Raw genomic sequence first — 47,627 nt, 5'->3', positions numbered from 1 at the left:
GCCGGCGTCGCCCGGGCCGCCGGCGCGGCCTGCCCGGCGTCCCCCGCACGCGGGACGGGCGCCTGCGACACCGCCGGGGCCCGGCGGGGCTCGCCCGGCGGCACGGTGATCCGGAACGTGTACGGGACCGTCGACCCGTCCCCGAAGGTGACGTCGATCGACAGGGTGTCGAGACCGGAGAAGTCGGGCCGCGCCGTGTAGTAGAGCGACATCGCGTCCTTCTTGGCGTCCTCGCAGCCGTCCGGCTGCCGGATCTGCGCCCCGGTCTCGTCGACCTTGCCGCTGAGGATCCGGAACTCGCGCCGCTGCTCGATGCGCCCGCCGCGCGGCGGCCGGACGAGCTCGATCGTAGCCGCGCGCGAGCGGCAGCCCTGCGTGGCGAAGTAGTAGGTGAAGCCTTGGAGGAAGATCCGCTGGCCGGGGCGCGCGGTCTTGCTCTCCACCTCCGCGCGGGCCGGCAGGGCGAGGCAGAACGTGAGGCAGAACGTGAGGCCGAGCGGCAGGCAGAGCGCCGAACCGAGGGCGCGGGCGCCGGCGCGCCGCCGCGGTCGGGTCGGTGCGGCGGATCGGGGGTCGTTCGGGAGGCGCTGATGCACGGGACTCGTCCTCGGCGTGGCGGTGGGGCGCGGGCGGCCGAGCCGGCCGTCCGCGTCGGAGCTGCGTCAGAGCCGTCCGACAGGGCCGCGAGGATCGCGTCGGCGCGCGGGTCGCCGCTCGCCGCGAGGCCGGAGACGCCGGCCTCGATCTCCGCGTAGCCGTCGCCGGCGAGTTGGGCGTAGGGGTCGGGCGCCTCGGCCGTGGAGGTGTCGACGCTGGTGACGCTCGTGACCTGCGGGCCCTTCTGACCCTGGGCCGTCGTGACCGTCAGCCGGGTGCCCGGCATCAGATCGTCGTGGCCGGCCGCCTCGACAGGTTGATCGCCCGGGGCGGCGGCCGAGTCGTCGGCGGCACCTGCCTGTTCCGGACCGCCGACTTCCCCGACGGGCCGGACCTCTACCGGCGGCTGGCGGCGTCCGGGATCGCGGTGCGGCGCTTCGCCGGGCGCCCCGAGCGCCTGCGCTTCGGCCTGCCGCCCGACAGGGCGGGCTGGTGCCGGCTGTCGCGGGTGCTCAGGTAGGCCGCGCCCCCGGCGGGTGCGGGTCGCGGGCTGCCACGATGACGGCCAGCGCCGAGAAGGCGAGGCCGACCGCGCAGACGCCCGGCCATCCCACGAGCAGGAAGGCCTGCGAGCCGGCATAGGCGCCGAGCGCCCCGAACACGAACAGGGTGGTGAACAGCACGGTGTTGATGCGGCCGCGCGCGCCCGGGACCAGCGCGTAGGCGCGGGTCTGGTTGGCGATGAGCGCGCCGTTCATGCCGATGTCGATGAGCAGCACGCCGAGCGCCACCGCGGCGAGCGACCACGTGCCCCCCGCCCAGAGCACGACGAAGGACAGGGCGACCAGCAGGCTGCCGCCGAGGACGACGGGCTTCGCCCCCCGCCGGTCGGTGAAGCGGCCCGAGATCGGCGCCACGAAGGCGCCGCAGACGCCGATCACCCCGAACAGCCCGGCCCCGGCCGCGGTGAGGCCGAAGGGCGGCCCCTCGACCAGCAGGGCCAGGGTCGCCCAGAAGGCGTTGAAGCCCGCGAACAGCAGCGCCTGCGACAGGCTCGCCGTGCGCAGGACCGGCTGGGTGCGGGCGAGGTGGAGGATCGACAGCATCAGGGCGCGGTAGCGCAGGGGGTGCGTCTGCACCGTGTGGGGCAGGGTGGCCCGCGCGATGCCCGCCATGGCGAGCGCCAGCACGGACGCGACCAGGAAGACCGGCCGCCAGCCGAGATGCGCCCCCAGGAAGCCGCTCGCCGTGCGGGCGAGCAGGATGCCGGTGAGGAGCCCGGTCATGACCTGGCCGACGATCCGCCCGCGGCTCGCGTCCGGGGCGAGCTCGGCCGCGAACGGGACCGCCTGCTGGGCCGCGCAGGACAGCACGCCGACCACCAGATGGGCGAGCGCGAGGCAGGCGAGGTTCGGCGCGAGGCCCACGGCGAGCAGGGCCAGGGCGAGGCCGAGGCACTGCCCCACGATCAGGGCGCGGCGCGGCAGGGCGTCGCCGAGCGGCACGAGCCCGACGATGCCGAGCCCGTAGCCGACCAGGGCCGTGGTCGGCACCCACAGGGCGGCGCGGTCGCCGAACTCGGCCACGATCAGGCCGAGCAGCGGCTGGTTGTAGTAGATGTTGGCCACGGCCCCGCCGGCGATCAGCGTCAGGCCGAGCCGGGCCTTCGCGTCGAGGGGTGCGGTCACGGCCGGGTCGGGGGCAGGCGGGTGGGCCGCCGCGGGAGAACCATGGTCGGGTCCGTGTGGGGAGGGCGATCGGAGCGGCGAGCGATACGGGCGGAGCGCGCCGCCGGGCAAGCTGCGGCGATGCATCCCTGCCGGGACGCTCCGGGCCCCTTCACCGGAGCCGGCGGCGCACCATATGCATCAGACGCAGCCGGCGCCGCCCGCATGCCGGCGGGCGCCGCGACCGATGCGCCGGGCGCCGAGCCTCGCGGGGTTTTCGGACCGGACTACGAACGAGAGGGCGGTTTCGTTCCGTACGGACGGCGCCGGGGCCGCCGCAGCAGGGAGTACGGGATGCCGAACTACCGCGTCGACTTCGCCAAGGAGATCCTCGGGGTGCCGTTCACGATCGGCACGGTCGCGATCGCGCGGGCCCGCGACCCCGAGCGCGCCCGCCGCGCCGCGGAGCTGCGCTTCGCCCGCCAGCACGGCGTCGGCGACTGGCGCGAGCGGGCGGACCTCGCCACCGTGGCCGAGCGGCTCTGACGACCGCCCGGCCGGACCCGTCGCGCGGCCCCACCCGTCACACGATCTTCGTGCCGCTCCCGCACTCTGGGATCCCCGCGTCGGCGACCGGTCAAGCTCTGGTCGCGGCGGCCGCGGCGCCGTAGAATGGCGGGCGGACCGGGACGCCCGCCGGCGTCCCGGTCCGGTTCCGTCCGCGCCCGACCGGCGAGCCGGCGTCGCGGGACCGGACACGTCTCGAATCCGGGTCGACGGGAGTCAGTGCGAAGGTCATGGCGGCGATCTCCTTCTTCGGCGACCTGCTTCAGACCATCAGCGAGCGCGGCCGCGACCTGATCGGGATCGGGCGCGGCGACATGGGGTCCCGGGCGAGCGCCGGCGACCTCGTGAAGCTCTGCGAGGACCTGATCTCGCGACGCGGCGAGGCCTCCGGGGTGGCGCTGGCCCGCCTGATCCTCGACCGCTACGCGAGCTTCGGCCAGGCGGAGCGCCACGCCTTCCTGCGGGCCATCGCCCTCGACTTCGACGCGGACCACGCCGCCGTCGACGAGGCGATCGCCGCCTACCGCGCCGCCCCCTCCCGCGCCCGGCTCGGCAGCCTGCACGAGGCCGCCGAGCCGCGCAGCCAGGAGCTGATCCGCCGGCTCAACCTCGCCCGCGGCGGCACGCTCAGCCTCGTGCGGATGCGCGAGGACCTGTTCGACCTGCGCCGGGCGCTGCGCGCCGGCGACGCGGCCGATCCCGCCCTGATGGACGCCGTCGACAGCCTCGACTGCGACTTCGAGCACCTGTTCGCCTCTTGGTTCAACCGCGGCTTCCTGGTGCTGCGCCACATCGACTGGACGACGCCGGCGCACATCCTGGAGAAGATCATCCGCTACGAGGCGGTGCACGCCATCTCCGGCTGGGACGACCTGCGCGCCCGCATCGAGCCGCCGGACCGGCGCTGCTTCGCGTTCTTCCACCCGGCGCTCGCCGACGAGCCGCTGATCTTCGTGGAGGTGGCGCTCACCGGAGAGATCGCCGCGGCGATCGCCCCGATCCTGTCGCAGGAGCGCAAGCCGCTGCAGCCGCAGGCCGCCACCACGGCGGTGTTCTACTCGATCTCGAACTGCCAGAAGGGCCTCGCCGGCGTGACCTTCGGCAACTTCCTGATCAAGCAGGTGGTCGAGGACCTGACCCGCGAGGTCCCCACGCTCAAGACCTTCGTGACGCTCTCGCCGGTGCCGGGCTTCGCCGCGTGGCTGGCGCGGGAGCGCCGGGCCGACAGCCCCCAGGGCCTGCTGCCCGAGGATGTCGAGACCCTGCGGGCGCTGGACGACCCGGCCTGGCCGGCCGACAAGGCCCGGGCCGAGACGGTGCGCCGGGCGCTGATCCCGGCCGCGGCCGCCTATTTCCTGCGCGCCAAGAACGAGCGCGGGCGCCCCCTCGACCCGGTGGCCCGGTTCCATCTCGGCAACGGCGCGCGCCTCGACCGGATCAACTTCCTGGGCGACACCTCCAAGAAGGGGCTGGCGCAGTCCCACGGGCTGATGGTCAACTACCTCTACGACCTCGCCGCCATCGAGCGGAACCACGAGACCTACGCCAATCTCGGCACCGTGGTGGCGGCCCCGGCGGTGACCCGGGAGCTGCGCGCCAAGCTGCCGCCGCCCCGGGCCGTGGTGCTCGCCGAGGCGTAGGCGTCGCGACTCACCGGACCGCGCGGACGACGCGCCGCCGGAAAGGGCTCGCCGAGGGGGCCTCCGGGCGGTTATGGGTGCGCGCGACCCATAGCCCGTGATAGCCCAGCCTCACGATGACGAACCACCTCTTCTCCCTGGTGCGGGACGGTGCCGCCGATCCCGCCAAGACCGTGATCGAGACGCCGGACGGGCGCCGCTACGCGTACGCGGACCTGATCGCCCGCTCCGGCGCCTACGCGGCGGCCCTGCGGGCGGCGGGCGTCGCGCCCGGCGACCGGGTGGCCGTGCAGGTCGAGAAGAGCCCCGAGGTGATCTTCCTGTATCTCGGCGCGGTCCGGGCCGGCGCCGTGTTCCTGCCGCTCAACACCGCCTACACCCCGGCGGAGATCGGCTACTTCCTGGGCGACGCCGAGCCGACCGTGTTCGTCTGCGACCCGGGCCGGCGCGACGCGCTCGCCGAGGCCGCCGCCGGCGTCCGGCAGGTCTGGACCCTCGACGGGGCGGGCGGCGGCAGCGCCGCGGAGGCCGCTGACCGGGCGGCGACGGCGGGGCACGATTTCGCCGACCTGACCCGGGGTCCGGAGGATCTCGCGGCGATCCTCTACACCTCGGGCACGACCGGGCGCTCCAAGGGCGCCATGCTGACCCACGACAACCTCGCGTCGAATGCCCGGACGCTGGTCGAGTACTGGCGCTTCACCGCCGACGACGTGCTGATCCACGCCCTGCCGGTGTTCCACACCCACGGCCTGTTCGTGGCGACCAACACGGTGCTGGCGAGCGGCGGCTCCATGCTGTTCCTGCCCCGGCTCGACCCGAAGCTGATCCTGAGCCTGATGCCGCGGGCGACCGCCCTGATGGGCGTGCCGACCTTCTACACCCGGCTCCTCAAGGAGCCGGGACTATCGCCGGAGGCGGCCAAGGGCATGCGCCTGTTCGTGTCGGGCTCGGCGCCGCTGCTCGCCGAGACGCACCGCGAGTGGCAGGCCCGCACCGGCCACGCCATCCTCGAGCGCTACGGCATGACCGAGACCAACATGAGCACCTCGAACCCCTACGCGGGGGACCGGGTCGCCGGCACGGTGGGCTTCCCCCTGCCGGGCGTGTCCCTGCGGGTGGTCGACCCCGAGACCGGCGCGGCCCTCGGGCCCGACGCGGTCGGCATGATCGAGGTGAAGGGCCCGAACGTGTTCCAGGGCTACTGGCGCATGCCCGAGAAGACCGCCGCCGAGTTCCGGGCCGACGGGTTCTTCATCACCGGCGACCTCGGCAAGGTCGACGGCCGGGGCTACGTCCACATCGTCGGGCGCGGCAAGGACCTGATCATCTCGGGGGGCTTCAACGTCTACCCGAAGGAGGTCGAGACCGAGATCGACGCCCTGCCGGGCGTGGTGGAATCCGCCGTGATCGGCCTGCCGCACCCGGATTTCGGCGAGGCCGTCACCGCCGTGGTGGTGGGCGGCGCCGGCTGCCCCGACGAAACCGGCGTGCAGGCCGCCCTGGAGGGCCGGCTCGCCAAGTTCAAATGCCCCAAGCGCGTCCTGTTCGTGGACGAGCTGCCGCGCAACACCATGGGCAAGGTCCAGAAGAACCTGCTCCGCGAGGCGCATGCGGGGCTGTATCGGGACTGACGCGCAGTCCCGTCAGAAGGGTCGACGGGAGCGAGGATCCGGCCACCGCGTCGTTGCGAGCGGAGCGAAGCAATCCAGGCGGCGCCACGCTGCTCGACGTCGCGCAACTCCGGGGCACGTCGCCTCGCCCGGGATGACGGCGCCGAGGCCCCCACGGAGGGGCCTCGGCCACGGATCAGAGATTGTGCTGCGTCCGCTCGCCCTCGGGCGGGGTGTGGCCATCCGGATCGACCACCTTGCGGGCGGCGGCGTTGAGGTTGTCCGGATCGAGGGCGGTCTGGACGAACTCGCGGCCGATATTGGTCACCTCGCGGGCGTAGCGCAGACCCTGGTCGCGAACCTCGTCGGCCCAGGGACCGATGCTCCGGTCCTCCTGGCGGGTGCGCGGCAGCAGCGCGCCGAGCAGCAGGCCCGCGGCCACGCCGACCACGCCGACGAGCAGCGGGTTGTCGTCCACGAAGCGCTCGACCGCGGTGCGGCCGCGGTTGATCCCCTCGATCCCCTGGTTGGTCAGGTCGTCCAGGGCCCGCATGTTGCGGCGATGGAGGGCGCCGGCCCGCTCCCGGGCATCGTCGTAGGCCGCGGCGGCGCGGTCGCGCGCCTGATCGGCCGCCCCGCCGAGGCGGTCGTTGATGTCGTCGGCGAGGCCCGACACGGTGCGCCGCGCCTGTCCGGCGAACTCCGTGGCCCGGTCGCCCGCCGCCCGGATGCCGTCCTTCGCGGCCGAAGCGGCGTCATGGGCAGCGTCATGGGCAGCATAATGGGCGGCGTCGTGCGCGGACNGTGCCGGGCGCGCCCGGGTCGCCGAGGCCGGCCGGATCCGGGCGCAGGCTCTTGTCGTCGGCGCCGTGCGGCATCCCCGCCGCGGCGGCGAGCTGCTCGGGGGTGCTGGAGGGGATACCCGGCTTGTCGGTCATGGCGCTGTCCTCAAATGTCGGTCTCGGCGGCCCGCCCTCGGCGCCGGTCTGCCCGGTCGTCCGGCCGGGCGCGCGCGGTGTCTCGTCCCGGATCCGGCCGGATCCGGTCCTCAGATCTCGGTCGTGTCCAGCGGATCGCGGGTCGGGCGGACCGTCGGGCGGTCGGGATCGTAGCCGCGGGCCGCGCCGGTGTTGAGGGTGGGCACGCGCTCGGCCGAGACCTCGGTGCGGCGGCGCTGGGCGTCGCGGGCCATCCGGTTGAACAGCAGGCCGACGCCCGCCGCGATGAGCAGCACCGGCACCGGGTTGCGGCGCACCGCCTCCAGGGCCGAATCGTAGGTGGTGTTCAGGGCCGGCACCCGCCGGGCATTGCCCAGCATCTCGTCCACGAGATTCGGCACCGAGAGCCGGCCCTGGATCCGGTCGATCGTGTCGTCGAGCCGGGCGCGGCTCTCCTCGATCTCCTTCTCGAGGTCGTTCATCGTACTCATCCGGACACGCGCTCCGAGAGGGCCTGGGCATCCTGGCGTACCTGGCGCGTGGTGCGCTTCGGGGCCAGGGTCGAGAGGGACAGGACGCTGCGCGCCCACAGGGCCATCCCGAGGGCGAGGAGCAGCAGCACGCCGCCGACGATCAGGGCGGAGAGCCATTCCGAGCCCACGATGGTGGCGAGCCACTTCACGAAGGCGCCGATCAGGACCAGCAGGGCGACCACCGCGAAGACCGCCGAGCCGACCATGCAGGCGAGTCCGACGATCAGCTGGCGGACGTTGCCGGCCATCTCGGCCCGGAACAGCGCGATCTCCTTGCGGGCGAGCTCGTTGGTCTCCCGCAGGGCGTCGCCGATCAGGCTCTGGATGCTGGAGGGGCCGGTGGACGGGTTCGAGGATGGGCCCGCCTGGCGCGGGTCGGAGCCGTGGGTCATGGCGTCAGGCCCGGAAGCTGTCGCGGGCGTCGCCGTCCGGCGCCTCAGGCGGGAGGCTCGACGACTTGATGAAGCGGGCGGCGATCAGGCCGGCCACGAAGGTCCCGACCGCCACCGCGACCGGCGCGCGCCGGGCGAAGGACTCGGCCTCGCTGTAGAACTCGCCGAGGCTGCGGCGCTCGATCGAGGAGCCGAGCTGCTCCAGCCCGTCGGCGGCGCTGTCGAAGAAGGCGCGGACATTCGGCTTGTCGCCGAGGTCGCGGCCAGAATTGCGGATCGTCTGCGCCAGGTCGTGGACCGACTGGGCGGCGTCGCTCTTGCGCTGCTCGACGTAGCTCTGCGCCTGCAGCCGGGCCGCGTCGAGCAGGCCGCGTCCGCGCTCGGCCGCCACGTCGGCGAGCCCCTCGACGTCGCCCTGCAGGGCGCGCCACTGCGCGCGCTCCTCCGCGGCGGTGTGGGGCGCGTCGTGCGACCCCGCGCGGTGCGGATCCGCGATCGGGTCCGCGGGGGTGCCTTGCGGTAACTCGTTGCCGGCCATCTCGAAAACACTCCTCGCGGCGCGGGGACGGGGCCGCTCGCGGCGACCGCGGGCCCCGCGATGGCTGAGTAACCGACTCGGCTGTCGCGGGTTCCGGTCCCTCTGCACCCTTCCGGTGCGCGCGGGGTCCGGCGCGGCACCGCTCAGTCCCCGTTCAGGCAAGGTCTGCCAGAACCGCCACGCTTGCACAACGCTCGCACAACACCCGCACGGGGCGACCGCCCGGTACGGAGGGGCCGCCCTGTCCCGGAACGGCAGGGCCTCGACTTGACCCGCGCCCGGCTTCACGCTTGGGTTGCCGGACGACCGACAAAGGATCGCGCAGGGACTCCGCGCGTTCTGACATAGTAGTGATGTCCCGATGCAGGCGCGGCGAGATCCTCGACCTGGCCCGCGCCCCTGATCCGGAGCCGACCCGCGTGGCACGCCTTGTGATCGTATCGAACCGCGTCGCCGTCCCGGAAGAGGGCGGCAAGGCGGTGGCGGCGGGCGGTCTCGCCGTCGCGGTCAAGGAGGCCTTCACGGCCTACGAGGGTCTGTGGTTCGGCTGGAGCGGCACCATCACGGAGGAGCCCTCCGAGGAGCCGACGCTGATCGACCGGGGCCGGGTCCAGTACGCCGTCGTCGACCTCTCGCCGCAGGATCACCTGGAATACTACGCCGGCTTCGCGAATCGGGCCCTGTGGCCGATCATGCATTACCGGCTCGGGCTCGGCGCCTTCTCGCGCTCGGACTATGCCGGCTACAGCCGCGTGAACCGGACCTTCGCGCGGGCGCTCGCCAAGTTGGTCGAGCCCGACGACATCATCTGGGTCCACGATTACCACCTGCTGCCGCTGGCGGCCGAACTGCGCGGCCTCGGGCTCGACAACCCGATCGGCTACTTCCACCACATTCCCTGGCCGGCCGCCGACGTGTTCAACTCGCTGCCGGCGAGCGGCGAGCTCCTGCGCGCGATCGTCGATTACGACCTGATCGGCCTGCAGACCGAGGCGGACGTCCAGAACCTGCAGCGCAACCTCGTCGACACCCAGCGGGCGATCCCGCTCGGCGGCGGCTCGCTGATGGTCGACGGCCGCCGGACCCGGATCCGCGCCTTCCCGATCGGCATCGACGTCGCGGGCTTCAAGGAGGCGGCCGAGAAGGCCAGCGCCAACAAGGTCGTGCGCGAGACCATCGCGGGCCTGCGCACCCGCAAGCTGCTGATCGGCGTCGACCGGCTCGACTACTCGAAGGGCGTGCCCGAACGGATGGAGGCGGTGGAGAGCTTCTTCGCCTCGAATCCCGACCAGCGCGGCAACGTCACCTACATCCAGATCACGCCGAAATCCCGCAGCGAGGTGCCGGAATACGAGCAGCTCGCCCGCGAGGTGAACGAGAAGGTCGGCGAGATCAACGGCTCGCTCGGCGACCCGGCCTGGACCCCGATCCAGTACATCACCAAGGCCTATCCGCGGCCGGTGCTGGCCGGCCTCTACCGGGCCGCCCGGGTCGGCCTCGTCACGCCGATGCGCGACGGCATGAACCTCGTCGCCAAGGAGTACGTCGTCGCCCAGTCCGAGGACGATCCGGGCGTGCTGGTCCTGTCGAAATTCGCCGGCTCCGCCCGGCAGCTGCCCGAGGCGCTGCTGATCAACCCCTACGACCGGTTCGAGGTCGCCGAGGCGATCCGGGCCGCGCTCTACATGCCCAAGGCCGAGCGGCTGGCGCGCTGGAAGCCGATGGTCGAGCGCATGACCCGCGAGGACGTCGACTGGTGGGCACGCAACTTCCTGGCGGAGCTCGAGAATTTCCGCACGATCGAGCGCGAGCCGCCCACCGCAGCCGCGGCCGCCGAATAGCCGGCGCCGCCCGCTGCTTACGCCCGCCGCCATCCGTGTGACCGGACGCCCCGCATGATCGCCGTCGACGACGGGGTGCCGGCGCCCCTCGGCGCCCATTTCGACGGGCGCGGCGTCAACTTCGCCCTGTTCTCCGAGCACGCCACCGCGGTCGACATCTGCCTGTTCGAGCCGGGGGAGCGGCACGAGACCCGCACGGTGCGGCTGCCCTGCCGGACCGACGACGTCTGGCACGGCTACCTGCGCGGCGTGCTGCCAGGCCAGCTCTACGGCTACCGGGTGCACGGCCCCTGGGACCCGGCGGCGGGCCACCGGTTCAACGCCTCGAAGCTCGTCCTCGACCCCTACGCGCGGGAGATCCGCGGCAAGATCCGCTGGCACGACGCGCTCTACGGGCACCGGCGGGGCGGGCGCGAGGACCGGATCGACCGGCGCGACAGCGCGGTCTACATGCCGCGCTGCGTGGTCACCGCGCCGGAGGTGCCCGACCTCGCCCTCAACCCGGTCCGCCGGCCCCTCGCCGAGACGGTGGTGTACGAGGCGCACGTCAAGGCGCTGACCCGCACCCATCCCGACATTCCCGAGGCGGAGCGCGGCACCTACGGGGCGCTCGCCCACCCGGCGATCATCGAGCACCTCGTCAAGCTCGGCGTCACCGCCCTGGAGCTGCTGCCGATCCACGCCTTCGCGGACGACCGCTTTCTGGTGGAGAAGGGGCTCGTCAATTTCTGGGGCTATCAGCCCCTGGGCTACTTCGCCCCGGAGCCGCGCTACCTGGGGGAGGGCGGCCTCGGCGGCCTGAAGGCGGCGATCCGGGAGCTGAACGCCGCCGGGATCGAGACCTGGCTCGATGTGGTCTACAACCACACCGCCGAGGGCGACCATACCGGCCCGACCCTGTCGTTCCGCGGCATCGACAACGCCAGCTACTACAAGCTCGACCCCGCCGACCCGCGCCGCAACCGCGACTGCACCGGCTGCGGCAACACCTTCGACGCGAGCCACCCGCGGGTGATGCAGCTCGTGCTCGATTCCCTGCGCCACTGGGTCACCGCCTACGGCATCGCGGGCTTCCGCTTCGACCTCGCCTCGAGCCTCGGGCGGGCGCCCTTCGCCTTCACCCCGCAGGCGGCGTTCTTCCAGGCCGTGGCGCAGGACCCGGTGCTGGCGCGGGTCAAGATGGTGGCCGAGCCGTGGGATGTCGGGGAGGGCGGCTACCAGCTCGGCGGCTACCCGCGCGGCTGGAGCGAGTGGAACGACAAGTTCCGCGACGCCGCCCGGGGCTTCTGGAAGGGCGATTCCGCCACGCTCGCCAAGGTCACGCAGGGGCTGACCGGCTCGCGCGAGGTGTTCGCCCCGTCCGGGCGCTCGCCGCTGGCCAGCGTCAACTTCATCGCCAGCCACGACGGCTACACGCTCGCCGACACGGTGTCGTACGAGGAGAAGCACAACGAGGCCAACGGCGAGGACAACCGCGACGGCCATAATCACAACGTCAGCCGCAACTACGGCGTCGAGGGCGACACCGACGACGCGGCGATCCTCGCCCTGCGCGCCCGCCAGAAGCGCAACATGCTGGCGACGGTGATGCTGGCCCAGGGCGTCCCGATGCTGCTCATGGGCGACGAGCGCTCCCGCAGCCAGGGCGGCAACAACAACGCCTACGCCCAGGACAACCCGACGAGCTGGATGGACTGGAGCGTCGATCCGGATCCCGCCCTCACGGACTTCGTCGCCAACCTGCTGGCCCTGCGCCGGGACCAGCCGGCCCTGCGGCGGCGGCGCTTCTTCACGGGCGCGCTGATCGACCCCGACGAGCCCCTGCGCGACGTGCACTGGCTCTCCCCCGAGGGCATCGAGATGGAGGTCCGGCACTGGTCCGACGACGGGCTCCAGGTCTTCGGCATGCAGATCGGCAACGACGGCGATCCGGGCGACCGCCTGCTGATGCTGTTCAATGCCGGGGCGGAGGCCGTCAGCTTCCGCCTCGCCCCGGTGATCGGCGGCCCGTGGACGCCGGTCTTCGACACGGGCGAGCCGGCGGGCGCCCGCGCGCCCGGNGCTGCCGGGCCGCACGGTCCTGGTGCTCACCGCGCCGGGGACGGAGACCGGCAACCGCGGCGGCTGGGTGCCGGGCGGGTAGGGGCGGGCGGTCCGGGGACGGGCCGCCCGGCGGCCGGTCAGTCGAACAGGCTGGAGACGCTGGATTCCGTCGCGGTCCGGCCGATCGCCTCGCCGAGCAGCGGCGCGATGGTCGCCACCCGGATGTTGCGGGCGAGCTTGACGGCCTGGGTCGGCTGGATCGAGTCGGTGATCACCAGCTCCTTCATCCGCGAGGCGGCGATGCGCGAGACCGCGCCGCCCGACAGCACGCCGTGGGTGATGTAGGCCGAGACGTCCTTGGCGCCGGCGTTGAGCAGGGCCTCGGCGGCGTTGACCAGGGTGCCGCCCGAATCGACGATGTCGTCCACGAGGATGCAGGAACGGCCCTCGACCTCGCCGATGATGTTCATCACCTCGGACTCGCCGGGGCGCTCGCGGCGCTTGTCGACGATGGCCAGCGGGCAGTCGATCCGCTTGGCGATGGCCCGGGCCCGGACCACGCCGCCGACGTCCGGCGAGACCACCATCCGGTCGGCGCTCGGCAGCCGCTCCTTGATGTCGCGCACCATCACGGGGGCGGCGAACAGGTTGTCGGTGGGGATGTCGAAGAAGCCCTGGATCTGGCCGGCATGGAGGTCGAGGGTCAGGACGCGGTCGGCGCCCGCCTCGGTGATCAGGTTCGCCACCAGCTTGGCCGAGATCGGGGTGCGGCCGGAGGTGCGCCGGTCCTGCCGCGCGTAGCCGAAATACGGGATCACCGCCGTGATGCGCCGGGCCGAGGACCGGCGCGCGGCGTCGATCATGATCAGCAGCTCCATCAGGTGGTCGTTCGCCGGGAACGAGGTCGACTGGACGATGAACACGTCCTCGCCGCGCACGTTCTCCTGGAGCTCGACGAAGATCTCCATGTCGGCGAAGCGCCGGACCATGCACTTGGCGAGCGGCAGTTCGAGATAGGCCGCGATCGCCTCGGCCAGGGGCCGGCTGGCATTCCCGGCGATGATCTTGATCGAGGATTTCATGGGCGGCCGCTCGCTCGCGGCCGGACCTCCCGCCGCTCTTGTTCAGACCGGTCTCCCGGGGAGCCGGAACGATCCGATGACGGGCGAGGCTCTTAGCAGCGGGCAGGAAGTGTCACAATGCCTTCACGGCCGCCCCGCACGCACCGCGCACGCCCTGCGCACTCATCGCGGATGCGCGGGGTCCCGGAGCCAGGCCCGGACCGGGGCCGGACCGGGGCCGCGCGCCCGGTCCCCTCAGGCGGCCGGCGGCTCCAGCAGCCGGTGCAGGTGAACCACGAAGTAGCGCGTCTGCGCGCTGTCGACGGTGGCCTGGGCCTTGGCCCGCCACGCGGCCTGGGCGGAGGCGTAGTCCGGGAAGATGCCGACGATGTCGAGGTTCTTGATGTCCCGGAACCGGACCCCGTCGAGATCCTGCAATTCACCGCCGAAGACCAAGTGCAGCTTCTGGTCGCTGTCGATTGCCGTCGTCATGGCCCGTCCTCCGTTCCTTCGCGGCGCTCGCAAATGGCGGGCCCGCGGTCAAGCCTGAACATCCGCAGGCGAGCCCCGAGCCCGCCGCAGGTCTGCGCGGCGGATGCGCAACCCCGGACGCGCCGTGCTACGAGCGGCCGATGACACGCCGCCTCCTCTCCAACGCCGTCCCCGTCGCGCTGGCCCTCGGCCTCGGCGCGGCGCAGGTTCAGGCCCAGCAGGTCCCCCGCGCGCCCCGCGCGGCCGGATCCGACAGGAGCGTTCCGGACCGGCGGGCCGGACCGCCGGTGATCGGCTGCCCGTCGCTGGCCAATTACCGCATGCTGATGCGCGACGGCGCGGCCGCCGCCGCGGCGCATCTGGCCGATCCCAAGGCGGACCATCTCGGCTGCGCGGCGCTGGCGCGCACGGAGCTCACCGGCATCGTCGACAAGGTGACGCTGGGCGGCCAGAGCTACGACTGTGCCGGCGTGCGCGGCACCACCGCCTGCCACTGGATCGCGCCCGGGACGATTCCCGAGGCCCCCGCGCCGGCCAAGCGCTGACGGACGGGTCCCCGGTCACGCTTCCGGTCAGCCCCTCGCCCAGCTCCTCGGCCCGCGATCAGCGCAGGTGCCCGCTGGCGCGCAGATCCCGCTCGACGGCGTCGTGGAGGGCCTGAAGGGGATTGTCGTTGATGGCGGCGGGCGGGTGCAGCGGCGCCATCGGGGCGGGCCGCGTGTCGAGTCCCGGCAGGATCGTGGCCTCGGCCCCCGGCTGACGCGCCGGCCGGCGCGCCGCGAGGGTGCGCAGCGCCTCGCGGGCGCCGGGCGGGAGGAGCGTGACGAGTCTGTCCAGCATGGCCGGCCTCAGCGCGCACGGCCGGCCGAGGCCGGCGGGAACGGGACGGTGGCGGCGGACCGGTTCTTCACGCGGGTACCCGTGCGGGATCGATCGCGGGAAACGGGCCGGCACCCCCACAGTTCCGACGCAGCAGTATTGCGAATTTTGTCGCACGTGTCGCCTGGATATCGGCGAACACTGGTTCATCGGTTGCGATTGTCTGAAGATTGGCGGAAGCGGATGGGAATCGAACCCACCGTACGCTGTTGGCGTACCGCTGGTTTTGAAGACCAGGAGGGCCACCAGACCCCGTTCGCCTCCGCGGCCGGGGGTACGAGCCGGGCGGGGTGGGGTCAAGGCCGTCCCCCTGCGGCGGATCGCGCCGCGGGTCCGCCGCCCGAACGCCCGGATTCGTATTAATTCCGCCACACTGTTGTGGCCCTGCACCAGTCATGCCGTTCCTGAGACGCTCACGGACAGAGGAAGGCCCCACGCCGGTCCCCGAGAGGGGCATCGACGGGGCGGGCCAGGACGCGGCCCGGCCGGCCGCGGATCAGCAGGACGCGGGCACGCCCGCGGGCCCCGGGGCGTCCCAGCCGGCGTCCCAGCCGTCAGGCACGCCCCTGGCGGAATCGCTGCGGCCGGGCCCGCGCGGTCCCGGCTGGATCGGCGCCGCGATGGTGGTCACCGCCCTGGTCTCGGCGCTGGCGACCTTCCTGATCCTGGCCGGGGTGATCCGGGTGACGCCGACGCCGGCCTACGGCGTGACGCTGCTCGCCATCAACGCCGCCCTGGTGCTCGGCCTCGCGGTCATCATCGCCTGGGAGGCGCGGGTCTTCCTGCACGCCCGCAAGGCCAACGCCGCGGTGGCGCGCCTGCACACCCGCATCGTCGGCCTGTTCTCGCTGATCGCGATCCTGCCGACGATCCTGCTCGCCGTGGTCGCCTCGGTGACGATCGACCGGGGCCTGTCGCTCGGCTTCACCGACCGGGTCCGCGACGTGGTGCTGAAATCCGTGGAGGTGGCCGACGCCTACCAGGAGAACCAGTGCCAGAGCCTCGCCCGCGAGATCCGCATCCTCGCCGACGACCTCACCCGGGCCCGGCCGAACTTCGACGTGAACCGGGACTGGTTCCAGACCTTCCTGACCACCCGGGCGACCAATCTCGGGCTGCCGGTGGCGCAGATCATGCGCGGGCCCACCGAGGTCGTCGCCCGGGCCAAGATCGACGTCCTGAAGACGAACCGCCTGCCCTCGGCGGCGGCCTTCGAGGACGCGGCCAACTCCGCCGACCCGATCTGCCTCCTGCCCACCGAGGGCCGGGTCTTCGCCGCGCTGCTGCGCATGCCGGCCTACGACGACGCCGTGCTGATGGTGCAGCGGGAGGTGAGCCAGCTCGCCATCGAGTTCCCCGGCGTCTCCCGGGCGGCGGCGGCCGAGTACCTCACCTACGATTCGCTGCGCCGCTCGATCCAGATCACCTTCGCGTCGGTGTTCCTGCTGATCGCCCTGATCGCGCTGCTCTCGGCCGTCTGGTTCGGGATGAACTTCGCCAACCGGTTCGTGGCGCCGATCCGCCGGCTGATCAACGCCGCCGACCAGGTGGCGTCGGGCAATTTCTACGCCCAGGTGCCGACCAAGAAGACCAGCGGCGACCTCGCCCATCTCGGCGAGAGCTTCAACAAGATGACCCAGGAGCTGCGCCGCCAGCACGCCGGGCTGATCGCCGCGAGCGACCTGATCGACACCCGCCGCCGCTTCACCGAGGCCGTGCTGTCGGGGGTCTCGCCCGGGGTGATCGGCCTCGACGCGGCGGGCTTCGTCACCATCGCCAACCCGGCGGCCGAGCGGATGCTCGACCTGGACAGCGACGCCCTGGTCGGCCAGCCGCTGGGCCGCGCCGTGCCGGAACTCGCCCCCGTGCTCGCCGAGAGCGAGGCGCGCCCGCGCAGCCTGCAGCAGCAGCAGGTCCAGCTCACCCGGTCCCGGGGCGAGCGCACCATCACGGTGCGGGTCACGAGCGAGCAGGCGCAGGGGGCCTCCCGCGGCTCGGTGGTGACGCTCGACGACATCACCGACCTCGTCCAGGCGCAGCGCAGCTCCGCCTGGGGCGACGTGGCGCGCCGCATCGCCCACGAGATCAAGAACCCGCTGACCCCGATCCAGCTCTCCGCCGAGCGGATCCGGCGCAAGTACGGGAAGGTCATCACCGCCGACAAGGAGGTGTTCGACCAGTGCACCGCCACGATCGTGCGGCAAGTGGACGAGATCAAGCGCATGGTCGACGAGTTCTCGGCCTTCGCGCGGATGCCCAAGCCGGCGATCGCGCCGAACGACCTCACCGAGATCGCCAAGCAGAACCTGTTCATGATGCGCGTGGCGCACCCGGACATCGACTTCGCGTTCTCGGCCCAGGGCGGCGCGGGGAGCTCGGAGAAGATCGTGGCGGCCTTCGACATCCGGCTGCTCAGCCAGGTGATCACCAACATCCTCAAGAACGCCGTCGAGGCGGTGGCCGAGGTGCCGGAGGCCGAGCTCGGCAAGGGCAAGATCGCCTTGAGCCTCGCCGTCGAGGACGGGTTCGCGGTGATCGCCGTCACCGACAACGGCAAGGGATTTCCGGCCGAGGGGCGCCAGCGCCTGCTCGAGCCCTACATGACCACCCGCGAGGGTGGCACCGGACTGGGGCTTGCTATCGTCAGCAAGGTGCTTGAGGAGCACGGCGGCGGGATCGAGCTGAACGACAATCCCGCCGGCCGCGGCGGCCAGGTCCGGATGCGGGTCCCGCGCGAGCACGGGCCCGAGCCGGCGGCGGCGGCCCCTGAGACCCTACCCGTCACGACAGAGGAGAAGGGCGCCGCGCCGACGGCCCCCCGGATCGCGGAGATGCACGCATGAGCGCCGATATCCTGATCGTCGACGACGAGGCCGACATCCGCGACCTCGTGGCCGGGATCCTGGACGACGAGGGCCACCGCTGCCGCACGGCCGGCGGCTCGGACGAGGCGCTCGCCGCCATCGAGGCGCGCCGGCCGCACCTCGTCTTCCTCGACATCTGGCTGCAGGGCTCCCGGCTCGACGGCCTGCAGGTGCTCGACCTGATCAAGGCCGCCAATCCCGACCTGCCGGTGGTGATGATCTCGGGCCACGGCAACATCGAGACCGCGGTCTCGGCCATCAAGGCGGGCGCCTACGACTTCATCGAGAAGCCGTTCAAGGCCGACCGGCTGATCCTCGTGGCCGAGCGGGCCCTGGAAGCCTCCCGGCTCCGGCGCGAGGTCCGCGACCTGACGGCGCGCTCCGGCGCCACCAACCGGATCGTCGGCACGTCGCTCGCCATCAACCAGCTGCGCCAGACCCTCGACCGGGTGGCGCCGACCAACGCCCGGGTGATGATCACCGGGGCCTTGGGCTCCGGCAAGGAACTCGCCGCGCGCAGCCTGCACAAGGCCTCGGCCCGGGCGAACGGCCCCTTCGTGCTGCTCAACGCGGCGGCGATCCTGCCCGAGACCATGGAGGCGGAGCTGTTCGGGGTCGAGGGCGAGAGCGGCCGCCGGGTCGGCGCCCTGGAGGAGGCCCATGGCGGCACCCTCTACCTCGACGAGGTCGCCGACATGCCGCGCGAGACCCAGAACCGGATCCTGCGCGTTCTGGTCGATCAGAACTTCCAGCGGGTCGGCGGCACGACCCGGGTCCACGTCGACGTGCGGATCATCTCGTCCTCCTCCCGGGACCTCCAGGAGGAGATCGCCGCGGGCCGCTTCCGCGAGGACCTGTTCCACCGCCTGTCGGTGGTGCCGATCCGGGTGCCAGCCCTGTCGGAGCGCCGTGAGGACGTGCCCGAGCTGATCCAGTTCTTCATGGACAACATCTCGTCCCAGACCGGCCTGCCCAAGCGCCGGATCGCCGAGGACGCCATGGCGGTGCTGCAGTCGCACAACTGGCCGGGCAACGTCCGCCAGCTCAAGAACAACGTCGAGCGGCTGATGATCCTGACCCAGGCCGACCCGGAGCAGGAGGTCACCTCCGAGATGCTGCCCTCCGAGATCGGCGCCCTGGTGCCGACGACGCCCGGCGGCGCGGGCGGCGAGAAGCTCATGAGCCTCGCCCTGCGCGAGGCCCGCGAGATCTTCGAGCGCGAGTACCTCGTGGCGCAGATCGCGCGGTTCTCGGGCAACATCTCGCGCACCGCCGAATTCATCGGCATGGAGCGCTCGGCCTTGCACCGCAAGTTGAAGTCCCTCGGCATCGGCCCGTGAGGGCGCGGCGCCGGCGCGCGGGTTGAGAGCGGGGCCGATCCGTCACGGATCGGCTGGAACGGGGGTTGCTTGCGCCCACGCTTTCACGTCGTCATGGTGTTTGTATACACGGCCCTGGACCGGATGATCGGACGATCCGGCCGGCGGCATACCCATCCCGGGCCCAGCGAGCCGGGACAACAAGAAGGCCAAGAAGATGGCGGGCGAACGCGCACAGAACCTTCAGGACACCTTTCTCAACCATGTCCGCAAGAACAAGATTCCGCTGACCATCTTCCTCGTCAACGGCGTCAAGCTCCAGGGCGTGGTGACGTGGTTCGACAATTTCTGCGTGCTGCTGCGCCGGGACGGGCACTCGCAGCTGGTCTACAAGCACGCGATCTCGACGATCATGCCGGGCCACCCGGTGCAGCTGTTCGAGCCGGACGAGACGGCCGAGAAAGCGTGAGGGTCGGCGGCCGCGGCGCCGAGCGGCGGCACCGGGGAGCGGGACGGACCGCGGTGCCGCCGCGCGGCGGGGACGGGGGGAGACCCCGCCCGCCGGCGGATATCTGTGTCCGTTCGCGGCCGGCATCTTGGCCCGGCCCGCCCGCATCCCCATTCTGACACTCCGACCTCTCCAACGAAGCCGTCGCCCGGGGCGGCGGTGTCAAAGGCTGCATGAGCGAGACGCTGACGTCCGGCGAAGCCCGCCTCCAGGCGCAGGCCGCCCCCGAGGGCGAGATCGCCGCGGCGACCCACACCCTGGTGATCGGCCCCTATCTGGCGCGCAACGCCTACGGGGCCGGTCCGGGACAGGCCGTGCCCACCCGCTCCGTGGAGGCCCGCCTCGACGAGGCGACCGGGCTCGCCGCCGCGATCGAGCTCGACGTGGTCGAGAGCCTCGCGATCAGCCTGCCGCGGATCCGGCCCTCCACCTATCTCGGCAAGGGCCGGGTCGAGGAGATCGCCGGCCTGATCCGCGCCCGGGAGATCGGCCTCGTCGTGATGGACTGCGCCCTGTCGCCGGTGCAGCAGCGCAACCTCGAGAAGGCCTGGGGCGCCAAGGTCATCGACCGCACCGGCCTGATCCTGGAGATCTTCGGGCGGCGCGCCTCGACCCGCGAGGGCACGCTGCAGGTCGAGCACGCCCACCTCGCCTACCAGAAATCCCGGCTCGTCCGGTCCTGGACCCACCTGGAGCGGCAGCGCGGCGGCTTCGGCTTCCTGGGCGGCCCCGGCGAGACCCAGATCGAGGCCGACCGGCGCATGATCCAGGAGCGCATGACCCGGATCGAGCGCGACCTCGACGCCGTGGTGCGCACCCGCGGCCTGCACCGGCAGAGCCGGGCGCGGGTGCCGTACCCGATCGTGGCGCTGGTGGGCTACACGAACGCCGGCAAGTCGAGCCTGTTCAACACGCTGACCCAGGCCGAGGTCACCGCCAAGGACATGCTGTTCGCGACCCTCGACCCCACCGCCCGGGCGACCAAGCTGCCCCACGGCGAGACCGTGATCCTGTCCGACACGGTGGGCTTCATCTCCGACCTGCCGACGCCCCTGATCGCGGCCTTCCGGGCGACGCTCGAGGACGCCATCGAGGCCGACGTGCTGCTCCACGTGCGCGACGTCTCCCACGTCGATTCCGAGGCCCAGGCCGAGGATGTCGGTGCGGTGCTGCGCGAACTCGGCATCGAGACCAGCGCCGACCGGATCATCGAGGTCTGGAACAAGGCCGACCTGCTGGACGCCGACGAGCGCACCCGGCTCCTGAACCTCAGCGGCCAGGCCAAGGCCCGCAACGACCGGGACAGCGCCGCGCCGGTCCTGGTCTCGGCGCTGACCGGGGAGGGGCTCGCGGCGCTGACCAGCCGGATCGAGGCGCGGATCGGGCGCAACCGGGCGAGCTTCGCGGTGGCGCTGCCGCCGGAGGACGGCGCGGCCCTGAACTGGCTCTACGAGAACGCCGAGATCCTCGACCGCCGGTCGGAGGCCGACGGCACCCTGCACCTCGCGATCCGGATCGCCCCCGAGAAGGAGCCGCGCTTCCTCAACCGCTTCGCGGCGGCCCGGCGCCTCGGCCGGGGCGGTTGATGGCCTCGGGCAGCGCCGGCAACCCGACGCTCTCCGCGCTGCGCCCCGCGCGGGCTCCGGCCGAGCGCCGGGCGGATCCCGCATCCGACGACGAGGCGGTGCTGCGGGCCATGCAGGCCGGCGGCGGCCTGCGCCTGCTCGGCCTGCGGGTGGTGATCGTGCTGGTGCTGCTGATGGCGGCCCAGGCCTATGACGGCTCCCTGCACGCCCTGAGCCACTGGCTGATCCTCGGCCTGTACGGGCTCGGCACGGTCTGGTTCGGGCTCCGCGAGCGGGGCGGCGGCCCCGCGGCCAACGCCTACAGCTGGGCCGGCACCGGGCTCAATGCCGGCCTCGCCGTCTACGTGATCATCGAGCACATGCTGGCCGGCGGCGGGGCCGGGCTCGGCGCCGACGCGGTGAGCCGCCTGCCCGCCTTCCTGCTCCTGCTCCAGACCGGCCTGAGCATGCGGGTGGCGCAGACCCTGCTGTTCTGCGGGCTGGTCACCGTCTGCTGGAGCGCGGCCTTCCTGGTCGGCCTGGTCCATCCCGACCTGTTCCCGAACGCCGACACCTTCCCGACCGCGCAGGTCACCGGACTCGCCACCTTCGTGGCGGCGGGATTCCTGGTTGTCGACGGCATGATCCGCCTGCGCGCCGCGGTGGCGCGGGCCTTGCGCATGGAGCACGAGCGCTCCCAGCTCGCCCGCTTCGTGCCCGGCACGGTCGCCCTCGACCTCGCCGCCGAGGACGGCGATTCCGGCCTCGGCATCCACCGGCGCCACGCCTGCCTGATGATCCTCGACATCCGCGGCTTCTCGCGGCTCTCCCGCGAGCACCCGCCCGAGGCCATGGTGACGGCCCTGCTGGCGGTCCGGGCGGCCGCCCAGGCGGCGGTGGCGGAGCAGGGCGGCCTCGTCGACAAGTACATCGGCGACGCGGTGCTGGTGCAGTTCGTCGTCGGCCATCCCGACGTCCAGGCGCGCGCGGCGCTCGCCTGCGCCCTGTCGATCCGCGACCGGATCGCCGCCCTCAACGCGGCCCGCGCCCGGGAGGGGCTGTTCGCCCTGCGGGTCGTGGTCGCCCTCCACGCGGGCGACCTGCTGGTCGGGGTCTTCGACGACGGAGTCCGGGCCGAGTACACGGTGCTGGGCCCGGCGATGAACGCCCTGGCGCGGATCGAGACGCAGGCCAAGGCGGCCGAGATCGAGCTCGCCGCCTCGGGAGACTTCCTGGACCTGCTCGGGGGCGCGCTCCCGGCGGGGATCCGGACCGTGCCGGTGCCGGACGCCGCCCTGCCGGAGCCCCTCACCCTGTCGGCGATCGCGGTGGCGCCGGGCGCCTGACGCGGCGCCCGTCGGTCTCGGGCGCCCTCCCGGCGCTCTCCCGGCGCTCTCCCGGCGTCGCAGGGCGCCGGTATCGCGGGATCGAGGCTGGCGCGCGCGGCGTCTTCTGCTACGCCCACGGTCTTGCGAGCCCACCGTGCGTGGGCGCGGTGCCACGAGGACGCGATGCGGGGATCGAGATCGGGATCGAAGCCGGGACCGGGCTGGCTGGGGCGGCTCGCCCTGGGGGCCGCGGCGACCCTGGCGGCCCTGGCCGCCGCCGGGCCGGCGCGGGCGCAGGACAAGCCGGCGCCGAAGGCGCTCCCGCCCCTCGTCTTCACCGGCATCCCCGACCAGGACGAGAGCCGGCTCGTCGAGCGCTTCGGCAAGGTCGCCGCCTATCTGGAGGCCGAGCTCGGCGTGCCGGTGCGCTACATCCCGGTGAAGAGCTACCCGGCGGCGGTCACCGCCTTCACCAACGGGCAGGTGCAGCTCGCGTGGTTCGGCGGCTTCACCGGCGTCCAGGCGCGCAAGGCCGTGCCGGGCTCCCAGGCGATCGCGCAGGGTGCCGAGGACGCCGCGTTCAAGACCTACCTCATCGCCAACGCCGCCACCGGGCTGAAGCCGGAGAAGGATTTCCCGACGGCCGTCGCCGGAAAAACCTTCACGTTCGGCGCCCGCGCCTCGACCTCCGGGCGGCTGATGCCCGAGTACTTCATCCGGCAGGCCTTCCCGGGGAAGACCCCCGAGCAGGTCTTCGCCCGCGTGGGCTTCTCGGGCGACCACACCCGTACGATCCAGCTGGTCCAGTCCGGCGCCTTCGCGGTCGGCGCCGTCGACTACTCGGTCTGGGACCTCGACTCGAAGGCCGGCAAGGTCGACCGACAGGCGGTCTCGGTGATCTGGGAGAGCCCGACCTTCCCCGACTACCAGTGGACCGTGCGGGGCGACGTGGAGCAGACCTACGGCGCCGGCTTCACCGACAGGCTGCGGGCCGCGCTGACCGGCATCACCGATCCGGCGATCCTGGAGCCGTTCGGGCGCTCGAGATTCATCCCCGTGACCAACGCGGCCTACGAGCCCCTCGTCGAGGTCGGACGCTCCACCGGCCTCCTGGACTGACGCGCGTGTCGGGCGGCGCGGCAGCCGGCGCGGATCCCGAGGCGGCCATCGTCCTGGCGAACGCCTCCGCGGCCTATGACGGGCGCCCGGTTCTGTCGGGCCTCGACCTGACCGTGCGGGCGGGCGAGCGGGTCGCGCTCATGGGGCGCTCGGGCGCCGGCAAGTCGACCCTGATCGGCCTGATCCACGGGCAGGCCCCCGAGCGGGTGGCGCTGGTGCCGCAGGCCGCCGCCCTGGTGCGCCCGCTCTCGGTGTTCCACAACGTCTACATGGGCCGCCTCGACCGGCGCTCGACCCTGCACAACCTGCGCACCCTGGTCCGGCCGGCGCGGGCCGACGTCGCCGCCGTGGAGGCGGTCCTCGACCGGGTCGGGCTCGCGGACCGGCTCTGGGCCCGGGCCGGGGAGCTCTCCGGCGGCCAGCAGCAGCGCGTCTCGGTGGCCCGCGCCCTCTACAACGGCCGGCCGATCCTGGTGGGGGACGAGCCGGTCTCGGCTCTGGACCGCCAGCAGGGCGGCCGGATCCTCGCCGAGCTGGCCCGGAGCCACGAGACCCTGATCCTGGCGCTCCACGACGTCGCCCTGGCCCTCGCCCACACCGACCGGGTCGTGGTGCTGGAGGCCGGCCGCATCGTCCTCGACGCCCCGTCGAAGGACCTCGATCCGGCACGCCTCAGCCCGTTCTACGAGGCCGCCTGATGCGCGCCGGATTCCTGCCGCGGCCGGGCTACGCGGCGGTGAGCCGCTGGTTCCTGGCGGCGGCGCTCGCCGGCCTGCTGGTCGCCGACCTGCAGGTCACGACGCTCCACCCCTTCGCCGACCTCGCCCGGCTGCTGGGCGGCCTGATCCGGCCCGACTTCCCCGCCGTGGAGGGCTGGAGCGTCGTCACCACCGTGGCTTTCGCGATGCTCGGCGTCGGGCTCGGGGCCGGGGCGGGGCTGCTGCTCGCCGTCCCGTTCGCCCGCTCGCGCGCCGTCCGGCTCGCCTGCGCGGGCCTGCGCGCCGTCCACGAACTGTTCTGGGCGCTGCTGCTGATGCAGGTCTTCGGCCTGTCGGCGACCACCGGCGTGCTCGCCATCGCGCTGCCCTACGCGGGCATCTGCGCCAAGGTCTACGCCGAGCTGATCGAGGAGGCCGACCTCGCGGCGCTCCAAGTCCTGCCCGCGGGCACCGGCGCGGTCTCGGCCTTCCTGTACGCGCGCCTGCCCGAGGTGGCCGGGCGGATGCGCGACTACACCCTCTATCGCCTGGAATGCGGCCTGCGCTCCAGCCTCGTGCTCGGCTTCATCGGCCTGCCGACCATGGGCTTCGCCTTCGAATCCGCCTTCCGCCAGGGCCGCTACGCCGAGGCCGGGGCGCTGCTCCTGATCTTCTACGCGCTGATCGGCACGCGGCGGCTCTGGGTGCGTGCCCGGACCCTGCCGATCCTCCTCGTCGGGTCGGCGCTGGCGCTGCCGCCGGCCGTCGGCAGCGCGGCGATCGGCCCGAGCCTCGCCCGCTTCCTCGGCCACGACGTCGTGCCGGCGCCGCTCCGGGGCGCGCCGCTCGCCGAGCCCGAGACCTGGGCGCGGCTCTGGTCGTGGCTGCGCCCGATCCTGACCGAGCAGGTCCTGCCCGGCACCGCCCAGACCCTGATCCTGGCGCAGATCGCCCTGGCCGCCACCGCCCTCGGGGCCCTCGTCCTGTTCCCGCTGACCGCGCGGCGCTTCGCCGGCCCGGTCGGGCGGCCCCTGGGGCGGGCGCTCCTCGTGGTGGTGCGCTCCACGCCGGAATACGTGCTGGCCTATGTGGGCCTGCAGCTGCTCGGCCCCTCGATGCTGCCGGCGATCCTGGCGCTGGCGCTGCACAATGCCGGCATCGTCGCCTACCTGATGGGCCGGCACGCCGACGCGATCCCCTACCGGGCCGACGCGCCGCGGGGCCTCGACCTCTACGCCTACGAGACCGTGCCGCGGCTCTACGGGCAGTTCCTGGCCTACCTCCTCTACCGCTGGGAGCTGATCCTGCGGGAGAGCGCGATCTTCGGGATCCTGGGGGTCACCACGCTCGGCTTCTACGTGGACGCCGCGATCTCGGAACTGCGCCTCGACGTGGCCGCGGTGCTGATCGCCGCCACCGCCCTGATGACGGTGGCGGTCGACGCGTTCTCGCGCGCCTTGCGCCGCTCCCTGCGGATAGACGCCCTGCCGACCCGGCTGTCGGGTCCGCAGCCGATCACCGGGGCGGAGGGGGTGGACGGCTGAGCGGGGCGCCGCCGTCGTTGCGCGCGGAGCGAAGCGATCCAGCGGCGCCATGCCCGCCGATGCCGCGCTGCCCTGGATCGCCTCGCGACGCTCGCGATGACGGGGCTGGTCACCATGCTGCGGGCGGCCGCAAACAAGAACCGCCCGGGCCGCCTCACCACTTGTAGCTGACCTTCGCCAGCACCCGCCGGGCGTCGCCGTAGAAGCACGACACGTTCGACTGGCAGGAGGCGACGTAGCGCCGGTCGGCGAGGTTCGAGGCGTTCACCTGGAAGCGCCAGTTCTCGACATCGTAGTGCACCTGCGCGTCGAACAGCACGTAGTCGGGCACCCGCAGGGTGTTGCCGACATCGGCGAACGAGCTGCCGACGTAGCGCACGCCGCCGCCGAAGCCGAAGCCGCGCCACGGCCCGAGCGGGATGGTGTAGTCGGCGAACAGCGAGGCCAGGGTCTGGGGGATGTTGACCGGCGTCTTGCCGACCCGCACCGGGTCGGGATCCCGCACGGTGGTGAAGTCGAACTTGGTGAACGAGGCGACGAGGTTGAGGCCGTCGGCGACGTTGGCCACGAGCTGCGCCTCGAAGCCGGTGGAGCGCACCGCGCCGAGCTGGGTGTTGAACAGCGTGTTCACCGGGTTCGGGGTGAGCACGTTGTTGCGGTGGATGTCGAAGCCGGCCAGCGTCAGGAAGTAGCCCTGGCCGGGCGGCTCGAACTTGACGCCGCCCTCGACCTGGTCGCCGGTGTCGGGCTTGAAGGCGCGGTTGTTGATGTCCGACCCGATCTCGGGCTGGAACGAGGTCGCGTACATGATGTACGGCGCGAGGCCGAAGTCGAGATTGTAGATCGCCGCCGCCCGGTAGGTGAAGGCGCTGTCGTTGCGGCCGTTGGTGTTGGCGGGGGTCAGGCGGTCGTAGACGGTGTTCTGGACGAAGTCCTGGCGGCCGCCGAGGATCAGGGTCAGCTCCGGCGTGAGCTTGATCTGGTCCTGGAAGTAGAGGCCGACCTGCTGGAACGAGTCGGCGTTGACGAGGTAGGGCGAGGCCGAGACCGTCTGCGGGCCGTAAGAGGGCGCGAAGATGCTGAGGTTCGGCCCGGGGAAGCCCGAGGCCTGGTTGTCGTGGATCTGGAAGTTCCGGTACTCGATGCCCATCAGGAAGTCGTGGCGGAAGAAGCCGTCGGAGAACTTGGCCTCGGCCTGCGTGTCGACGTCGAGCTGCGCGATCTTGGCGGAGTCCCGGAACAGGTAGCGGCCGAGCTGCGTCTGCAGCGGGTCGGCGTAGCCGAGCTGGCCGATATACGAGTTCTGGTAGCTCTGCGTGTAGGCGTAGCGGGCGTTCTGGCGCACCGCCCAGGTGTCGTCGAAGACGTGCTCGAACTCGTAGCCGATGAAGGCCTGGTCGCGCCGGTAGGTGTTGAAGCCGGCATCGCCCACGTTGAGGGCGCGCGGGATGCGCAGGCCGAGCACGGTCGGCCGGGCCGTCCCGTAATAGGGCAGGAAGTTCGCCGTCACCGCCGTGTTGTCGTGCTGGAAGCTCGACAGGACCGTGAACTTGGTCGACCCGTCCGGCTTATAGGTGAAGGCCGGGGCGATGTAGTAGCTGTCGTCCGGCGCCCCCTGGACCTGCGTGCCGCCGTTGCGGGCGTAGCCGGTCAGGCGGGTGAACCAGTGCCCCTCGGCGTCGGCCGGGCCGCCGACGTCGAAGGCGGCGTAGCGCTGGTCGAAGGAGCCTCCGCCGACCTCGATGAGCCCGAACGGGCTCTCGGTCGGGCGCTTGCTGATCTGGTTGATCAGGCCGCCGGGATTGCCGGCGCCGAACAGCACAGCGGAGGGGCCGCGCAGCACCTCGATCCGCTCCAGCCCGAACGTGTTCACCCGGCTGTAGGCGAAGCCGTAGTTCAGGAGCTGCAGGCCGTTAAGGTAGAGGCCGTAATCGCTGACCACGAAGCCGCGCAGCTGGAAGAAGTCGAGGCGCGTGTCGGCGCCGAACGTGCCCGCGTAGGTGCCGGCGACGTACTGGGTCGCCTGGGTGAGGGTCTGGGCGTTCTGGGTGTCGAGCTGCTGCCGGCCGACCACGGTGATCGATTGCGGGGTCTCGATCAGCGGGGTGTTGGTCTTGGTCGCGGTGGCCGAGCGCCGGGCCACGTAGCCGTCGATCGGGCCGGTCGGGCTCTCCGCGCCGGGCCCGGGCGCCCCGGCGCGGACCGCGGCCATGACACGCGACGAGATCCTCCGTGCCCCCTCGATGCCGGCCTTCAGCCCGAGCTACCCGCGCGGCCCCCAGAACCGCGATCGGATCGCCGATCACGGTGGACACGATTGCGGCGCGGCCTGCGCCAGCACGGCGAGCGAGGCGCCGGCGAGCAGGGCGCGCAGGGTGGGGCGGGGGTGGACGGCTCTCATGGTCCTTGCCGGATGCGACGCTGCGGGCAGCCGGCCGCGCGCGCCGGATTCGCCCCCGACGTCTCAGCCGCGCTGTTTAGAATTGTGATAAACTGCTGTAATACTTGATCTTTCTATACACCCGACTACGGACAGCCGGGGCCGGCCGCAAGCGGCCTTCACGCGGAAGGCGACGGCTGTTGCCGTAGCGACACGTATCGGTGGTGCGGCGGAGTCGGTCCCGCGGGGCTACTTCACGCGGCCCGCGAGCCAGCCGGCGAGGACGTCCGCGACGGCGTCGCTGTTCGTCTCCAGCATCATCATGTGGCCGTTGCCGTGGAGGCCCTGGTCGGCCAGCCGGACCACGTCCGGCCTGGCGCCGGCCTGGGTCAGGAACGCGACGGTGCAGTCGTCGTAGGTCGCGTGGAAGGAGGCCTCCGCGGTCACCACCACGGTCGGCACCTTGGCGAGGTTCGGCAGGGTCCGGACCGGCTCGCCCTGCAGCCAGCAGCGGATCCGCCCGTCCGCGGGCTTGGTGTCCGGCCTGGTGTCCGGCTTGGAATCCGGCTTGGAATCCGGCCTGGACTCGGATCCCTTGGCCTGCTGCGCCACGGTCAGATCCTCGGGCGCCCTGACCGGCGGGTCGAAGGTCAGCGGCATGCGGGTCAGCCCGTAAGCGCGGGCGCGCCCGTCGCCGGTCTTCTCCCAGAACTCCTTGCCGCCGCGGAACTGCACGTCGAAGAAGGGCGGGCCGTTCGGCTCGACGGCGACGTGCGCCTTCACGAGGTCCGGCCGCGCGTCCGAGGCCGCCCAGCCGAACAGGGCCGCTTGGCCGTGGGTGAGCAGGATCGCCGGCCCGATCCTGTCCAGGAGCGCCACCAGGGCCGGGTCGACCAGCTCCTCGGTCTGCTGGCTGTTGGCGAGGAACGGGACTTGGCTGGCGAAGAACTGGTCGAAGGCGGCGTTGCCCTGCACGCCGGCCCCGCCCGGCCAGCGGGTGTGGAGCTTGGCCTGCGGGTAGAGATCGTAGACCTCCGGGGCCGTGTGGGTGCGCTCCAGGCTGCGCGTGCCGAGCCGGTCGTACGGCCCGTAGACCTCCGGGTTGGTGCCCGAGCGCCCGCGCCCGACCTGATCGACCACGTAGACCTGGTAGCCCTTCTCGACGAAGCGCTGGACCCAGCCGGGGCGGCCGTCCGCGGTGGCGAGGTAGTTCACGCCGGTCTGGGCGAGGCCGTGCACCATCACCACCGGGTAGGGCTGCGTGACCCGGGCCGGGGTGCGCGACTGCACGAACATCTGGCCGACCATCACGGTCTTGTCGCCGAGCTTCTGATAGCGGCCGCCGATGTAGAAGTAGCCGGCGCGGGTCACCGGCTCGGCCGGGCCCGGCTCCGCGGCCTGCGGCGGCGCTCCCGGCGGGGCGGGNCCCCTGACCGGCGCGCCGCGCCGCGCGGAAGCCGTTCGCGCGGTCGTTCGCGGTGCCGCCCACGCTGCCGCTGCCGGCCATGCCGTCTCTCCCGGATGCGCGCCGCTCCGCGCCGCGCTTATTGCGGGAAACGCAACGTTCGGCCAGCCAGGAAAGCTGCACGGTCCCGCGCGATCGCCCCGGGCCGGACGAAGCGTCGCGGTAACCTGAATCGCGGCCGAGCCCGGCCCTGCGCGCATRCCAGGCGCGACCGCGGCGGTGCTGGCGCGGCGCGGGCGGCGCGCCCACCTTGGGCAGACACCGGCGCCACCAGCGGCGCCCCCCGCCCGGATCGCCCGCGGCGGGGCGAAGCCAAGGACTCCCGCCGTGGATCCCGAAACCGCCAAGACCCTGGTCTCCGCCGCCCTGGTCGCGTCCATCACCCTGTTCAGCCTCGTGTCGCTCCGGGCGTTCGTCGCCCAGATCGTGGCCGACCTCCGCGACGCCGGATCCGCCCCGAAGGCCGTGCCGGTGCCGGTCCGCGCCGACCGCCGGGAACCGCCGCAGGGCTGACGAGGCGGCCTGACAGCGGCGCGACAGGCCCGCGCCGCCGCGACCGTGACGCGTTCGGAAGGGTGTCCGGAAGGGTGTCCGGAAGGGTGTCCGGAAGGGTGTCCGGCCCGGCGCCGATCAGGCGCCGTCCTGCCGGGCCCGCTCGCGCAGGATGAACTTCTGCACCTTGCCGGTCGAGGTCTTCGGCAACTCGCCGAAGACCACGTGGCGGGGGAGCTTGTAGGAGGCCAGCCGCCCCCGGCACCACTGGATCAGCTCGTCGGCCGTGGGGGCCGCGCCGGCTTTGAGCTCCACGAAGGCGCAGGGCGTCTCGCCCCACTTCGCGTCGGGCTTGGCCACCACCGCGGCCGCGGCCACCGCCGGGTGCTTGAACAGGGCGTCCTCGACCTCGATCGACGAGATGTTCTCGCCCCCCGAGATGATGATGTCCTTCGAGCGGTCCTTGAGCTGCACGTAGCCGTCCGGGTGCTTCACCCCGAGGTCGCCGGTGCGGAACCAGCCGCCCCTGAAGGCGGCCTGCGTGGCGGCCGGGTTCTTGAGGTAGCCGCGCATCACCACGTTGCCGCGCATCATCACCTCGCCGATCGTCGCCCCGTCGGCAGGCACAGGCTCCAGCGTCTCCGGGTCGCGCACGTCGAGGGCCTCGAGGACCGGGTAGCGCACGCCCTGGCGGGCCTTCTTGGCCGCTCTCTGGTCGGCCGCCAGCGCGTCCCAGTCGGCGTGCCACGCGTTGACCACCGCCGGCCCGTAGCTCTCGGTCAGGCCGTAGAGGTGGGTCACGTCGAACCCGGCCTCCGACATGCCGGCGAGCACCGCCTCGGGGGGCGGGGCGGCCGCCGTGAAGAAGGCGACGCGCCGCGGCAGGTCCCGGCGCTCCGCGTCGGGGGCGTTGATCAGCATCTGCATCACGATCGGCGCGCCGCAGAGATGCGTGACCCCGTGCTCGGCCATCAGCCGGTACATCGCCTCGGCCCGCACCTGCCGCAGGCAGACATGGGTGCCGGCCACGATCGACAGGGTCCAGGGGAAGCACCAGCCGTTGCAGTGGAACATCGGCAGGGTCCAGAGATAGACCGGGTGCTGACCGAGCCCGCCCGTGATGACGTTGCCGAGCGCCAGCAGCGCCGCCCCGCGATGGTGGTAGACCACGCCCTTCGGGTCGCCGGTGGTGCCCGACGTGTAGTTCAGGGTGATCGCGTCCCACTCGTCGTCCGGCAGGCGCCAGTCGTGCTCCGGGTCGCCCCCCGCCAGGAAGGCCTCGAAGTCGGTCGCGCCGAGGCGGGCGCCCGGGCCGTCGTACTCGGGATCGTCGACGTCGATGACGAAGGGCCTGTCGGCGAGCCCCTCCAGGGCCGCGGCGGCCGTCCCGGAGAACTCGCGGTCGGTGATCAGGACCTTGGCCTCGCCGTGCTGCAGGCAGAAGCGGATCGCGTCGGCGTCGAGGCGGGTGTTGAGGGTGTTGAGCACCGCCCCGGTCATCGGCACGCCGTAGTGGCACTCGATCATCTCGGGGGTGTTGGCGAGCAGCGCCGCCACGGTGTCGCCGCGGCCGATCCCGCGCGCCGCCAGCGCCGAGGCGAGGCGGCGGGCCCGGGCGTAGACCTCCCGGTAGGGCCGCCGCAGGGTGCCGTGGACCACCGCCACGTGGTCGGGGAACACCCGCGCGGCCCGGTCCAGGTAGAGCAGGGGGGTCAGCGGCTGGTGGTTGGCGGGGACGCGGTCGAGATCGCGGTCGTAGATCGTGTCGCGGGCCATCCCCGTCCTCCCGGCAAAGTGTTGCCGGGACAGTAGCTTGCCGGAACGGGCGCGATCAATCGGTCCGGCGGGGCTTCCGCACCGGCGGCCCCGCGCAACGCCCCGCGCTCGGTGGCCGCTCAGTGGCCGCTCAGTGGCGCGGCTCGTCCTCGGGCTCGGGCAGGAAGCGGGCGAGTTCGAAGCCGATCTCGATCATCAGGTGCTCGATCCGGTCGGTGAGCGTCGGCCGGTGCAGGGCGCGGGCGAGGTCGCGCAGGGCGATGACGTGCTCGGCCATCCGGTTCACCACCCGCTCGCTCTGCACGAGGTTGGCGGCCTGCTCCTCGGTGCGGTCGATGGCGATGCCGCGCCCGCGGGTCGCCCCGCCGGCGGGGTCCCGCTCGATCCGGCCGCGCATCAGCAGCGTGCGGATCCCGGTGCGCGTGTCCTTCGTGCGGAACTCCGCCTCGACGGGACCGCCGGTCTCGGCAACCGCGTGCAGATAGCTCTCGATCCGGACGCGGTCCTCGGGATGGGTGCGGTCGAGGAAGGTCTCCAGGGACACGCCGGCGGCGGCCGCCTCGGGGTCCAGGCCGAGCAGATCCGCGAGCGGGGCCGAGAGCGCCAGCTGCCCCGCCCAGTAATCGTGGGCCCAGGTGCCCACGACGCCGGAGGCTTCCAGAATGGATTGCGGGATCGGGCCTTCGGACATGCCATTCCTCGATGGGGCGATCCTTGTCTTTAAACTTGAGGTTTTCACCCCCACCAAGCTCCTCGTCTCACCCGCACTCACGCTACGGTATCCGGGCGTCGCTGGGAAGGCTGTTAACCCTCTATATGCCAAGAATCTTAACTTGAAGTTTAGACTGCTGTCCTGCTGCCGCGCTGGGCGGGGACATCCGGATCGGACCGCGGTCTTAACGGCTCGTTAACCATGCCGGGCCCAACCTGTGCCCGGACATCCTTGGGTCACAGGATCGCGGCACGCCGCGAACACCATACCTGAGGTTGGCACAGGCGGCGCGGCGACCGGCGGTTGCGGGCGCCTCGACGGATGCAGGGGCCTTCTGGAGGACGCCCGGGATGAAAGCGATCACCTTCGTCACGCAGAAGGGCGGCAGCGGCAAGAGCACGCTGTGCATCTCCCTGGCGGTGGCCGCCCGGGAGGCGGGCCACACGGTCTGCATCCTGGAGATGGACCGGCAGGCCACGATCTCCGACTGGCTGGACCACCGCACGGCCGACGGTCCCGAGGTGGCGCAGATCGACGCCACCCAGATCGACGCGGTGATGGAGCGCCTGCGCGACTCCGCCTACGACTACGTGTTCATCGACACGCCCGGCGTCGACTCCACCGGCACCCTCTCGGCGATCCGCGCCGCGGACCTGTGCATCATCCCGTGCCGGCCGACCCCCGCGGACCTGCGGGCGTTCAAGCCGACCCTGGCCGCCGTCTACCGGCTGGAGAAGAAGTTCGCCTTCGTGCTGAACCAGACCCCGCCGCGCTCCTACCGGGTCCGCGACGCCGCGGACGGGCTCGCGGTGCTCGGCATCCTGCCCGACGTGAACATCGTCGCCCGCACCGACCACCAGGACGCGATCGGCCTCGGCCAGGGCGTCACCGAGTTCAACCCCAAGGGCCAGGCCGCCGGCGAGGTCCGCCGCCTGTGGTCCTGGATCGAGCGCCGCACGCAGTCCCTGAGGACGGGCCAGCATGTCCAAGCCGCCTAAGCTCAGCCTCGCGGCGATCGTGGCCTCGGCGAGCCCGCCGGCCCGGCCCCAGGCGGCCCGGCCGCAGGGCGCCGAGATCGTGTCGCTCACCCTGGCGCCCCCGGCGCCGAAGCAGGCGGCCACGCTCAAGCAGCGCGCCCGCCAGATGTCGGTCTACCTGGAGCCGCCGGTCTACGACCAGCTGCGCGACCTCGCCTACGCCGAGCGGACCAAGATGCACGCGCTGATGCTGGAGGGCCTCGACCTGCTGTTCAAGCAGCGCGGCGCCCAGTCGATCGGGCAGCTCACCGACACGCAGTCCCGCTGAGGATCGGCCGGCCCGCACCGGCGCGGCCGTCCCGTCGCCGCGGCGGCGCCCCGGACGGACGAGGCGGATCGACCGGGGCGGATCGACCGGGGCGGATCGACCGGGGCGGCCTCCGCGCCTGCCCCGCGCCGAGCCGCCGCGACCCCGATCCCGCCCCGCGCCCACACGGAAAAGGCGAGTGCCGCGCGCCGGGACGGCGGAATGCGCCCGTCCATGGAATCTCGACAAACCTGATTCGCAGCAGAGACTTGCTCGCGGTTCCTCGCGCATCGCTCGACATCCGGGCAGGCGGACGGCCGGCTTCCTGAACCCGGCCGCGCCCCATCGTTCAGGCTTCCTTTACGCGACCGCTACAAATCTGGGTGGACTGGTCGCGGCTTCGTGCACGCGGCCGGCTCCGGTCCGGTCGGGCCCCGGTCACGCGTAGAGTTTGGTGAACCCCACGATGGTGCGCACGACGCTTCCCCGGCCGGCGCGCCTCGCCCTGCGGCTCATGGCCGTCTCGGGCGTGGCCCTGGCCACGGCCAACTGCGCGACCTCGCCCCAGCAGAAGCTCGCCGCCGGGAACGGGATCGATCCGAAATACGGGGTCAAGGCGAGCCCGCGCCTCTACAACGAGGGCGACGTGATCCCGAAGGGCGGCGGCCGCCGCTACACCGGCAAGCCCTACGTGGTGGCCGGCCAGACCTACGTCCCGAAGGAGAATCCGAGCGGCTACGTGCGCGAGGGGCTCGCCTCCTGGTACGGCGCGGCCTTCCACGGCCGCATGACCGCCAACGGCGAGGTCTTCGACCGCCACTCGATCGCCGCCGCCCACCCGACCCTGCCGCTGCCGAGCTACGCCCGGGTGACGAACCTCGACAACGGCTACTCGATGCTGGTGCGCGTCAACGACCGCGGCCCCTACCATGCCGGCCGCGTCATGGACGTGTCGGAGGAGGCGGCCGACGCGCTGGGCTTCCACCGGAAGGGCACCGCGCGGGTGCGCGTCGAGTATGTCGGGAAGGCCTCGGTGGCCGGCAGCGACGACCGCAAGCTCCTCGCCAGCCTGCGCACCGACGGGCGGCCGGCCGGCCGCTCGACCGTGATGGTGGCCGATCTCGGCCCGAACGAGGACACCGAGCGCTACACGCGCTCCGCCCCGGCCCTGGCCTTCAGGCCCGCCCAGGAGGCGGAGGAGGCCGAGAAGGAGACCGGGAAGGAGACCGGGAAGGCGCCCGCCGAGGCCCCGGCCGCCCGGCCCGAGCGGACGGCGCCGGTGCGCGCGCCGATCGTGCTGGCCGCCCCGGCGCGAAAGCCGGACCGGCGGCCCGCCCGGCGCTCGCCGAGGCCCAGGGCCGGGCGGCCCCGGCACCCGGGATCGTCAAGCTCGCCAAGGCGTCGTCCGGCCCGTCGTCCGGCCCGTCGTCGGGCCCGTCCTCCGCGCCGCACGGCAAATCCCCGGCCGCGATGCCGGTCTCGGCCAAGCTCGCCATGGCGCGCCTCGCCGCGGTGCCGGCCAGGGCGTCGGCCACGAAGGCCGGTGCGCCGGCCGCGACAGCCTCCGCGAGCGCCTCCGCCAAGACCGCCCCCAGGGCCCCCGCCGCCAAGGGGCCGGCCACCAGGACCGCCGCGAAGGCGGGACACGCCCGCCTCGCCGGGATCTACTGACGGCGGGACCGCCGCCCCCGACGCGGCGTCGGGGGCGGCGTCGATGCGGCATTTCGCGTTCGATCCGGCGCCGAAACCGTAATATGGTCACGCTTGTTATTGGGATACGGCCGGGACGCTTCCGGTCCGACGGCAGGCGCGGGACGGAACGGTGATGCGCAGACCCCTTCTCACCCTTCTCGCGGCCGCCTGCGCGCTGGGCGCCGGCCTCGCCGCCGCCGCCGCGCAGAGCTTCCAGACCGCGGCCCCGCACGCGATCCTGATCGACGCCGATTCCGGCTCGGTCCTGTTCGAGAAGGCCGCCGACGAGCGGTTCTCGCCGGCCAGCATGGCCAAGCTGATGACCACCGACATCGTGTTCGAGGCGCTGAAAACCGGCCGCCTGTCGATGGACACGGAGTTCACCGTCACCGAGGACGCGTGGAAGCGCGGCGGGGCCGGCGGCGGCGGCTCGTCGATGTTCGCGCAGGTCAACAGCCGCATCAAGATGTCGGACCTGCTGCGCGGCCTGATCGTGCAGTCGGGCAACGACGCGGCGATCACGATCGCGGAGAACATGGCCGGGTCCGAGGAGGCCTTCGCCGGGCTGATGAACCAGCGCGCCAAGGAGATCGGGCTGACGAACTCGACCTTCCGCAACGCCACCGGCTACTCGGCGCCCGACCAGAAGGTCACGGCCCGGGACATGGCGAAGCTCGCGCTGCACATCATCGACACCTACCCGGACTACTACAAGATCTTCTCCGAGAAGGAGTTCACCTGGAACAAGATCCGCCAGCAGAACCGCAACCCGCTGCTCGCCCTCGACATCGGCGCGGACGGGCTCAAGACCGGCTACCTGGAGGAATCCGGCTACGCGCTCACCGGCTCGGCGGTGCAGAACGGCCAGCGGCTCGTGCTGGTGGTCTCGGGGCTCAAGACCGCCCGGGACCGCGCCTCCGAGTCGCGCAAGCTGATGGAGTGGGGCTTCCGCGCCTTCGAGCCGCGGCAGGTCTTCGCGCCGGGCGAGACCGTGGCCGAGGCCTCGGTGTTCGGCGGCCAGTCGGGCTCGGTGCCGCTGGTGGCGAAGAAGCCCGTGCGGGTGCTGCTGCCGCGGGGCTCCAGCGACCGGGTCAGCGCCAGGGCGATCTATACCGGGCCGCTCGTCGCCCCCGTGGAGGAGGGCCAGCGGGTCGGGATCCTGCGCGTCCAGCGCGGCGACACCGTCGCCCTCGACCAGCCGCTCTTCGCCGGCGCCGCGGTGGAGCCCGGCACCCTGTCGCAGCGGGCGATGGACGCGGCGCTGGAATTCGGCACCGGCCTCGTCCGCAAGGCCTTCGACCGGGCCGCGAAGGGCGGGGACAAGGGGACGGACAAGGGGACGGACAAGGGTGCTGCCGGGGCGGCCAACCCGTCGTGACGGCGCGCGCGTGACCGGGCCGGGTTCCGGGGATCCCGCCGCGGCGGGCGGCACCTTCATCACCTTCGAGGGCGGGGAGGGGGCCGGCAAGTCGACCCAGATCGCCCGCCTCGCCGCGACCCTGCGCGCGCGCGCGGGCCGGCCCGTCTGCGTGACGCGCGAGCCCGGCGGCTCGCCGCGGGCCGAGGAGATCCGCGCCGCGCTGCTCGACGGCGTCGCCAAGCCCTACGGCCCGTTCGCGGAGGCCCTGCTGTTCAGCGCCGCCCGGATCGACCACCTCGACCGGCTGATCCGCCCGGCTTTGCGCCGGGGCGAGACGGTGCTGTGCGACCGGTTCATCGACTCGACCCGGGCCTACCAGGGCGCCGCGGGCGGAGTCGATCCCGAGACCGTGGAGGCGCTGGAGCGGGTCGTCGTCGGCGGCGCCTGCACCACGCGTGGCTGATCGGCGGCGCCCCCGGCATCGGCAAGGCGACCCTGGCCTACCGGGTCGCCCGGCGCCTGCTCGCCTACCCCACGGGCGGGGGCCCGGCGGGCCTCGACGTGCCGGCGGGCGACGCCGTCCTCGGCAAGGTCGCGGGCCTGTCGCACCCGAATCTCGTGGTCCTGCGCCGCCACCGGAGCGCCGGCGCCAAGACGCTGCCGACCAAGATCTCGGTCGACGCGGTGCGCCGCGCCCTCGACCTGTTCGCCGCGACGGCCGCGGATTCCGGCTGGCGCGTCTGCATCCTCGACAGCGCCGAGGACCTGAACGCCAACGCCGCCAACGCCCTGCTCAAGGTCCTGGAGGAGCCGCCGCCCCGCGCGCTGTTCCTGATCCTGTCCCACCAGCCCGGCCGGCTGCTCCCGACGATCCGCTCCCGCTGCCGGGCGCTGATGCTGCGCCCGCTCCCGGCCGAGGACGTCGCCCGGGTGGTGCGCGGCCTGCCCGAGCCCTTCGCGCAGCCCGACGAGACCGCCCTGGCCCGGGCGCTGGCCCAGTGCGAGGGCTCGGTCGCCCGCGCGCTCGCGATGCTCGATCCCGTCACCGCCGGCCTCGTGGCCGAGATCGAGACCCTGCTGACGCGGGCGCGCACGCCCGACTGGGGCCGGGTGCTCAAGCTCGCCGAGACCCTGGCGGGCCGCGACGCCGAGGCGCGGTTCGAGGCCGCCCAGGACGCGGTGCTGCGCTTCGTCTCGGCCGAGATCGACCGGCGCCGGGACGAGCCCCCCGCCCGCCTCGCGGCCCTGGTCGAGGTCGCCGACCGGTTCGGCCGCGCCGCCCGGGAGGCGGCGATCTACAACCTCGACCGGCGCCCGGTCGTGCTGTCGCTGTTCGGGGATCTCGCGGCCGTCGCGTAGGCCCGTCCTCGCCGCCCGCCCCCGAGCCACGTCCCGAGATCCGCCCCGGAAGCCGGCTTGAGATCCGGCTTGAGATCCGGCTTGGAACCGTCCGGCCCCGGCCCCGTTGTCCGGCCGATGACAGCATGCTGTCATCTTGACAACACCCTGCCGCGAGGACCCGCCCCATGGAGCCCGATCCACCCAGGACAGTGCGCGGCCGCGACCGGACGCGGCAGGCCCTGTCGGATCTCGTGGTCGCGGTGTTCCGCCTCAACGGCGACCTGCTCGCGGCGGGCGACACGCTGGTGCAGGACCTCGGGCTGACCAGCGCCCGCTGGCAGGTGCTGGGGGCCATCGCCCTCGCGCCGGCGCCCCTGCCCGTCGCCCACATCGCCCGCAACATGGGCCTCGCCCGCCAGTCGGTGCAGCGCCTGGTCGGCGAGATGCGGGCGGACGGGCTGATCCGGCTCGCGCCCAACCCCCATCACCGCCGCGCGCCCCTCGTCGCCATGACCCCGCGGGGCGCCGACGCCTACGAGCGGGCGATGGCGCGCAACGCCCTCTGGTCGGACGGGCTCACCGAGGGCCTCGCGCCCGAGGCCCTCGAGGCCGCCGCCGCGCTCCTGCAGAGCCTGCAGCGGCGGATCGACGCCTCCCACGGCGCCATCGCGTCGATCGCCGGCACGGCCCGGGAACAGGGCCCCGGTGAGCGCCGGGACGGGGGCCGGCAGGAGTACCCGCAAGAGATCCCGCAAGAGACCCCGCAAGAGACCCCGCAAGAGACCCGACAGGAGACCCACGGATGACCGACGCCGACGCCGCACCGGGCTACGACACCGACGTGATCGTCGTCGGCGCGGGCCCCATCGGCCTGACCGCGGGCTGCGCCCTGCGCCATCACGGCGTGTCGTGCCTGCTCCTGGAGCAGCGCACGGCGGTCAGGGCGTACTCGCGGGCCAACAATCTCTGGGCCCGCCCGCAGGAGCTGCTCGCCGGCATCGGCCTGCGCGACGCCCTGGCGGAGAACGCCCACGCGGTCCGCACCATCAACTTCTTCGTCAACGGCGCGCCGACGACGCCCATCCCGATCGCCGACGTCGCCAGCCCCCATCCCGACGTCCTCTACAGCGGGCAGGACGTGATCGAGCGGACCCTGACCGCCGCGTTCGAGGCCCGCGGCGGCCGGCTGGAGCGGGGCTGCACGGTGACCGGCATCGACCAGGACGGGGCGGGGGTCACCGTGACCCTCCGGCGGGGCGCGGACGGGCCGGAGACGCGGCTGCGCGCCCGCTACTGCGTGGCCGCCGACGGGGCCCGGAGCACGATCCGCGCCCGGCTCGGCCTGGATTTCGAGCCCGAACGGCTCGCGGGCTGCATGAACCGGCAGGTCGACGCCCGGCTGTCCTGGCGCCGCGGGTCCGAGCCGGACCAGCTCTGGTTCTTCTACTACCCGCGCGGCTTCGCCGGCATCATGCCGGTCTGGGGCGGCTACCACCGGCTGTTCTTCCTGGCCGACGACACCGGCGTGCCGGACCGCGACCCGACGCTCGACGAGATCCAGGCGCTCGCCCGGGAGGTCGCCGGCGACGAGACCCTCGCGCTGAGCGACCCGCAATGGCTCACCCACAGCCGCTTCGCCTACGGGGTCTCCCCCGGCTACGCGCGGGGCCGCGTGTTCCTGGCGGGCGATGCCGGGCACCTGTCGCTGCCGATCGGGGGCCAGGGCATGAATGCCGGCCTCCACGACGCGGTCGAGATCGCGTGGCGGCTGGCCATGACCCTGCGGGGCGAGGCGGCGCCCGCCATCCTCGACTCGTACGACGGCGAGCGCGGCGGCGAGCACGCCCGGCTGAGCGCCCAGCAGGTGCGCGGGTTCCGGTGGACCGTCTACCGGGGGCCCGTCACCGACACGGTGCTGGGGCTGGCCGCGAAGGCGCTGCCCAACCTGGGCTCCCTGCTGCAGGGCACGGACGACATGCAGCAGATGGGCGTCGCCTATCCCGGGAGCCCCCTGAACGCGGATCACCTGTCCGGCTTGGCGAACGTGGCGCACCTGCTGCGGCCGGGGCCGAGGCCGGGCCAGCGCGCGCCGGACGCGCCGGTAACGCGGGACGGGGCGCGCACGCGCCTGTTCCCGTTCCTCTACAACCCGGACGGGTGGACGACGGGCTGGGCGCTCCTGTGCTTCGACGGACGATCCCCGGAGGCGGGTCCCGCCCTGCTGGAGGCGGTCCGGGCCGTCGCGCCCTGGCCCTGGCTGCGTCCGCGGCTCGTCCTCGCCGGCCCCCTGATCGCGGCGGACGTACCCGTCCTCTCGGACCTGGACGGCCGGGCGCACGGCGCCTACGGGCTGGAGGGCCAGCCGGCGCTCGTGCTGGTGCGCCCGGACGGGCACATCGCCTTCCGCGGCGGCGCGGACCGGACCGACCGCCTGATCGCGTACTGCCGCGCGCTCTTCGCCGCGGCGGACCGGGAGGCCCGGGACGGGGCGCGGCCGGAGGCGGCGNGCCGCGCCGGCGGGCCGCGACGGTTGCGTCCCGGCGCCGGCCGCGCGACAACGCGGGCAGCTTCCCGCGCTCATCCGGAACACCACAGACGTGACGTCCAACGCCCCGGCGAACCCCCGAAAGACCTTCGGTCTCTCGACCGCGATCTCCTACCCCAACGGCGCGCCCCATATCGGCCACGCCTACGAGGTGATCGCCGCCGACGCGATCGCGCGCTTCCACCGCCTCGACGGCTACGACGTGCTGTTCTCCACCGGGACCGACGAGCACGGGCTGAAGATCCAGCAGGCCGCGACCCGGGCCGGCACCACGCCGCGCGCCTACGTCGACGGCACGGCCGCCCGGTTCCAGGCCATGGCCGACCGCATGGACTGCGCCTACGACCGCTTCATCCGCACCACCGAGCCCGACCATTACGCGGCCGCCCAGGAGATCTGGCGGCGGATGGAGGCCAACGGCGACATCTACCGCGACAAGTATGCCGGCTGGTACTCGGTCCGCGACGAGGCCTACTACGACGAGGCCGAGACCCGGCTCTTGGAGGACGGCAGCCGCCGCAGCCTCGCCACCGACACGCCGGTCGAGTGGATGGAGGAGGAGAATTTTCTTTTTCGTTTGTCCGCCTACCAGGATCGGTTGCTGAAGCTCTACGAGGAGCAGCCCGGCTTCATCGGGCCGGACACCCGAAAAAACGAGGTGGCGAGCTTCGTGCGCTCCGGCCTCAAGGACCTGTCGGTCAGCCGCACCAATTTCGACTGGGGCGTGCCGGTGCCAGGGCATCCGAACCACGTGATGTACGTGTGGGTCGACGCGCTCACTAACTACCTGACGGTGACGGGCTTCCCGGACGAGTCTAATCCCAAAAAGAAATTCTGGCCGATGGACCTGCACATCATCGGCAAGGACATCGTCCGGTTCCACGCGGTCTACTGGCCGGCCTTCCTGATGTCGGCCGGGCTGCCGCTGCCCAGGCGGGTCTTCGGCCACGGCTTCCTGCTCTCCAAGGGCGAGAAGATGTCGAAGTCGCTGGGCAACGTCCTCGACCCGTTCGAGCTCGCCGACACCTACGGGGTCGACCCGGTGCGCTACTTCGTGCTGCGCGAGGTGCCGTTCGGCGGCGACGGCAGCTACAGCCACGAGGCGATCATCGGCCGGATCAACGCCGATCTCGCCAACGATCTCGGCAACCTCGCCCAGCGCTCGCTCTCGATGGTCGCCAAGAACTGCGACGGCGCGGTGCCGGATCCGGGCGCCCTGGACGCGGCCGACACGGCCCTGCTGGCCCAGGCCGATGCCCTGCCGGCGCGGGCCCGGACCCTCATGGGCGAGCTCGCGCTCCACACCGTCCTGGCGGAGATCTGGGCCGTGGTCGCCGAGGCCAACCGCTACTTCGCCGCCCAGGAGCCGTGGAAACTGCGCAAGTCCGACCCGGCGCGGATGAGCGCGGTGCTCTACACGACGCTGGAATCCCTGCGCGTCTTCGGCATCCTGACCCAGCCCTTCGTGCCGGGGGCGGCGGCCAAGCTCCTCGACCTGCTGGCGGTGCCGGCCGACCGGCGCGGCCTCGCCGATGTGGGGGAGGGGGGCCGGCTCGTGCCCGGCACGGCGCTCCCCGCCCCCGCGCCGATCTTCCCGCGCTTCGAGCGCCCCGAGAATCCGGCCGCCTGACGGCCCCGAGACCCGATGCTCATCGACAGCCACTGCCATCTCGACTTCCCGGACTTCGCCGCCGACCTCCCGGGCGTGATCGCCCGCGCCAGGGCGGCGGGTGTGACCGGCATGCTCACGATCGCCACCCGGGTCGCCAAGGCCGACACCTACCGGGCGATCGCCGAGGCCCATCCCGAGGTCTGGCACACGGTCGGCACCCATCCCCACGGGGCCGCCGAGGAGCCTGACGTCGCCGCCGAGACGATCGCGGGCCTCGCGCAGGCCAGCCCGCGCTGCGTCGGGATCGGCGAGGCGGGCCTCGACTACCACTACGCCGACGCCGCCCCCGAGGCCGTGCAGGAGCGGGTGCTGCGCGCCCATATCGCGGCGTCCCGCCTCGCCGGGGTGCCGCTCGTGATCCACGCCCGCGACGCCGACGACCACATGGAGCGGGTGCTCGCCGACGAGATGGGCCGGGCGCCGTTCCGGGCGGTGCTGCACTGCTTCTCGTCGGGGCGGCGGCTGGCGGAGGCCGGGGTGGAGCTGGGGCTGTACGTGTCCTTCTCGGGCATCGTCACCTTCCGGCGCTCGCACGACCTGCGCGACATCGCCAGGGCCGTGCCCCTCGACCGGATCCTGGTGGAGACCGACGCGCCGTTCCTGGCGCCCGAGCCCCACCGGGGGCGAACCAACGAGCCGGCCTACACGGCCGACACCGCCCGGTCACTGGCCGAGACCCTGGGGCTGACCGCCGAGGATCTCGCCCGGACCACGACGGCGAACTTCTTCACGCTGTTCGACAAGGCCGCCGGAACGGCTCCGGGCGCCGCGTGACGCGTGACGAGCGGGAGATCCGGATGGCGAGCCTGACCCTGCGCATCCTCGGTTGCGGCTCGTCCGGCGGGGTGCCGCGGGTCGGCAGCGGTTGGGGCGCCTGCGACCCGGGGGAGCCGCGCAACCGCCGGCGGCGCTGCTCGATCCTGGTGGAGCGCGCGTCGGGGGCGGGGCGGACGACGCTCCTGGTCGACACGTCCCCGGACCTGCGCGAGCAGCTCATCGACGCCGGCGTCACGCGCCTCGACGGGGTGCTCTACACCCACGCCCACGCCGACCACACCCACGGGATCGACGACCTGCGGCCGCTGGTCATCGCCATGCGGGCCCGCATCCCGGTCTACGCCGACGGCCTGACGCGGTCGCTGCTCACGACCCGGTTCGGCTACTGCTTCGAGACGCCCCCCGGGAGCGCCTACCCGCCGATCCTCGACCTGCGCGACCTCGCCGCCGGCCGCGACCTGACCCTGGAGGGGGAGGGGGGTGCGATCACCGTGGAGGCGCTCCCGGTGGAGCACGGCAACGAGGCGGCCCTGGGCTTCCGCTTCGGCGCGGCCGCCTACATGCCCGATGTCAGCCTGATCCCCGAGGCGAGCCTCGCCCGGCTCCGCGGTCTCGACCTGCTGATCATCGACGCCCTGCGGGACACCCCGCACCCGACGCACTTCTCGGTCTCGGACGCCCTCGCGCTGATCGAGTCGGTCCGCCCCCGCCGGGCGGTCCTGACCAACCTGCACACCGACCTCGACTACGGCACCCTCGCGGCGCGCCTGCCCGAGGGCATCGTGCCGGCCTACGACGGCATGACCCTGAGCCTCGGCGTCTGAGCCGGCGGCGCGGACCGAATCGGGCGTCACACGCCTGTCGTCGGCCGAGTCCAAGAAAATCGGCTTCCCGGCCAACAAGCCTGTTGACGGCCGGGAACCGTGGATCTATACCCCGGCTCATCGGCGCCGGCCGCGGAAGTGGACCGGGCGCTGAGCCATCTTCTGACAAGCGGCGGGATTGGCCGGCGGGATTGCCGGGCGGTCTTCTGTTTGCCTCTGATGAGCCTCGGGTGACCGAGGTGTTCTTTGACAAGTTGGAATGAGGAAGGGAGACGCGGGCGGCGTTTGTCCTTGCGGCCGGGTCTTAGGGCCTGGCGTGAGTAGACTTGTGCCGATCTGTTGTTCTTCTTTCTGAGCTCACCGACGGGTGTTTTGGCGCTGTGAAGCGTCGGGATGCTTGGTCGATGTGAGGCTCCGTCTGAGAATAYACGTGATCGGCCGGATCTTTCTCTTCAACGTGAGAGTTTGATCCTGGCTCAGAGCGAACGCTGGCGGCAGGCTTAACACATGCAAGTCGAGCGGGCCCTTCGGGGTCAGCGGCGGACGGGTGAGTAACGCGTGGGAACGTGCCTTCTGGTTCGGAATAACCCTGGGAAACTAGGGCTAATACCGGATACGCCCTTTTGGGGAAAGGTTTACTGCCGGAAGATCGGCCCGCGTCTGATTAGCTAGTTGGTGGGGTAACGGCCTNGTGGGACGCGAAGGAGCGATCTGGAGCAAATCCCCAAAAGCCGTCTCAGTTCGGATTGCACTCTGCAACTCGAGTGCATGAAGGCGGAATCGCTAGTAATCGTGGATCAGCATGCCACGGTGAATACGTTCCCGGGCCTTGTACACACCGCCCGTCACACCATGGGAGTTGGTCTTACCCGACGGCGCTGCGCCAACCGCAAGGAGGCAGGCGACCACGGTAGGGTCAGCGACTGGGGTGAAGTCGTAACAAGGTAGCCGTAGGGGAACCTGCGGCTGGATCACCTCCTTTCTAAGGATTCTTTTTTGGGTTTGGCTCCGGCTCCGCTGGATCCGCTCTGCTTCGGCAGACCCATCGAAGATCATTAGATATCAGGGCTCAGTCAGAGCCCATTGGCGGGACAGATGCCGCCCTCGTTTCTCTTCCTCACCAGATAGCGCGATCGCGGATCGGCCCGACCTTGTGTCTGCCGGTGCTGCTCGATCGTACTGGGCCTGTAGCTCAGGTGGTTAGAGCGCACCCCTGATAAGGGTGAGGTCGGACGTTCGAGTCGTCCCAGGCCCACCATTATTAGGATGGCCTCAAACGCCGGCGGCGACATCCGTCGCCTCAGGCTTCTCGCGCCACGCGGCGCGGCGGCCGTTCGGCCTTGCGAGGCGACGCCTCGGTTGCTTGATCCTGAGCCGACCCTTTGGGGCCATAGCTCAGCTGGGAGAGCGCGTGCTTTGCAAGCATGAGGTCGTCGGTTCGATCCCGTCTGGCTCCACCACTTTTTTGGGATGTTTTGGAGTTGTGAGAACAACTTCAGCCCCAATCAGTGCGTGTCGAGCCCGCTATCTGGAACATGCGTTTGCCGCGGCAGCGATCAGCGAGGACCGACAGGTTCGGCTGGACGTGCCGTTTGGCGAAGACATCAGTGACATCGTGAAGAGGGAATGTGGCCGTTGGGGCAGCGAGAGCTGCCAACCCCGGCGGTCATGTTCGGCAAGCATACGGTGATCGGGTCGGAAACGATCTGATCACTGGTCTTTTTGTGACCGTGTCGTGACCGACAGCCTAGCAGCTGCCGGTCAGCGGACATCGATCACGAGAGCGATCAAGTGCCTTAAGAGCATTCGGTGGATGCCTTGGCGCTGAGAGGCGATGAAGGACGTGGTACGCTGCGATAAGCCTTGGGGAGCTGCGAACGAGCTTTGATCCAGGGATTTCCGAATGGGGAAACCCACCTTCGACCTTCCGTATTGTGTTTCTATGGCCTGTCTTTCCGCGGACACCCGCGGACTGGCTCCGTAGAAGCGACAATACGGTTGGTCATGTGAAGGTATCAAATCCTGAATTCATAGGGGTTTGAAGCGAACCCGGGGAACTGAAACATCTGAAGAAATCGGTGATCGCCGCCAATTACGGGGCGGCCGAGACCGCCTGAACGTCTCGGTCGCCGGAGACCGCACCCGCGATCAGCCGGGCATCCCGGTCATCTCGAACCAGAACGACGCGCCCGGCGTGCGCGAATCGTTCGCGTAGCCGACCATCGCCGCGCTCGGGATCCGCGGTCCGGCGGGTTGGGCGGCGTCGCCCTCCTGTGCTGCGCGCGGTCCGGCATGGGCGTCGAGGAACGCGCGGCAGACGCTGATGCTGCTCTTGCAGCCGCGCGGCAGCGTCACGCCTTTCCGCTCGGAGAGGCTCACCGCGAACGCCGTCATGGCCGGCGTCGGCGGCCGCTGATCGCCCTGACCGGCCGGGATCAGGCTCGGATCGAGGCTGATCGTCGGCGCCTGCGCGATCGCGTCGATCAGGTCGTCGAGGCGCGCGCGGGTGCGCTGCCGGAAAGCGTTCGCGCGCGCGACGGCCTCGGCGCGCGTGGCCGCCCGGCCGATCTCGGCCAGCTCCGCCTCGAACATGGCGCGCCCGACCGGATCCCCGTAGGCCGGAAACACGCTGCGCACCGCGCGCATGAACGTGAGGCCGACCTCGGTGACCTCGATCGCCGGATCCTTGCCGGTGGACAGCGTGATGTAGCGGCTCTTCAGGAGCTTGGGCAGGATCGTGTCGCGGGTCGCGGCCGTACCGAGACCCTTCGGCTCGTTCGGGTTGGCGGGGTTCTCCAGGGCACGCTTGGCGGCCGGATCGTCCACTTGATCGATCAGCCGGCCCATCACGACCGGCAACTCGCCCCGGGTGATCCGCCGCGGCGGCTCGGTCATCGCGATGGCGATCTCTGCCGTCGCGGCGGAGGCGCCCTCGCCGTCGGTCACGAGCGGCAGGCGGGTGGCGGTGGCATCCGCCTCGCGCTTGATCTTGCCGGGCACGGCATCCGCTTCGAGCTCGGCCTCGCTGCCATAGAGCGCGCGCCAGCCCGGCGCGCGCACGACGCTGCCGGAGACGGTGAAACGCTTCGGGCCGCGCGGCGTCGCGACGTCCGCCGTGACGGTCGTGCGCGCGTCGACACCGTCGGGCAGATGCGCGGCGAGATAAGCCTTCGCCACGAGGTCCCACAGCCGGACCTGATCGGCGCCGAGACGGCCGCGCTCGGGCACCTTGCGCAGGGGCACGATGGCGTGGTGCTCGCCCGGATCCGCCACGTAGTGGCCCTTCAGGCCGCGACGGATCAGCGGCGCGGCGCCGTGCGGAACGACCGCGCTCAGGTCGCTCAGGACGGTCATGACGGCCGCGATGATCGCGGCGGCATCGCCGGCCTGGCCCTCCGGCAGGTACTCCGATTCCGTGCGCGGGTAGCTGAGGTAACCCTGATCGTAGAGATCCTGGGCGACGCCGGCCGTGTGCTGCGGATCCCAGCCGAACCGCTTGGCGCAGCGCCGCGCCAGGGTGTCCTTCGAGAACAGCCGGGGCGGTGCGCGCCGGACATCCTT

Annotated in this window: 37 protein-coding genes, 3 tRNA genes, 5 pseudogenes and 2 other annotated features (1 of these 47 only partly in view); of the genes and pseudogenes, 29 read left to right on the top strand and 16 right to left on the bottom strand. The window is 72.3% G+C overall.

Features of this window, described 5'->3' with window-relative positions; all coding sequences use genetic code 11:
* Both MMR14E_RS28450 and MMR14E_RS28445 read right to left on the bottom strand, forming a co-directional pair.
* Nucleotides 1-596: hypothetical protein (locus tag MMR14E_RS28450; protein ID WP_331318963.1), on the bottom strand; the 596-nt coding region annotated here is incomplete at its 3' end.
* Between the two features lie 182 nt (nucleotides 597-778).
* Nucleotides 779-910 (bottom strand): annotated as a pseudogene (locus tag MMR14E_RS28445) (cold shock domain-containing protein); the annotation flags it as partial.
* On the opposite strand from MMR14E_RS28445, the pseudogene MMR14E_RS28440 reads away from it, so the two are divergent.
* Nucleotides 896-1,117: pseudogene (locus tag MMR14E_RS28440) on the top strand (threonine-phosphate decarboxylase); the annotation flags it as partial. The pseudogenes MMR14E_RS28445 and MMR14E_RS28440 overlap by 15 nt on opposite strands.
* Here MMR14E_RS28440 and MMR14E_RS28435 read toward each other — a convergent pair.
* Nucleotides 1,110-2,285, bottom strand: a complete 1,176-nt coding sequence (locus tag MMR14E_RS28435) for an MFS transporter (protein WP_331318941.1) — start codon at nucleotides 2,283-2,285, stop codon at nucleotides 1,110-1,112. The pseudogene MMR14E_RS28440 and the gene MMR14E_RS28435 sit on opposite strands and share 8 nt — an antisense overlap.
* 333 nt (nucleotides 2,286-2,618) lie before the next feature.
* Here MMR14E_RS28435 and MMR14E_RS28430 point away from each other — a divergent pair, with 333 nt between their 5' ends.
* From MMR14E_RS28430 to MMR14E_RS28420, 3 genes are all read left to right on the top strand, one after another.
* Nucleotides 2,619-2,810: a hypothetical protein gene (locus tag MMR14E_RS28430; RefSeq protein ID WP_331318939.1), complete on the top strand. Its 192-nt coding sequence runs from the start codon at nucleotides 2,619-2,621 to the stop codon at nucleotides 2,808-2,810.
* A gap of 251 nt (nucleotides 2,811-3,061) precedes the next feature.
* Complete coding sequence (locus MMR14E_RS28425) at nucleotides 3,062-4,471, top strand: malonyl-CoA decarboxylase (protein WP_331318937.1); 1,410 nt, start codon at nucleotides 3,062-3,064, stop codon at nucleotides 4,469-4,471.
* Nucleotides 4,472-4,587: 116 nt separating this feature from the next.
* Nucleotides 4,588-6,105: a malonyl-CoA synthase gene (locus MMR14E_RS28420; protein ID WP_331318936.1), complete on the top strand. Its 1,518-nt coding sequence runs from the start codon at nucleotides 4,588-4,590 to the stop codon at nucleotides 6,103-6,105.
* Between the two features lie 175 nt (nucleotides 6,106-6,280).
* Here MMR14E_RS28420 and MMR14E_RS29425 read toward each other — a convergent pair whose 3' ends face one another.
* From MMR14E_RS29425 to MMR14E_RS28400, 4 genes are all read right to left on the bottom strand, one after another.
* Nucleotides 6,281-6,760 (bottom strand): hypothetical protein, encoded by a 480-nt coding sequence (locus MMR14E_RS29425; protein WP_419539462.1) that lies wholly within the window; start codon nucleotides 6,758-6,760, stop codon nucleotides 6,281-6,283.
* Between the two features lie 372 nt (nucleotides 6,761-7,132).
* Entirely contained in the window at nucleotides 7,133-7,504 is a 372-nt protein-coding gene (locus MMR14E_RS28410; RefSeq protein WP_331318935.1) for a DUF3618 domain-containing protein, read from the bottom strand.
* A 5-nt stretch (nucleotides 7,505-7,509) separates the two neighbouring features.
* On the bottom strand, nucleotides 7,510-7,947 hold the full coding sequence (locus tag MMR14E_RS28405; protein WP_331318933.1) for a phage holin family protein: 438 nt from the start codon (nucleotides 7,945-7,947) through the stop codon (nucleotides 7,510-7,512).
* 4 nt (nucleotides 7,948-7,951) lie between these two features.
* Nucleotides 7,952-8,485 (bottom strand): hypothetical protein, encoded by a 534-nt coding sequence (locus MMR14E_RS28400; RefSeq protein ID WP_331318931.1) that lies wholly within the window; start codon nucleotides 8,483-8,485, stop codon nucleotides 7,952-7,954.
* A gap of 419 nt (nucleotides 8,486-8,904) precedes the next feature.
* On the opposite strand from MMR14E_RS28400, the gene MMR14E_RS28395 reads away from it, so the two are divergent.
* Both MMR14E_RS28395 and glgX read left to right on the top strand, forming a co-directional pair.
* Nucleotides 8,905-10,326: an alpha,alpha-trehalose-phosphate synthase (UDP-forming) gene (locus MMR14E_RS28395; RefSeq protein WP_331318930.1), complete on the top strand. Its 1,422-nt coding sequence runs from the start codon at nucleotides 8,905-8,907 to the stop codon at nucleotides 10,324-10,326.
* Between the two features lie 54 nt (nucleotides 10,327-10,380).
* Nucleotides 10,381-12,396, top strand: a pseudogene (gene glgX, locus MMR14E_RS28390) (glycogen debranching protein GlgX); the annotation flags it as partial.
* Nucleotides 12,397-12,506: 110 nt separating this feature from the next.
* Here the strand turns inward: glgX and MMR14E_RS28385 are convergent.
* Together MMR14E_RS28385 and MMR14E_RS28380 are read right to left on the bottom strand one after the other, a co-directional pair.
* On the bottom strand, nucleotides 12,507-13,451 hold the full coding sequence (locus MMR14E_RS28385; protein WP_012318471.1) for a ribose-phosphate pyrophosphokinase: 945 nt from the start codon (nucleotides 13,449-13,451) through the stop codon (nucleotides 12,507-12,509).
* A 234-nt stretch (nucleotides 13,452-13,685) separates the two neighbouring features.
* Nucleotides 13,686-13,922, bottom strand: a complete 237-nt coding sequence (locus MMR14E_RS28380; protein WP_331318928.1) for a DUF4170 domain-containing protein — start codon at nucleotides 13,920-13,922, stop codon at nucleotides 13,686-13,688.
* Nucleotides 13,923-14,062: 140 nt separating this feature from the next.
* Between MMR14E_RS28380 and MMR14E_RS28375 the strand changes: the two genes are divergently transcribed.
* Nucleotides 14,063-14,467, top strand: coding sequence for a hypothetical protein (locus MMR14E_RS28375; RefSeq protein ID WP_331318927.1), 405 nt, complete (start codon nucleotides 14,063-14,065; stop codon nucleotides 14,465-14,467).
* A gap of 58 nt (nucleotides 14,468-14,525) precedes the next feature.
* Here MMR14E_RS28375 and MMR14E_RS28370 read toward each other — a convergent pair whose 3' ends face one another.
* Together MMR14E_RS28370 and MMR14E_RS28365 are read right to left on the bottom strand one after the other, a co-directional pair.
* The gene (locus tag MMR14E_RS28370) at nucleotides 14,526-14,762 is read right to left on the bottom strand and encodes a hypothetical protein (RefSeq protein ID WP_331318925.1); all 237 of its coding nucleotides are present in this window, start codon (nucleotides 14,760-14,762) and stop codon (nucleotides 14,526-14,528) included.
* A gap of 210 nt (nucleotides 14,763-14,972) precedes the next feature.
* Nucleotides 14,973-15,065 (bottom strand) — tRNA-Sec (locus MMR14E_RS28365).
* Nucleotides 15,066-15,196: 131 nt separating this feature from the next.
* Between MMR14E_RS28365 and MMR14E_RS28360 the strand changes: the two genes are divergently transcribed.
* The 8 genes from MMR14E_RS28360 to MMR14E_RS28325 all read left to right on the top strand — a co-directional run bounded on the left by MMR14E_RS28360 (nucleotide 15,197) and on the right by MMR14E_RS28325 (nucleotide 25,746).
* On the top strand, nucleotides 15,197-17,644 hold the full coding sequence (locus tag MMR14E_RS28360; RefSeq protein ID WP_331318924.1) for a PAS domain-containing sensor histidine kinase: 2,448 nt from the start codon (nucleotides 15,197-15,199) through the stop codon (nucleotides 17,642-17,644).
* Nucleotides 17,641-19,005: a sigma-54-dependent transcriptional regulator gene (locus tag MMR14E_RS28355; protein ID WP_012318476.1), complete on the top strand. Its 1,365-nt coding sequence runs from the start codon at nucleotides 17,641-17,643 to the stop codon at nucleotides 19,003-19,005. Before MMR14E_RS28360 ends, MMR14E_RS28355 begins: the two co-directional genes overlap by 4 nt.
* Nucleotides 19,006-19,201: 196 nt before the next feature.
* Nucleotides 19,202-19,453: an RNA chaperone Hfq gene (gene hfq, locus MMR14E_RS28350; protein WP_007563033.1), complete on the top strand. Its 252-nt coding sequence runs from the start codon at nucleotides 19,202-19,204 to the stop codon at nucleotides 19,451-19,453.
* Between the two features lie 212 nt (nucleotides 19,454-19,665).
* Complete coding sequence (gene hflX, locus MMR14E_RS28345; RefSeq protein ID WP_331318923.1) at nucleotides 19,666-21,078, top strand: GTPase HflX; 1,413 nt, start codon at nucleotides 19,666-19,668, stop codon at nucleotides 21,076-21,078.
* A complete protein-coding gene (locus MMR14E_RS28340; protein ID WP_331318922.1) occupies nucleotides 21,078-22,403 on the top strand; it encodes an adenylate/guanylate cyclase domain-containing protein in 1,326 nt (441 codons plus the stop codon). Before hflX ends, MMR14E_RS28340 begins: the two co-directional genes overlap by 1 nt.
* A 165-nt stretch (nucleotides 22,404-22,568) precedes the next feature.
* The gene (locus MMR14E_RS28335) at nucleotides 22,569-23,504 is read left to right on the top strand and encodes a putative selenate ABC transporter substrate-binding protein (RefSeq protein WP_331318921.1); all 936 of its coding nucleotides are present in this window, start codon (nucleotides 22,569-22,571) and stop codon (nucleotides 23,502-23,504) included.
* Between the two features lie 5 nt (nucleotides 23,505-23,509).
* Complete coding sequence (locus MMR14E_RS28330; RefSeq protein ID WP_331318920.1) at nucleotides 23,510-24,202, top strand: ATP-binding cassette domain-containing protein; 693 nt, start codon at nucleotides 23,510-23,512, stop codon at nucleotides 24,200-24,202.
* Nucleotides 24,202-25,746 carry an ABC transporter permease gene (locus MMR14E_RS28325; RefSeq protein WP_331318919.1) on the top strand — a complete coding sequence of 515 codons (1,545 nt, stop codon included), beginning with the start codon at nucleotides 24,202-24,204 and terminating at the stop codon, nucleotides 25,744-25,746. Before MMR14E_RS28330 ends, MMR14E_RS28325 begins: the two co-directional genes overlap by 1 nt.
* Before the next feature lie 154 nt (nucleotides 25,747-25,900).
* Here the strand turns inward: MMR14E_RS28325 and MMR14E_RS28320 are convergent, their stop codons facing one another.
* Nucleotides 25,901-27,958 (bottom strand): TonB-dependent siderophore receptor, encoded by a 2,058-nt coding sequence (locus MMR14E_RS28320; RefSeq protein ID WP_331318918.1) that lies wholly within the window; start codon nucleotides 27,956-27,958, stop codon nucleotides 25,901-25,903.
* A gap of 417 nt (nucleotides 27,959-28,375) precedes the next feature.
* Nucleotides 28,376-29,791, bottom strand: coding sequence for an alpha/beta hydrolase (locus tag MMR14E_RS28315; protein WP_419539459.1), 1,416 nt, complete (start codon nucleotides 29,789-29,791; stop codon nucleotides 28,376-28,378).
* A gap of 127 nt (nucleotides 29,792-29,918) precedes the next feature.
* Here MMR14E_RS28315 and MMR14E_RS28310 point away from each other — a divergent pair, with 127 nt between their 5' ends.
* Nucleotides 29,919-30,104 carry a hypothetical protein gene (locus MMR14E_RS28310; protein ID WP_331318917.1) on the top strand — a complete coding sequence of 62 codons (186 nt, stop codon included), beginning with the start codon at nucleotides 29,919-29,921 and terminating at the stop codon, nucleotides 30,102-30,104.
* Between the two features lie 117 nt (nucleotides 30,105-30,221).
* Here MMR14E_RS28310 and MMR14E_RS28305 read toward each other — a convergent pair whose 3' ends face one another.
* Together MMR14E_RS28305 and MMR14E_RS28300 are read right to left on the bottom strand one after the other, a co-directional pair.
* Nucleotides 30,222-31,859, bottom strand: a complete 1,638-nt coding sequence (locus MMR14E_RS28305) for an acyl-CoA synthetase (protein ID WP_331318916.1) — start codon at nucleotides 31,857-31,859, stop codon at nucleotides 30,222-30,224.
* Nucleotides 31,860-31,989: 130 nt separating this feature from the next.
* Entirely contained in the window at nucleotides 31,990-32,550 is a 561-nt protein-coding gene (locus MMR14E_RS28300; RefSeq protein WP_331318915.1) for a PAS domain-containing protein, read from the bottom strand.
* Nucleotides 32,551-32,921: 371 nt separating this feature from the next.
* On the opposite strand from MMR14E_RS28300, the gene MMR14E_RS28295 reads away from it, so the two are divergent.
* The 13 genes and pseudogenes from MMR14E_RS28295 to MMR14E_RS28235 all read left to right on the top strand — a co-directional run bounded on the left by MMR14E_RS28295 (nucleotide 32,922) and on the right by MMR14E_RS28235 (nucleotide 45,526).
* Nucleotides 32,922-33,569 (top strand): ParA family protein, encoded by a 648-nt coding sequence (locus MMR14E_RS28295; protein WP_012318487.1) that lies wholly within the window; start codon nucleotides 32,922-32,924, stop codon nucleotides 33,567-33,569.
* On the top strand, nucleotides 33,553-33,876 hold the full coding sequence (locus tag MMR14E_RS28290; RefSeq protein WP_020095560.1) for a ribbon-helix-helix domain-containing protein: 324 nt from the start codon (nucleotides 33,553-33,555) through the stop codon (nucleotides 33,874-33,876). Before MMR14E_RS28295 ends, MMR14E_RS28290 begins: the two co-directional genes overlap by 17 nt.
* A gap of 433 nt (nucleotides 33,877-34,309) precedes the next feature.
* Nucleotides 34,310-35,608: a septal ring lytic transglycosylase RlpA family protein gene (locus MMR14E_RS28285; RefSeq protein WP_331318914.1), complete on the top strand. Its 1,299-nt coding sequence runs from the start codon at nucleotides 34,310-34,312 to the stop codon at nucleotides 35,606-35,608.
* 72 nt (nucleotides 35,609-35,680) lie between these two features.
* Nucleotides 35,681-36,925: a D-alanyl-D-alanine carboxypeptidase family protein gene (locus MMR14E_RS28280; RefSeq protein ID WP_331318913.1), complete on the top strand. Its 1,245-nt coding sequence runs from the start codon at nucleotides 35,681-35,683 to the stop codon at nucleotides 36,923-36,925.
* Nucleotides 36,926-36,935: 10 nt separating this feature from the next.
* A pseudogene (gene tmk, locus MMR14E_RS28275) lies at nucleotides 36,936-37,346 on the top strand (dTMP kinase); the annotation flags it as partial.
* Nucleotides 37,250-38,266 (top strand): DNA polymerase III subunit delta', encoded by a 1,017-nt coding sequence (locus MMR14E_RS28270; RefSeq protein WP_419539458.1) that lies wholly within the window; start codon nucleotides 37,250-37,252, stop codon nucleotides 38,264-38,266. The pseudogene tmk and the gene MMR14E_RS28270, both read left to right, overlap by 97 nt.
* Nucleotides 38,267-38,433: 167 nt before the next feature.
* Nucleotides 38,434-39,054 (top strand): helix-turn-helix domain-containing protein, encoded by a 621-nt coding sequence (locus MMR14E_RS28265; protein ID WP_331318911.1) that lies wholly within the window; start codon nucleotides 38,434-38,436, stop codon nucleotides 39,052-39,054.
* Nucleotides 39,051-40,067, top strand: a pseudogene (locus tag MMR14E_RS28260) (FAD-dependent monooxygenase); the annotation flags it as partial. The gene MMR14E_RS28265 and the pseudogene MMR14E_RS28260, both read left to right, overlap by 4 nt.
* 778 nt (nucleotides 40,068-40,845) lie before the next feature.
* Complete coding sequence (gene metG / locus MMR14E_RS28255; RefSeq protein ID WP_331318909.1) at nucleotides 40,846-42,423, top strand: methionine--tRNA ligase; 1,578 nt, start codon at nucleotides 40,846-40,848, stop codon at nucleotides 42,421-42,423.
* Nucleotides 42,424-42,438: 15 nt separating this feature from the next.
* Nucleotides 42,439-43,239, top strand: coding sequence for a TatD family hydrolase (locus tag MMR14E_RS28250; RefSeq protein WP_331318907.1), 801 nt, complete (start codon nucleotides 42,439-42,441; stop codon nucleotides 43,237-43,239).
* A gap of 23 nt (nucleotides 43,240-43,262) precedes the next feature.
* The gene (locus MMR14E_RS28245; protein WP_331318905.1) at nucleotides 43,263-44,066 is read left to right on the top strand and encodes an MBL fold metallo-hydrolase; all 804 of its coding nucleotides are present in this window, start codon (nucleotides 43,263-43,265) and stop codon (nucleotides 44,064-44,066) included.
* A 453-nt stretch (nucleotides 44,067-44,519) separates the two neighbouring features.
* Nucleotides 44,520-45,048, top strand: a sequence feature (16S ribosomal RNA rRNA prediction is too short).
* Between the two features lie 199 nt (nucleotides 45,049-45,247).
* Nucleotides 45,248-45,324 (top strand) — tRNA-Ile (locus MMR14E_RS28240).
* 126 nt (nucleotides 45,325-45,450) lie between these two features.
* A tRNA-Ala gene (locus MMR14E_RS28235) sits at nucleotides 45,451-45,526 on the top strand.
* 371 nt (nucleotides 45,527-45,897) lie between these two features.
* Nucleotides 45,898-46,164 (top strand) — a sequence feature (23S ribosomal RNA rRNA prediction is too short).
* Between the two features lie 50 nt (nucleotides 46,165-46,214).
* Here MMR14E_RS28235 and MMR14E_RS28230 read toward each other — a convergent pair.
* On the bottom strand, nucleotides 46,215-47,627 hold the 3' portion of the coding sequence (locus tag MMR14E_RS28230) for a type IA DNA topoisomerase (protein ID WP_331318904.1). Its footprint extends 810 nt past the window's final position; 1,413 of the gene's 2,223 nt are visible here — the last part of the coding sequence; its start codon lies beyond the right edge, outside the window — the gene reads right to left on this strand; its stop codon occupies nucleotides 46,215-46,217.

It is taken from the genome of Methylobacterium mesophilicum (genome assembly GCF_036441335.1).
In the GTDB taxonomy this organism is placed as follows: Bacteria; Pseudomonadota; Alphaproteobacteria; order Rhizobiales; family Beijerinckiaceae; genus Methylobacterium; species Methylobacterium mesophilicum_B.
This window is presented reverse-complemented; position numbering and strand designations above follow the sequence as displayed.

Coding starts and splice junctions, on each gene's coding strand:
- MMR14E_RS28430 (WP_331318939.1), top strand. CDS start 2,619: ATGCCGAACTACCGCGTCGACTTCGCCAAGGAGATCCTCGGGGTGCCG.
- MMR14E_RS28425 (WP_331318937.1), top strand. CDS start 3,062: ATGGCGGCGATCTCCTTCTTCGGCGACCTGCTTCAGACCATCAGCGAG.
- MMR14E_RS28420 (WP_331318936.1), top strand. CDS start 4,588: ATGACGAACCACCTCTTCTCCCTGGTGCGGGACGGTGCCGCCGATCCC.
- MMR14E_RS28410 (WP_331318935.1), bottom strand. CDS start 7,504: ATGAACGACCTCGAGAAGGAGATCGAGGAGAGCCGCGCCCGGCTCGAC.
- MMR14E_RS28405 (WP_331318933.1), bottom strand. CDS start 7,947: ATGACCCACGGCTCCGACCCGCGCCAGGCGGGCCCATCCTCGAACCCG.
- MMR14E_RS28400 (WP_331318931.1), bottom strand. CDS start 8,485: ATGGCCGGCAACGAGTTACCGCAAGGCACCCCCGCGGACCCGATCGCG.
- MMR14E_RS28385 (WP_012318471.1), bottom strand. CDS start 13,451: ATGAAATCCTCGATCAAGATCATCGCCGGGAATGCCAGCCGGCCCCTG.
- MMR14E_RS28380 (WP_331318928.1), bottom strand. CDS start 13,922: ATGACGACGGCAATCGACAGCGACCAGAAGCTGCACTTGGTCTTCGGC.
- MMR14E_RS28375 (WP_331318927.1), top strand. CDS start 14,063: ATGACACGCCGCCTCCTCTCCAACGCCGTCCCCGTCGCGCTGGCCCTC.
- MMR14E_RS28370 (WP_331318925.1), bottom strand. CDS start 14,762: ATGCTGGACAGACTCGTCACGCTCCTCCCGCCCGGCGCCCGCGAGGCG.
- MMR14E_RS28360 (WP_331318924.1), top strand. CDS start 15,197: ATGCCGTTCCTGAGACGCTCACGGACAGAGGAAGGCCCCACGCCGGTC.
- MMR14E_RS28355 (WP_012318476.1), top strand. CDS start 17,641: ATGAGCGCCGATATCCTGATCGTCGACGACGAGGCCGACATCCGCGAC.
- hfq (WP_007563033.1), top strand. CDS start 19,202: ATGGCGGGCGAACGCGCACAGAACCTTCAGGACACCTTTCTCAACCAT.
- hflX (WP_331318923.1), top strand. CDS start 19,666: ATGAGCGAGACGCTGACGTCCGGCGAAGCCCGCCTCCAGGCGCAGGCC.
- MMR14E_RS28340 (WP_331318922.1), top strand. CDS start 21,078: ATGGCCTCGGGCAGCGCCGGCAACCCGACGCTCTCCGCGCTGCGCCCC.
- MMR14E_RS28335 (WP_331318921.1), top strand. CDS start 22,569: ATGCGGGGATCGAGATCGGGATCGAAGCCGGGACCGGGCTGGCTGGGG.
- MMR14E_RS28325 (WP_331318919.1), top strand. CDS start 24,202: ATGCGCGCCGGATTCCTGCCGCGGCCGGGCTACGCGGCGGTGAGCCGC.
- MMR14E_RS28320 (WP_331318918.1), bottom strand. CDS start 27,958: ATGGCCGCGGTCCGCGCCGGGGCGCCCGGGCCCGGCGCGGAGAGCCCG.
- MMR14E_RS28305 (WP_331318916.1), bottom strand. CDS start 31,859: ATGGCCCGCGACACGATCTACGACCGCGATCTCGACCGCGTCCCCGCC.
- MMR14E_RS28300 (WP_331318915.1), bottom strand. CDS start 32,550: ATGTCCGAAGGCCCGATCCCGCAATCCATTCTGGAAGCCTCCGGCGTC.
- MMR14E_RS28295 (WP_012318487.1), top strand. CDS start 32,922: ATGAAAGCGATCACCTTCGTCACGCAGAAGGGCGGCAGCGGCAAGAGC.
- MMR14E_RS28290 (WP_020095560.1), top strand. CDS start 33,553: ATGTCCAAGCCGCCTAAGCTCAGCCTCGCGGCGATCGTGGCCTCGGCG.
- MMR14E_RS28280 (WP_331318913.1), top strand. CDS start 35,681: ATGCGCAGACCCCTTCTCACCCTTCTCGCGGCCGCCTGCGCGCTGGGC.
- MMR14E_RS28265 (WP_331318911.1), top strand. CDS start 38,434: ATGGAGCCCGATCCACCCAGGACAGTGCGCGGCCGCGACCGGACGCGG.
- MMR14E_RS28250 (WP_331318907.1), top strand. CDS start 42,439: ATGCTCATCGACAGCCACTGCCATCTCGACTTCCCGGACTTCGCCGCC.
- MMR14E_RS28245 (WP_331318905.1), top strand. CDS start 43,263: ATGGCGAGCCTGACCCTGCGCATCCTCGGTTGCGGCTCGTCCGGCGGG.